Raw genomic sequence first — 56,968 nt, forward strand, 5'->3', positions numbered from 1 at the left:
GTCGCTGGAGAACCTGGCGCCCCTCTGCACCGGTCACCATCACGTCAAGCACAGCGGTGGGTGGTCGGTGCAGCAGGTCGCCGGCAGCGGCGGCGTCATGGAGTGGATCTCGCCGACCGGCCGTCGCTACCTCGTCGAGCCCGAGCGCCGGATGCCGGTGTTCCGGAGCAGCGTCGCCAGCGAGCCCGCGCCGTTCTGAGGAACGCCGACGGCGTCTTGACGCTCCGCGGCCCGGCGGCCCGGCGGCCCGGCGGCCCGGCGGCAGAGAGCCGGCGCCCGTGTGAGGTACGCCGACCCGCGGCAGGCGATTCTCGTTCGCGGCGGGGTCAGCCGGCGGTGAGTCGCGCCACGGCCTCGGCCGCTGGGACCACCGTGCGGTCCCCGGTGCGGCGGTCCCAGAGCTCGACCTCGCCGTCCGCGGCGCCGCGACCCACGATGACGATGCGGGGCACGCCGACGAGTTCCGCGTCGCCGAACTTGACGCCGGGCGACACCTTCGGGCGGTCGTCGAAGAGGACGTCGAAGCCGGCGGCCTCGAGATCCGAGGACAGCGACTCGGCGAGCGCGAGGGCCGCGGCATCCCTGCCCGTCGCGACGACGTGGACGTCGAAGGGCGCGACCGACTCCGGCCAGATGAGACCCCGGTCGTCGTTGTTGAGCTCGGCGATGATCGCGAGGATGCGGGTCACGCCTATGCCGTACGACCCCATCGTGACGGTGACGAGCTTGCCGTTCTCGTCGAGCACCTTGAGCCCGAGCACCTCGGCGTACTTGCGTCCGAGCTGGAAGACGTGACCGATCTCCATGCCGCGCGCCAGGTTCACCGGGCCCGAACCGTCCGGCGCAGGGTCGCCCTCACGCACGGTGGCGACCTCGATGAAGCCGTCGGAGGTGAAGTCGCGTCCGGCCACGAGGGAGTGCACGTGCTTCTGGTCGATGTTGGCGCCGGTGATCCAGGCGGTCCCGTCGACGACACGAGGATCGAGGAAGTACCGGATGCCGGTCGCCGACTCCTCGCCGAGCACGGGGCCGGTCTCCGACCAGGGGCCGATGTAGCCCTTCACCAGCAGCGGGTTCTTCTCGAAGTCCTCGGCCGTTGCCGCCTCGACCTCGGCGGGGGCGAAGGCGACCTCGACACGCTTGTCGTCGACGTCGCGATCGCCGGGAAGTCCCACGACGACGAGCTCGCGCGTGCCGTCGAGGTGGGTCAGAGCGAGCACCACGTTCTTGAGCGTGTCCGCGGCCGAGTACGTCCCGTCGAGCACCGCGTTCGAGTGATCCACGAGCGTCTGGATCGTCGGGGTGTCCGGCGAGTCGAAGATGATCGGCTCCGGCAGGCCCTCGAGGGGGATCGCGTCGGGGACGACCGTCGTGAACGCCTCGACGTTGGCGGCGTATCCGCCCTCCGAGCGCACGAAGGTGTCCTCGCCGATGGCCGTCGGGTGGAGGAACTCCTCCGACTTCGATCCGCCCATGGCGCCCGCGTCAGCCGCCACGATCACGTACTCGAGACCCAGGCGGGAGAAGATGCGCTCGTACGCGTCGCGCTGCGCCTGGTACGAGGCATCCAGTCCTGCGTCGGTGGCGTCGAACGAGTACGCGTCCTTCATGGTGAACTCGCGGCCGCGCAGGAGGCCGGCCCGCGGACGGGCCTCGTCGCGGTACTTGTCCTGGATCTGGAAGATCGTCAGCGGGAGGTCCTTGTACGACGAGTACAGGTCCTTCACGAGCAGGGTGAAGACCTCCTCGTGCGTGGGCGCCAGGAGGTAGTCGGCGCCCTTGCGGTCCTGCAGGCGGAACAGCCCGTCGCCGTACTCCTCCCAGCGACCGGTCACCTCGTAGGGCTCGCGCGGCAGCAGTGCGGGGAAGTGCACCTCGAAGGCACCGGCGGCCGCCATCTCCTCGCGGATGATCGTCTCGATCTTCGCCTTGACCTTCAGCCCCAGCGGCAGCCAGGCGAACACCCCCGGCGCCTGACGGCGGATGTAGCCGGCGCGCACGAGCAGGCGGTGGCTGGTGACCTCCGCGTCGGCGGGGTCCTCGCGGAGGGTGCGGAGGAAGAAGGTAGAGAGACGTGTGACCACGAGGATTCAGTCTAGACAGGCAGGATGCCGCGGCCAGCCGGTCGGCGGATGCTCGAGAGCACCCGCCGACTCAGCCTGCGACCTGCAGCAGCTCGGCCACCATCCCCCGCAGCACGTCTTCCGAGATGACGGAGAACTTCACCGTGAGCCGGTTGTCGCCGCTCACAGCGACCAGCATCCCGTTGTCGGGGTAGGTCTCGCTGTACCCGATCCACGCGGAGTCGGCGCCCTGGATCTCGACGGGAGTGAGGCCGTTGCGCTCGAGGTAGTCGACGTCCGGCGACGAGACCCCCGGCTGGGCGTAGATCTCGAACAGCGGTCCCCCTCCCGAGTCCGTGTAGAGATACCAGGGGCACCACTGGATCACGCCCGCCGCGACCATGGCGTCCCAGGAGAGGCCCTCCGGCACGAAGTCGCCGGGGAACTGCGCCTCCATCGAGCCGCCGGCTGCCCGGTCGACCGCTGCGCGCTGCGCCTCGCACGGGCTCAGCTGCCACCACGCGGCCTGCCGCGGGACGGCGACCGCGCTCGTTTCGGGAAGCCGCGAGGAGACGGCGTCGATGACGAATGCCAGATCGTCGTCGATGCTCTGCAGCTCCTCCTCCGTAGGGGAGCCGAGGTTCGAGACGGTTCGGGGCACCGTGGCGCCGATCCACGCATCGCCGACGACGCGCACCGTCTCGCAGACCCCTGACAGGCTCGAGCAGTCCGTGGTCGAGTACGCGTCTGTGATATCCGCCGGAACGGCGCGCGCGTCCAGGACGGTGACGGAGACGAAGCCACCGATACCGGTGTCATCACTCCGCCAGCTGCACGACATCCCGCCCAGGAGGCGCGCCGACGCAGCCGATTCGGGGTAAAGGGAGAGCGGGCCGATGTCGCCGAGCAGACTGACGGGTACACCTGCCGCCTGGCTGGCCTCCTCATCGGTGAGCACCCGCGAGCAGTCGCCGTCGAAGGCGACTACCGGAACCGGAGGCGGAGGCTCGGTCGGGGTGGGAGACGGCGTCGGCGAGCTGCTGGGCGTCGGGGTGGCCGTGGGGGTCGGCGACGGTGACGCTGTCGCGGTGGCGGTGGTCGCCGGCTGCGGCTGCGCGGTCCCGAGGAGTCCGCCGAGGCCGACCGCCCCGCCCGCGAGGGCGAGGATCAGGACGACGGCGACCGACCCCGCGATCCACGCGTTGCGGTGCCGACCGACGGGCTCGATGCGTCGCGCGCCGGCGAGGAGCCGCTGACGCACGGCCGCGTGCTCCGCGGGGGTGAGCTGATCGTCGTTCATGCCCATGACGCCTCCAAAGACGTGAGCTCGTCCCGCAGCCGCGCTTTGCCGCGCGACAGCCGGGACTTGACGGTTCCGAGGGGGATGCCGAGGGCCTCGGCGATGTCCCGCTCGGGGTAGCCCTCGAGCACGGACAGCACGACGACGCTCTGCTCGCGGGGCGGCAGCTTCTTCAGGCTCGCGAGCACGCCGCTCTCGTCGTGCGCCACCGGTGCGCCATCGCCGCGCGGCGCGGGGGTGCGCTCGAGCAGCACGCGGTAGCGACGCCCGGAGCGCTCCAGATTGCGGGCGCAGTTCGCGACCGTCGTGAGCAGCCACGGCAGCGGCGACCCGTCGACGAGACGCACGCTCTCCCGCTTTCGCCACAGCTCGAAGAACGCGATCGTGACGGCGTCCTTCGCGTCCTCGCGCGACGTGAGCAGGCGCGCGGCATGGCGGAACAGTCTCGGCTCATGCCTGTCGAACAGGGCGGCGAGGGCCGCCTCGTCTCCACTGCGCACTCTGGCCCACAACCCGGGGTCGGCGTCATCCATACCCAGTAGTGTCCGCGACGCCGCGAATGGTTCCCGAATCGGTCAGCGGACTTCGGACGCCCCGCGACGCCTCCACGACGGACCCGGCCGACGGGCCGCGCCTCGCCGGACCGGGCTCAGCGGAACAGTCCGCTGTAGGCGTTGAGCGCGAGCTGGCCGCCCAGGTGGGCGTAGAGCACGTTGCTCGTGGCCGGGATCTCGCGCGACGACACCAGGTCGATCAGCCCGGCGAGCGACTTGCCCTCGTAGACGGGGTCGGTGATCATCGCCTCGAGGGAGCCGCCGAGCCGGATCGCGTCGAGGGTCGATTCCACCGGGATGCCGTAGAGGTCTCCCGCCCAGCCCTCGAGAACCGTGATCTCGTCGTCGCGCAGCTCGCGCCCGAGTCCGATCAGCTCGGCGGTGTGCCGGGCGATGCGCTCGACCTGCGCGCGGGTCTTCTCCAGCGTCGCGGACGCATCGATGCCGATCACGCGGCGCGGTCGGTCCTGCCCGGCGAAACCGGCGATCATGCCGGCGTGCGTCGACCCGGTGACCGTGCAGACGATGATCGTGTCGAAGAAGACGCCCAGCTCGCGCTCCTGCTGCTCGACCTCGTAGGCCCAGTTCGCGAAGCCGAGGCCGCCGAGGTGGTGCTCGGAGGCGCCGGCGGGGATCGGGTACGGCTTGCCGCCGTCGGCGATCACCTCGTCGATCGCGTCCTGCCAGCTCGAGCGGATGCCGATGTCGAAGCCGGCGGAGTCGAGCGTCACCTTGGCACCCATGATGCGGCTCAGCTGGATGTTGCCGACACGATCGGTCAGCGGATCCGGCCACTCCACCCAGTTCTCCTGCACGAGCCGGGCCTTCAGCCCGAGCTTGGCCGCGACCGCGGCGACCTGGCGGGTGTGGTTGGACTGGTAGCCGCCGATCGAGACCAGCGTGTCGGCACCCTGAGCGAGCGCATCCGGCACGAGGTACTCGAGCTTGCGGATCTTGTTGCCGCCGAATGCCAGTCCGCTCGAGACGTCCTCGCGCTTCGCCCAGATCTGCGCCCCGCCGAGGTGCTGCGTCAGCCGGGGCAGATGATGCACGGGGCTCGGGCCGAAGGTCAGCGGGTACCGCTCGAAGTCGGAGATGGCCATGGAGTCCTCCAGGAAGTGCGGATGCCGCGGGTCAGGTCTCTCACACCGTACCCGATATCCTGGATATCGCATTTCACGGCGGTGGCCAGCGGGTACGCTGGAGACGTCCGCTCGAAGGAGCCTCATGCCCGTTCCGTCCGCCGTCCGCACCCAGCCGCGCGAGCTGCTGCGCGACAACGTCTATACGTCACTCCGGGACGCGATCGTCGACGGCACCCTCTCCCCCGGCGAGCGCCTGCGCGACACGGAGATCGAGGCGTGGCTCGGCGTGAGCCGCACACCCATCCGGGAAGCGCTGCTGCGACTGGAGCGCGCTGGACTCGTCGTCTCCCAGCCCGGACGCTCCACCATCGTCTCGCCCGTCGATCCGGCCTCGACGGTGAGCGCGCAGCAGATCGCGGCGTCGATGCACGAGCTCGCCGCACGCCTGGCCGTGCCCCGACTCAGCACCGAGCAGCTGGCCGAGATCGAGGCCGCCGGACTCTCCTTCGAGCACGCCGTCTCCGACGGCGACGGTGACGGCGCACTCGCGCACGACGACGAGTTCCACGACGTGCTGGTGCGCGCGAGCGGCAACGCGATGATCGCCGAGGTGCTCGAGCTCGCCACACCGCTGCTCCGGCGAGCGGAGCGCACGCGGTTCACCTCCTTCGCCGCGCGGGACTCGGTCGCCCAGCACGCCGCGATCCTCGAGGCGATCCGCGCCGGCGACGCCGACAGGGCCGCCGCCCTCAGCCGGGAGAACTGGCTCTCGCTCGACCTGGTGGCCGAGCCCGCGCCGGACGCCGACTCCGCCGCAGACGCGGGAACCGGCACCGCCTGATCACCGCACCGGGACCGGCGCCCGCACAAACACCGGCACCGGCACAGACCGGGAACGGCATCGGCAGATCCTGCCTCAGCGCGCCGACCAGCCGCCGTCCATGGTGTAGCTGGCGCCCGTGACCATCGCCGCAGCATCCGTCGTCAGCCAGCCGACGAGTGAGGCGACCTCCTCCGGCTCGACGAGACGCTTCACGGCACTCTCGGTCAGGAAGACCCTGTCGAGCACCTCCGACTCGTCGATGCCGTGACGGGCCGCCTGGTCGGCGACCTGCTTCTCGACCAGCGCCGTCCGCACGTAGCCCGGATTCACGCAGTTGCTGGTCACACCGCGGTCTCCGCCCTCGAGCGCCGTCGCCTTGGAGAGCCCCTCGAGCCCGTGCTTGGCGATGACGTAGGCGCTCTTGTAGGGCGACGCACGGAGACCGTGCACCGACGAGATGTTCACGATCCGGCCGAAGCCGCGCTCGTACATGCCCGGCAACGCCGCGCGCACGAGCAGGAAGGGCGCCTCGACCATCAGCCGAAGGATGAAGCGGAACGCCTCGGGATCGAAGTCCTCGATGGCGGCGATGCGCTGCACCCCGGCGTTGTTGACCAGGATGTCGGTGCCCGCCACGCGTGCGGCGAACCCGTCGGACTCGACCTGATCGCGATCGGAGAGGTCGACCACCCACGCCTCGCCGCCGACCTCGTCCGCGACCGCGACCGCGGCCTCCGCATCCAGGTCGGCGACCAGCACCGTCGCGCCGCGCGAGGCGAGCTCGCGCGCGATGGCGGCGCCGATGCCCGCTCCCCCGCCGGTCACCAGCGCGCGGCGGCCGCTCAGGTCTTCGGCGGTCATGCGCGCGCTCCCCGGGCGGTCGGCAGGTCGAAGCGCGCAGCATCCGCATCATCGACCGCGCGCAGCGAGAGACCCTTCGTCTCGCGCAGCGTCAGCACCGCGATCAGCGTGACGACGCAGGCCGCGACGATGTACAGCGCCACCGGCACCCAGGACTGGAAGCGCTGCAGCAGCGCCGTCGCGATGATCGGTGCGAGCGAGCCGGCGACGATCGAGGTCACCTGGTAGCCGAGCGAGACGCCCGAGTAGCGCATCCGGGTCGGGAAGAGCTCGGCCATGATGGCCGGCTGTCCGGCGTACATGAGGGCGTGGAAGCAGAGGCCGATGGTCACGGCCAGCACGATCAGCACCGGATTCAGGGAGTCGAACATCGGGAACGCGAAGAAGGCCCAGGTGGCACCCAGCACGGCGCCGGCGAGGTAGACCGGCTTGCGTCCGATGCGATCGCACAGGCGTCCGACCTGGGGGATCACCACGAAGTGCACCGCGTGCGCGATCAGCAGGGCGAGGAGCAGCTGGCTGGTGTCGTACTTGTGCACCGTCGTGAGGTACACGATCGTGAAGCTGACGATGATGTAGTACAGGATGTTCTCCGCGAACCGCAGCCCCATCGCCTTGAGAACGCCCTTCGGGTAGCGGCGCAGGACTTCGAACACGCCGTAGCTGACGGCCTTCTCCGACTCGACCTGGGCGCGGGCCTCGAGGAAGATCGGCGCCTCGCTGACGTGGGTGCGGATGTAGTAGCCCACCAGCACGATCACCGCGGACAGCCAGAACGCGACGCGCCACCCCCAGTCGAGGAACTGCGACGCGGGGAGGATCGCCGACATCGTCAGCAGCACGAGGGTCGCGAGGAGGTTGCCGACGGGCACGGCTGCCTGCGGCCAGCTCGCCCAGAAGGCACGCGAGCGGTTCGGGCTCTGCTCGGCGACCAGCAGCACGGCTCCGCCCCACTCGCCGCCCAGCGCGAAGCCCTGGATGAAGCGGAGGGCGACCAGGAGCGCCGGCGCCCAATAGCCGATCGTGCCGAAGCCGGGCAGGCAGCCGATGAGGAACGTCGCGACGCCGATCATGATGATCGTGACCTGGAGCGTGTGCTTGCGGCCCAGCCGGTCGCCGATCTGCCCGAACACGATGCCGCCGAGCGGGCGGGCGATGAAGCCGACCGCGTAGGTCAGGAAGGCGGCGATGATGCCGTCGAGCTGGCTTCCCGCGTTCGGGAAGAACACGGTGCCGAAGACGAGACTCGCGGCGGTGGCGTAGAGGAAGAACTCGTACCACTCCACGACGGTCCCGATCATGGAGGCCGCGACGATGCGCTTCAGGCCGGAGGGAGCGGCGTCGTCGGAGGCGGAGGTCGGATCGGCGGTGCGCGAGCGCGCGTTGTCGGCGGAAGTCATGGTTCTCCTCGTGGGTCGTCGTTGACTCACATGAGTAAACGTGCAGTTCGGATTCCCTGCAATGGGCATTTCGGCGCCTCGCATGTGCAGAATTGCAGATGTGAACCCCGACCCGCAGGACCTCCTGGTGCTCCTCGCCGTGTCGCGCACCGGACGGTTCACGACGGCCGCCGCGACGCTGGGCCTCAACCACACGACGGTGGCCCGCCGCATCTCGGCGCTCGAGACCGCGCTCGGCGGCCGGGTGCTCGCGCGCACCGTCGGCGGCTGGGAGCTGTCCGACCTCGGGCGGCGGGCGGTGCAGGCCGCGGAGGGTGTCGAGTCCGCGGTCCAGCTCCTGCAGTCACCGGATGCTGCGACCGCCGTCACCGGAGTGGTGCGGCTGTCGGCGACCGACGGCTTCAGCGCGTACGTGGCGGCTCCCGCCGTCGCCGCCCTGCAGCGCGACCACCCCGCGCTGCAGGTGGAGATCGTCACCGTCACCCGGCGCGCGCTGCAGCAGCGCTCGGGACTGGACATCGAGGTCGTCGTCGGCCGCCCGCAGGTGCATCGGGCGGAGGCCGTCCACCTGGCCGACTACACCCTGGGCATGTACGCGTCGCACGACTACCTCGACGCGCACGGAGCCCCTGCCGACCTCGCCGAGCTGGCGCAGCATCCGCTCGTCTACTTCATCGATTCGATGCTCCTGGTGGACGACCTCGACGCGCCGCGACGGCTCGTGCCGACGATGCGGGACTCCCTCACCTCGACGAACGTGTTCGTGCACGTCGAGGCCACCCGCGCGGGCGCCGGCATCGGTCTGCTCCCCTGCTTCGTGGCGGACCGGCACGCCGACCTCGTGCGCATCCTCCCCGACCTCATCGACGAGCACCTCCCCTACTGGATGGTGCTCCGGCCGGAATCGCTGACGCGCCCCGCGGTCGCCGCCGTGGTCGAGGCGCTGCGCCTGCGCCTGCACGGGATGGCCGACCAGCTCGAGGGCGCGCTCGGGCACTGACCCGACGCACTCCCTCTCCCGGCCTCGGTCCGTGACCCCGTGCCTACACTGAAGCGGTGCCCTCCCGCCGCCCCCGTCTCGTCCGCCGCGACTCCGCCGGGGAGCTGAGCGCGGCCCTCGCGCAGCTGCGCGCCGACCTCGATCTCCCCACGGCGTTCAGCGCCGAGGTGCAGGCCGAGGCCGAGGCGGCCGCCCGCTCCGTGCCGGTGGACCCCGCCGCCGCGGGGGTCGACGACCTGCGCGACATCGAGTTCCTCACGATCGACCCCGAGGGCTCGCTCGACCTCGATCAGGCGCTGCACCTCGAGCGGACGCCCGCCGGCGCCGTGCTGCACTACGCGATCGCCGACGTCCCCGCGTTCGTCGCGCCCGGCGGCGCCGTCGACGACGAAGCCCGCCGCCGGGGGCAGACGATCTACGCCGCCGACGGACGCATCCCCCTGCATCCCGCCGTGCTCAGCGAGGACGCGGCATCGCTGCTCCCCGATCAGGACCGTCGCGCCTTCGTCTGGCGCTTCGAGCTCGACGACCAGGCGCGACCCGTCGCCACCACCCTGCGGCGCGGGGTGGTGCGCTCACGCGCCCGGTGGAGCTACATCGACGCCCAGGGAGCGATCGACGCAGAAACCGGCCCGGCGAGCCTCGCCGCACTCGCGTGGTTCGGACCGCTCCGCTCCGCACGCGAAGCCGAGCGCGGCGGCGCGAGCCTGAACATCCCCGAGACGCGCGTGGTGTCCGACGACGGGCGCTACCGCCTGGAGCGCGAAGCGTCGCTGCCCGTCGAGGAGTACAACGCGCAGGTCTCGCTGCTGACCGGCATGGCCGCGGCGGAGATCATGCTGCGCGGGCGGGTGGGGATCCTCCGGACCATGCCCGCCGCCGACCCCGACGACGTCGCCGCGTTCCGCGAGCAGACCGTGGCGCTCGGCGTCCCGTGGCGCGAGGGCGTGTCCTACGGCGACTACCTGCGCGGCCTCGATCGCTCGCAGGTGGTGACGGCGGCGATCATGGATGCCGCGGCCTCCCTCTTCCGCGGGGCCGGCTACGTCGCCTTCGACGGAGAGCCGCCCGCCGATCCGCTGCAGTCGGCGATCGGCGCGCCCTACGCGCACACCACCGCTCCGCTGCGGCGGCTGGTGGACCGGTGGTCGCTGGTCGTCTGCGAGGCGCTCGCGAACGGCCGGCCCGTGCCCGAGTGGGCGCGCACCAGCCTGCCCGAGCTGCCCAGGATCATGGGCCGCAGCGACGGGGTGGCCGGACGCCTGGACTCCGGCACCGTCGACCGCATCGAGGCCGCGGTGCTCTCGGGCCGGGTCGGCGAGGTCTTCGACGCCGTGGTGCTCGGCGTCCGCGGCGACGGCGCACGCGTGCAGATCGCCGAGCCGCCGGTGTCGGCGAAGGTCGCCGGCCTGTCGGCGCCCGCGGGGTCGGTGGCGCGACTTCGGCTGGAGTCGGCCGACATCGCATCGGGCACGATCGTCCTCACGCCCTGACGAGCGCCGCGCCGCAGACGGGTGCCGACCGACGGAGGCCCGCTCCCCGGCGAGGGAAGCAGCCGTCAGGCCGTGACGACCTGTGCGGTTCCGAGCGCGGCGTCCGGGCCCATCTCGTCGGCGATCCGGCGCGCCTCCTCGATGAGGGTCGCGACGATCTCCTCCTCGGGCACCGTCTTGACGACCTGGCCCTTGACGAAGATCTGGCCCTTGCCGTTGCCGGAGGCGACGCCGAGGTCGGCTTCGCGGGCCTCACCCGGTCCGTTGACGACGCAGCCCATGACGGCCACGCGCAGCGGCACCGTGACGTCCTTGAGGCCCTCGGTGACGCTGTCGGCCAGCGAGTAGACGTCCACCTGGGCGCGCCCGCACGAGGGGCACGAGACGATCTCGAGGCGACGCTCGCGGAGGTTCAGCGACTGCAGGATCTGCAGGCCGACCTTCACCTCCTCGGCGGGCGGCGCCGACAGCGAGACGCGGATGGTGTCGCCGATGCCCTCGCCGAGCAGGATGCCGAACGCGGTCGCGCTCTTGATGGTGCCCTGGAAGGCGGGACCGGCCTCGGTCACACCGAGGTGCAGCGGCCAGTCGCCCATCTCGGCCAGCAGGCGGTACGCCTTGACCATGATCACCGGGTCGTTGTGCTTGACAGAGATCTTGAAGTCGTGGAAGTCGTGCTCCTCGAACAGGCTGGCCTCCCAGCGGGCGCTCTCCGCGAGCGCCTCGGGGGTGGCCTTGCCGTACTTCTGCAGCAGTCGGGGATCGAGGGACCCGGCGTTCACGCCGATGCGCAGCGAGACGCCGGCATCCTTCGCGGCCTTGGCGATCGCCCCGACCTGGTCGTCGAACTTGCGGATGTTGCCCGGGTTCACGCGCACCGCGGCGCAGCCGGCGTCGATCGCCTGGAAGACGTACTTCGGCTGGAAGTGGATGTCGGCGATGACGGGGATCTGGCTCTTCTTCGCGATGATGTGGAGCACGTCCGCGTCGTCCTGGGACGGAACCGCGACGCGCACGATCTCGCAGCCGGAGGCGGTGAGTTCGGCGATCTGCTGCAGCGTGGCGTTGATGTTGGTGGTCGGCGTGGTGCACATCGACTGGACGCTGACGGGGGCACCTCCGCCCACCAGGACCTTCCCGACCTTGATCTGGCGGGACTTGCGACGAGGGGCGAGGACTTCGGGGACCTTGGGCATCCCGAGATTCACTGCTGGCACGCTCTCAGACTACGCCGCAGGGGCTGAGAGGGGCCTCAGGAAGGCGCTGTGGTAGTTTCGGCGCATGTCCGCGAGCTTCTCCTGGTGGCGCACCGCATAGGCGGTGTGCTCTCGCGACCACAGACCGCCCCGCCCGGGCGGTCTTCTTCGTAGGGTGACCGCCCCCTCGACGAAGGAATCCTCATGCCCGGCCCCGCTCCCCGTGCACTCGCCGACCTGGCCGCGCGCGGCATCCCGTTCGCCCTGCTCGCCCGCGACGGCCGCACCGTGGAGGTCCTCACCGGCGAGGTCGTGGACGTCGAGCTGCTGGCCGACATCCCGCTGACGGATGCCGCGGGCACGCCCCGCGAGGTGCTCGCGCTGGTTCCGTTCCGGCAGGTGCGGGAACGCGGCTTCGTCTGCCACGACGACGGCGCACCGCTGCGGTGCCTCGTCGTCGACGCGCACGACTCCCTGCCGCTGGAGGACGCGCTCGCTCAGCTGCCCTCCGCCTCGATCCCGCTGCGCGACGCGGGGTTCGACATCGACGACGAGGACTACGCGCAGATCGTGCGCACCGTCATCGCCGAGGAGATCGGACGCGGCGAGGGCGCGAACTTCGTCATCCGCCGCGACTTCACCGCCGGCGTCGAGGGCGACCCCGCCACCGTCGCCCTGACCTGGTTCCGCGCGCTCCTCGAGCACGAGAAAGGCGCCTACTGGACCTTCGCCGTCGTGACCCCCGGACATGTCGCCGTCGGCGCCAGCCCGGAGGCGCACGTGAGCGCGCGCGTCGACCGTGAGCAGTCGGGCGGAGCGGATGCCGCGGCATCCGCCGTCGTCACGATGAACCCCATCTCCGGCACGTTCCGCCACCCCGCCGGCGGGGCGACCGCGGCCACGCTGACGGAGTTCCTCCAGTCGACGAAGGAGACCGAGGAGCTCTTCATGGTCGTCGACGAAGAGCTCAAGATGATGAGCGCGGTCTGCGCCGACGGCGGTCGCATCACCGGGCCGCACCTCAAGGAGATGTCCCGGCTGACCCACACGGAGTACGTGCTGCGGGGCAACAGCCGCATGGATCCGCGCGACATCCTCCGCGAGACGATGTTCGCCCCCACCGTCACCGGCTCGCCGATGCAGAACGCGTGCACGGTGATCTCCCGTCATGAGCGCACGCCGCGCGGCTACTACTCCGGGGTCGCGGCGCTGTTCACCCCCACCGGCGACGGACGTACCCACCACCTCGACGCCCCGATCCTCATCCGCACCGCGTATCTGCAGGACGGGATGCTGCGGGTCCCGGTCGGCGCGACGCTCGTGCGCCACTCCGACCCCTACGGCGAGGTCGGCGAGACGCACGGCAAGGCGGCCGGCGTGCTCGGCGCGATCGGTGCGATCGCACGCGACACGCCCACGGCTGCTCCGGCCGACACCGATCCCGACCGGCCCGCCGACACGCGGAGGCCGCTGGCCGAGGATCCCGAGATCGCCGAGCTGCTCGAGTCGCGCAACGCCCGTCTCGCCGCATTCTGGCTGAACCCGCAGGGAGGAGCCGAGTCGGGACCGCTGCACGGCCGGACCGCGCTCGTCGTCGACGCCGAAGACCGCTTCACCACGATGCTCGCCCACCAGCTTCGCCACCTGGGCCTCGACGTGTCGATCGCGCCGTGGACCGCGGTGACCGACGAGGACCTGGACGCGGCCGAGCTGGTCGTGTCGGGTCCCGGGCCCGGTGACCCCCGCGACCCCGACAGCCCGCGCATGCGGCGCATGCGCGAGGTCGTGCGGCGGCGCCTGGCCGCGCACCGCCCGCTGCTGGCCGTGTGCCTCAGCCACCAGATCCTCGCCGACGCGCTGGGACTGGAGCTCGCCCCGCTCGACGCGCCGCACCAGGGTCTGCAGCGCACGGTCGACGTCTTCGGCCGCGACGCCTCGATCGGCTTCTACAACACCTTCACCGCGCGGGTGCCGGCCGGCACCACCCGCGTCGGCGTCGCGGAGATCGCCGCCGACACGCACTCGGGAGACGTGTACGCCCTCCGGGGTCCGGCGTTCGCGTCGGTGCAGGGACACCTGGAGTCGATCCTGTCGCGCGACGGAATGGCGACCCTGGAACGACTGGTCACGCAGGCCCTCGCCCCGACGGCCTGAACGGCATCGGGCGAGCGTCAGGGTCGGGACGCTAGGGACCGAAGATCGACACGGGGTTCACCAGGTCGGCGACGACCAGGATGCCGCCCATGACCACCAGCAGGATGACGACGACGAAGGTCAGCGGCACGAGGCGGGTCGCGTCGACCGGAGCGGGCGGCGGACGACGGCGGAGCTTCGCCCACACGTTCTTGAGGCCGCCCCAGAGCGCCACGACCACGTGCCCGCCGTCCAGCGGCAGCAGCGGGATCAGGTTGAACGCGAAGAGCGCGATGTTGAGGGAAGCGAGCAAGCCGAGGAACCCGGCGACGCGGTTGAGGATGGGCGACTCCGACGCCGCGACGTCGCCGGCGATGACGCCGACGCCCACGACGCTCAGCGGACCGTTCGGGTCGCGCTCCGCGCCGGTGAAGAGCGACTCGGCGGTCTGGTACACCTTCACGGGCAGCTGCGCGATGATGCCGAACACGGCGCCGACGTTCTCGACCGCGGCCTGCGGCCCGGCCCAGATGGGCTGTGGCGTCAGCACGGAGGTGGGGCCGATGCCCGCGAAGCCCACGTCCTGCGTGACCGGGTCGCCCGCGGCATCCGTCACGGCGGCGCCCTTGTCGTCGAAGACGGGACGCTCCGCGAGCACCGGGGTGAGGGTGAGGGTCTTCTCGGCGCCGTCGCGCGTGATGACGACGTCCAGCGCGCGGCCCGGGTTCGCCTGGATGATGGCGGACGTCTCGTCGAAGGTCGACACCGCCGTGCCGTCGATGGACCGGATCGTGTCGCCGGGCGCGAAGCCCGCCTCGGCGGCCGGAGTCGCCGGATCGCCCGGCTCGCACGCGGTCTGCGTCGTGCCCGCCGGGAGGACGCACTGGCTCACGGAGGCGACGGTGGTCGAGGCGGTCTGCACGCCGATGCCGCTGAACAGGATCGCGAACAGCACGATCGCCAGCAGCAGGTTCATCAGCGGCCCGCCGAGCATGATGATGACGCGCTTCCACACCGGCAGCAGGTAGAAGACGCGGTCGCGCCCGGCGATCAGCGTCTCCTCGTTGGCCAGACGTGCGTCCTGCACCATGGCGGCGAAGAAGCGCCCCGACGCACGACCGGCGGCGGGGACGGTGCCCGCTGCCTGCGCCTCGCGCTCGGCGGGCGACGGCGGGTACATGCCCGACATCGAGATGTAGCCGCCGAGAGGGAACGCCTTGATGCCGTACTGGGTCTCGCCGACGGTGCGGGAGAAGAGCGTGGGACCGAAGCCGACCATGTACTGGCCGACGTGCACGCCGAACTTCTTGGCCGGCACCAGGTGGCCGATCTCGTGCAGCGCGATGGACACCGCGAGCCCCACGACCAGGAGGACGATGCCGATCACGAAGGCCAGGACGGTCACGGATTCACCGTACCCGCCGCTGTCTTTGAAACGGCCGTGCACGGCGTGCCGTGACGGTGCCCGCCTCCCGGGCGTCCGGCGCGCGGATGAGAGACTTGTCAGGCCATGGACAACCCTGCCTCCCGCCTGCCCCCGGTGCTCCGGCCCGACAGCCCGCCGACGAGAGCACTCGCAGATCTCGCCGAGCGCTTCGCCCGTGAGGTGCGGGGCGACACGACGGGGCGCCTCGTCTCGGGCATCACGCTGGCGACGGCCGACCTGCGCGCGGGCGAGGTGTTCGTGGCCATCCGCGGCGCCAACCGGCACGGCGCCGAATTCGCGGCAGCGGCCGCCGAGAAGGGCGCCGTGGCGGTCCTGACCGACGAGGACGGCGCAGAGCTGGCCGCCGACGCCGGCCTCCCGATCCTCGTGGTCGACGACCCCCGCGGCATGCTCGGGGCCCTCTCGGCGTGGGTCTACGGCACCGGCGCCGACGACGACCTGCCCCTCCTGTTCGCGACCACCGGCACCAACGGCAAGACGAGCGTGTCGCACCTCCTCGAGGGCATCCTCGGCCAGCTCGGCGTCACCAGCGGCCTGTCCTCCACCGCGGAGCGCCACATCGCCGGCGAGGTCATCGTCTCGCGACTGACCACGCCCGAGGCATCCGAGATGCACGCCCTCCTCGCCCTGATGCGCGAGCGCGGCGTCGAGGCGGTCGCCGTCGAGGTCAGCGCGCAGGCCCTCAGCCGCCGTCGCGTCGACGGCCTCGTGTTCGACGTCGCGGGCTTCACCAACCTCAGCCACGACCACCTCGACGACTACGCCGACATGCGCGAGTACTTCGAGGCCAAGCTCCCCCTCTTCCGGCCCGACCGCGCGCGGAAGGCCGTCGTCTGCCTCGACTCCGCCCCCGGCGCCGAGGTCGCGGCCCGGTGCGAGGTGCCCTTCGTGACGGTGGGCACGCCCGACATCGCCGACGATCCGGATGCCGCGGCATCCGCCGACTGGACCGTGGAGATCCTCGCGGAGCGGCCAGCGGGCACGGAGTTCGCGCTGACCTCGACCGACGGACGCACGCTCACCACGGTCGTGCCCGTCATCGGTCGCCACATGGCCGCCAACGCGGGCCTGGCGATCGTGATGCTGCTGGAGGGCGGATACTCCTGGGACCGCCTGCGCGGTGCGCTGGACGCATCGGCCGGCGGCACGGGCCGCATCGACGCGTACCTTCCCGGCCGCACGCAGCTCGTGTCGGGAGAGCACGGCCCGGCCGTGTACGTCGACTTCGGCCACTCCCCCGACGCCTTCGAGAAGACGCTCGCCGCCGTGCGGCGCGTCACACCGGGCAAGGTCGTCATGCTCGTCGGCGCCGACGGCGACCGCGACGCCACCAAGCGGCTCGACATGGGCCGCACCAGCGTGCTGGGCAGCGACATCCTCGTGATCACCGACCACCACCCGCGCTTCGAGGACCCCGATTCGATCCGCGCGACCCTCATCGAGGGAGCGCGCAGGGCGCGTCCCGACGCCGAGATCCACGAGTACTCGCCGCCGGAGCGGGCGATCGTCGAGGCGATCCGTCTGGTCGGCGAAGGCGACGCGATCCTCTGGGCCGGCCCCGGGCACCAGGACTACCGCGACATCCGCGGCGTGCGCACGCCCTACTCCGCCCGCGAGCTCTCCCGGCGCGCGCTGCGCGCCGCCGGCTGGGACGTGCCCGACTCGCACTGGCCGGTGCCGTACCCCGACGACGAGACACCCGACTCCGACCCGCTTCGGCCCGCGTTCCCCTGACGCGCGGTCGCGGCGGTCAGCCGGTGACCGCGTGCGGGCTCAGGATGCCGCGGTGATCGTCCGGTCCGCCGACTCGCGCGCCCAGCGCTCGGCTTCCGCGAGGCTCTCGCGGGTGAGGGCGCCGGGTGCCTCGTGCGCATCGACGACCCGGTCGATGGTGTCGAGGATGCCGGGGAAGCTCAGCCGTCCGTCGTGAAAGGCGTCGACGGCCTGCTCGTTGGCCGCGTTGAAGACGGCGGGGTACGTGCCGCCCGCCCGCCCGACGCGCTTGGCGAGACGGACGGCGGGGAACGCCTCGTCGTCGAGCGGCTCGAAGGTCCACGACGACGCGACGATCCAGTCCAGCGGACGGCCGACGCCCCCCACGCGCTGCGGCCAGTCGAGGCCGAGTGAGATGGGGAGGCGCATGTCGGGCGGTGAGGCCTGCGCGATCGTGGAGCCGTCGACGAACTCCACCATCGAGTGCACGATCGACTGCGGGTGCACGACGACGTCGATGTCGTCGTAGTCGACGTCGAAGAGCAGGTGCGCCTCGATCACCTCGAGGCCCTTGTTGACCAGCGTCGCCGAGTTCGTGGTCACCACCCGGCCCATGTCCCAGGTCGGGTGGGCTAGCGCCTGCGCGGGGGTGACGTCGCGCAGCTCCGCGGCCGTGCGCCCGCGGAACGGTCCCCCCGAGGCGGTCAGCACGAGCCGCCGCACCTCGCTGTGCTCGCCGGCGCGGAGGGCCTGCGCGATAGCCGAGTGCTCCGAGTCGACGGGGACGATCTGCCCCTTCTCGGCCAGAGCGCGGACGAGATCGCCGCCGACGATCAGCGACTCCTTGTTCGCGAGCGCGAGGGTGCGACCGCACTCGAGGGCGGCCAGGGTCGGTCCGAGTCCGACCGAGCCCGTGATGCCGTTGAGCACGACGTCGGCTTCGACGTCGCGCACCAGCTGCTCCGCCTCGACGGCGCCGAGCGCCGTCGCCTCGACCCCGAACTCCGCGGCCTGCGCCTCGAGCCCTGCGCGGTCGGTGCCGGCCGACAGGCCGACCACCTCGAAGCGGTGGGGGTTGGCGCGGATCACGTCCAGCGCCTGAGTGCCGATGGAGCCGGTGGAGCCGAGAACGAGGACGCGCCGCATCCCGCCAGCCTAGGGCGGGACGCGGCGCGTCCGGGGAGTGCTGCGGTGCTACTGGGCCTGCGGGTGCTGGGCGCCGAGGATGTCGATCACGAAGACGAGGGTGTCGCCCTTCAGATCCGTGTCGTTGATCTCGCCCTCGCCGTAGCCGTCGGCGGGCGTGATGACGACGAGCACCTGCGAGCCGACGGTCTGGCCCTCGAGAGCCTTGGTGAACCCGGGGACGAAGCCGGTCGTGGCGCCCGTGTAGGGCTGGCCGCTCGCCCAGGTGTCGCCCCCGTCGAACAGCTCGCCGGTCGACCACCGCGCGCCGCGGAACTGGATCAGCACCTGATCGCCGCTCTCCACGACCGCGCCGTCGCCCTTCTTGAGCGTGGACACCTCGGTCGAGGTGGGCGGATCGGTCTTAGGCACGTCGATGGTGGGGGTGCCGTCTTCCGCGAGGGTGACGGTCGGCAGACCCGCCTCGGGCGTCTGGGGCTCGCCCCACGCCGCCTTCGGCACGGTCTTGAGGAAGTCGAACACGTAGACCTCGCCGGGGCCGTCCTCCGACGCGGGGAAGGTCGCGACGACGCGGCTGCCGGGCGTCGCACAGCCGATGACCTGGCCGAGCGGGCTGTCGGCCGTGATGGCGGCCGGGAGGATCTCGCTCTCCGCATAGCCGACCGCGCCCAGCTTCTCTCCGGTTTCGGCGTTGAAGGCGGAGAGGGCGTAGGAGATGAGCTCTCCGCTCTGGACGGGGTCACCCGATCCCTCCGACACCACGGTGCGCTGCAGCTCGGGGATGTCGAGCGGGAAGGTGAAGTTCGCCGTCGACTCGGTGCCGGCGGCTCCGTCCACGGTCACCGCGTCGGACGCGGCTCCCGACGGAGCGGCTGCCGCGCAGAGGTCTGCGGCGGCGGAGGCGCTGGGGCTCGCGCTGTCTGCGGGGGCGCCGCCGGCGCCGGAGCAGCCGGCCAGCAGCACGACCGCGGCCGCGGCGATGGACAGGGTGGCAAGTGGGCGAAGACGCACGAAGACCTCGAGAATCTGAGGAGAAGGGGACGCCCCATCCTCCCCCATGCTTCCTCTGTCCTGCCTGGGAGCGCGGGCCATGCCAGGGCGGGTATGCATTCCGGAGTACCCTCGACGGGTGACATCCGAGGAGACCGCCGCGCCCGGCGAGGCCGATCCCGACACCGATCGCGAGGCTCCGGTCACGCGGATGGGCGCCACCTACTTCCTGGGCCGCTTCATCATCACGCCCCTGGCCCGGCTGGTCTACCGCCCGAAGGTGGAGGGCCGCTCGCTGGTCCCCAAGACCGGCCCCGTGATCTTCGCGAGCAATCACCTGTCGTTCATCGATTCGATCGCCATTCCCGTCGCCGCCCCGCGTCCCGTGCACTTCCTGGCCAAGTCCAGCTACTTCGACGGGTCGGGCGCGAAGGGCTGGGCCTCGCGCGAGTTCTTCACGGCGATCGGCGCCATCCCCGTGGAGCGCGGCGCCGGGCAGGCCGCCCTCGACGCGCTCGACCAGCAGCGCCGTCTCCTCGAGGAGGGGCGCACGGTCGCCCTGTACCCCGAGGGCACCCGGTCCCTCGACGGACGCCTCTACAAGGGCCGCACCGGCGTCGCCTTCCTCGCCCTGCAGACCGGCGCCCCCGTGGTCCCGGTCGGTCTCATCGGCACGGACAAGGTCATGCCCGTCGGCGCGAAGGTGCCGTCCACCAGCGAGCGCATCACCGTCCGCTTCGGTCAGCCGCTGGACCTCTCGCCGCACGGACCCGCCACCTCCGGCCGCGCGCGCCGGGGCGCCACCGACGAGATCATGGCCGCGATCCACGCGCTGTCGGGCCAGGAGCTCGCGGGTGCGTACAACGAGGTCCCCGCCGCGAACCCCATCGAGCGCATCAAGCAGGTCCTGCCGCACGAGCGCCGCTGAGCGCGCGGTCGCGCGCCCTTGACAGTCTCCCCTCCGCGCGGGAGATTCTCCCTGACTGCACCGACGCCGTCATGGAGGAATCATGAAGAAGCTCATCAACGCCCCCGCCGATGTGCTGGCCGACGCGCTGCGCGGCATCCAGGCGGCCCACCCCGACGTCCGCGTCGACACCGAGAACCGGGTGATCCTGCGCGGCGAGCCGACGCGCGCCGGGAAGGTGGCGCTGGTATCCGGTGGCGGGTCCGGCCATGAGCCGATGCACGGGGGCTTCGTCGGCCGCGGCATGCTCGACGCCGCCTGCGCGGGCGAGGTCTTCACCTCCCCCACCCCCGATCAGATGCTCGCCGCCGACCAGGCCGTCGACTCCGGCGCCGGCGTGCTGCACATCGTGAAGAACTACACCGGCGACGTCCTGAACTTCGAGATGGCCGCCGAGCTCGCCCAGGGCGAGGGCATCCGGGTCGAGACGGTCGTCGTCGCCGACGACGTCGCCGTCCAGGACTCCACCTGGACGGCCGGTCGGCGCGGCACGGGGACCACCGTCATCCTGGAGAAGATCGTCGGCGCGCTCGCCGAGGAAGGCGCCGACCTCGACGCGGTGCTCGCCCTCGCCGAGAAAGTGTCCGGCAACGGCCGCTCGATGGGCGTCGCGCTGACCAGCTGCACCGTGCCGTCGGCGGGCAAGCCCACCTTCGAGCTGCCCGAGGACGAGATGGAGGTCGGAGTCGGCATCCACGGCGAGCCCGGCCGCGAGCGCCGCCCGCTCGCCGGTGCGAAGGAGATCGCCTCGATGCTCGTCGACCCGATCCTCGCGGACATGGATGCCGCGGGTCCGGCCATCGTGCTGCTCTCCGGTCTCGGCGGCACGCCGCTGATCGAGCTCTACGTGATGTGGGCCGAGATCGCGCCGCTGCTGGAGGCCGCCGGCGTCTCGGTGGAGCGCGTGCTCGTGGGCGACTACATCACGAGCCTCGACATGGCGGGGTGCTCGCTGACGGTCGTGAAGGCCGACGAGGAGATGCTGCGGCTCTGGGACGCGCCGGTCGTGACGCCGGGTCTGCGGTGGGGAGCGTGACGACCGCGATGACCGACGTCACCACCGCGGACCTCCGCGCCTGGATCACCCGCTTCGCGTCCCTCGTCGATGAGCAACAGGCCGAGCTGACCGAGCTCGACTCGGCCATCGGCGACGCCGATCACGGCTCGAACATGGCCCGCGGCATGCACGCGGTGCTTCCGAAGCTCGACGGCGCCGCGACGCCGGCCGACCTCGGGAAGGCGATCGGAATGACCCTCGTCTCGACGGTGGGCGGAGCCAGCGGACCCCTGTACGGCACCTTCTTCCTGCGCCTGGGCGGTGCCGCCGGGGCGGAGGACGCTCTCGACGCGGCGACGCTCGGAGCGGCGCTGCGCGCCGGCGTCGACGGCATCGTTCAGCGCGGCAGGGCCGAGCCCGGCGACAAGACGATGGTCGACGCCCTCACCCCGGCCCTGCAGGCGTGGGACGACGCCGTCGCCGGCGGGGCGGATGCGGCATCCGCGGCCGAGGCGGCGGCGACGGCCGCGGCCGCCGGCCGCGACGCGACGCTGCCGCTCGTGGCGCGCAAGGGCCGGGCCAGCTACCTCGGCGAGCGCAGCGCCGGACACCTCGACCCCGGTGCGGCGTCGGCGACCCTCCTCCTCGAGGCGCTCCGCGACACCCTGGCCGCGGCGTGATCGGGATCGTCGCGGTCTCCCACAGCCCCGCGCTCGCGGCGGCCGCCCGCGAGCTGGCCCTCCAGATGGGCGGCGACGACCCGCCCCTCGTGGAGATCGCCGCCGGCACCCCGGACGGCGAACTGGGAACGGATGCCGCGGCCATCGCCGAAGCGGTCGAGCGTGCCTCGTCGGACGACGGCGTCCTGATCCTCATGGACCTCGGATCGGCCATCCTCAGCGCCGAGACCGCGCTGGAGTTCGTCGATCCCGAGATCACCGTGCGCCTCAGCCCCGCGCCGTTCGTCGAGGGACTCGTCGCGGCGGTCGTGGGCGCGGCATCCGGTTCGGATCTCGACGCGATCATCGCGCAGCTCGACACCGCGCTGGCCGCCAAGCGTCAGCAGCTCGGCCTCGAGGAGGAGCTGCCCCCGACGACGGATGCCGCGGCCCCCGCGCCCGCCGACGAGACGGCCTCCCGCGAGTCCATCGATGATGCGCCCGCCGATGACGGCGAGCTGTCGTTCGAGGCCGTCATCCGCAATCCCTCCGGACTGCACGCGCGCCCGGCGGCGTCGTTCGCGCGGGCGGCCGGCCGGTTCGACGCGCGGGTCACCCTCACCGACCTCGGATCGCAGATGGCCCCGGTGGCGGCCAACAGCCTGCTGGCGCTCATGGCGATGGGCATCGGGCGCGGCGCCAAGGTGCGGGTGACCGCGACGGGACGCGAGGCGCGCGCGGCACTCGACGAGCTCCGCGGGATGATCGAGGACGGGTTCGGCGAGATGTGACTCACCGCCCGGCGGTGACCTCCAGGAGCCGCCGGGCGAGGGACTCCTCGACCACGAGGTCGGTGATGAGGCCGGCGGCGAGCGCACCGCGCAGACTGTCGAGCTTCGAGAGGCTCGACACGATGCAGAAGCGGGTGGGGATGCGGCGCACCGCCTCCAGGTCCGGGCCGCTGGAGCGCTCGTTCAGGTCGATCCCGTCGGAGGAGCCGTCCGCCCGGTAGAACACCGTGGCACAGTCCCCGACGACGCCGTTGCGCTCGATGGAGCGCTGATCCGCCTCGTCGAAGTAGTCGCCCGAGTAGACGTGGCTGGGCACGTCGGCGTCGGGCGACCCGAGGCCGAAGACGAAGATATTCACGCGCTCCTGGATCTCGAGCACCGCCCGCACGGAGCGCTCACGCCACATGGCCTGCTTCGTGAGGGGATCGTCGAACAGCGCCGGCACCGGGAAGGGGTGCACGGGGGCCGACCACGCCGCTCCGAAGCGGGCGAGGATCTCGCCCGCGTAGGTGATGCCCGAGGTGCGCACGTTGGCCGCGCCGTTCATCTGCACGACGCGCGCGTCGTGCGTGCGCTTGGACGGCAGGTGCCGCGCGACCGCCGACAGCGTGGAGCCCCACGCGATGCCCATCGTCATCGACGACTCGACGCGCTCGGCGAGCAGGCGGGCGGCCGACAGCGCGGTGCGCTCGAGCCGCTCGGCCTCGCTGATGCGGAAGGGCGTCGGCACGACCCGCGCCGTCACGCCGAATCGGCGCGCGATACGGCTCTCGACCTGGCTGCGGGCGTCCTGCGGGGAGTGGATCGAGATGGTCACCAGACCCGTGCCACGGGCATAGGCGAGGAGGCGGGAGACCGACGAGCGCGACATCTTCATCTCGCGCGCGATGGCCTCCATCGTGAGGTCCTGGAGGTAGTACAACTGCGCGGCCCGGAGGGCGTCCTGCGAGCGCGTCGAGACTGTCGGCACCGTGGTCACCTCCTCCGTCGATACTGCAGTCTGCACGTTTGTGCAAAGGGCTTGCAACTCCGTTCACCGCAGGACGAGGGTGGAACAAGCTTCACAGAAAGGCAGCGCAATGACGACGACTTCCTCCTCCATCCGCCCCGACGTGCAGACCCTCCGCGACCGGGGGGACGTCGACGTCCTCATCATCGGCGGCGGCATCAACGGCCTGGCCACCTTCCGCGACCTCGCACTCCAGGGGGTGGACGTCGCCCTCGTCGAGAAGGGCGACTTCGTCTCCGGCGCGTCGTCGGCGTCGAGCCACATGGTGCACGGCGGCATCCGCTACCTCGAGAACGGCGAGTTCCGCCTCGTCCAGGAGGCCGTGACGGAGCGCAACGCGCTGCTGAAGACCGCCCCTCACTACGTGCGGCCGCTCGAGACGACGATCCCGATCTTCAAGACGTTCTCCGGCATCCTGTCGGCGCCGTTCCGCCTGCTCATCACGCACGGTCGCGGCAAGCCCAGCGAGCGCGGTGCGCTGCTGATCAAGATCGGCCTGGTCATCTACGACACCTTCTCGCGCGGCGGCGGCACCGTCCCCCGTCACAAGTTCCACGGACGCAAGAAGTCCCTCGCCGCCCTCCCTCGACTCAACTCCGACCTCAAGTACACCGCGACGTACTACGACGCCTCCATGTGGGACCCCGAGCGCCTGGCGCTCGACGTTATGCACGACGGCCTCGTGGCCGGCGGGCCCCGCGCCTCGGCCGTCAACTACGTCTCGGCCGTCGGCATGCAGCACGGCTCCGTCCAGCTGCGTGACGAGCTCACCGGCGACGAGTTCGCGGTGCGGGCGAAGGTCGTCGTGAACGCCAGCGGCCCGTGGACCGACCTGACCAACGGCGCTATGGGCATGCAGACGCGCTTCATGGGCGGCACCAAGGGCTCGCACATCGTGCTCGACAACGAGGAGCTGCTCACCGCCACGAAGGGCCGCGAGATCTTCTTCGAGAACTCCGACGGCCGCATCGTGCTCATCTTCCCGCTGAAGGGACGCGTGCTCGTCGGAACGACCGACATCGACGCCGACCCGAGCAAGCCCGCCGTCATCACCGACGACGAGATCGACTACTTCTTCGACCTCGTCAAGGAGGTCTATCCCGACATCACGGTGGACCGCTCGCAGATCGTCTACACGTTCTCCGGCATCCGTCCGCTGCCGCACCACGACGACACCGCGCCCGGCTTCGTCTCGCGGGACTACCGCATCGTCGACGACACGCACGAGGGCACCCCCGTCCTCAGCCTGGTCGGCGGGAAGTGGACGACCTTCCGGGCGCTCGCGGAGCACCTGAGCACGCGCACGCTGGAGACGCTGGGCCGCCCGCACCGCATCAGCACCGCCGGTCGCCCGATCGGCGGAGGCAAGGACTTCCCGCAGACGCCCGCCGCCCGCGGCACGTGGGTGCGCGCGCACAGCGCCGGCCACTCGCGCGAGCTCGTCGAGCGGATGCTGACGCGCTACGGCACCCGCGCGACCGAGGTCCTCGAGGTCATCCCCGCAGGAGCCGAGCCGCTCCCCGCCACCGACGGCTACTACCGCGAGGAGCTGGCGCACCTCGCCCGCACCGAGCAGGTCGTCCACCTCATGGACGTGCTGCTGCGCCGCACCTCCATCGCATTCGTCGGCGGCATGACCGCCCGCACGCTGCGCGAGGTCGCCGACGCCGTCGCCGAGCCCCTGGGCTGGGACGAGGCGCGACGCGAGGCGGAGATCGCGGACGCCACCGAGCAGCTGCGCACCATGCACCTCGTCGAGCTGGAAGAGGTCAGCGCGACACGATCCTGAAGCGGCGTTCCTCCCCGCGACGAGCGCGTCGCGGGGAGTAGCGTCAGCCTCAACCGGCGGCCCGCGGCCGTGCAACGATGCGAACGCGGACACACACCTGAAAGGTCATTGTCGACATGCAAGAAGTGAATCTGGGTCTGTACTTCCTCGGAAGTCGTCGGAACCGGGCTGCTGATCCTGCTCGGTACCGGTGTCGTCGCCAACGTCGCCCTCGCCAAGACGAAGGGGAACGCCGGCGGGTTCCTGATGGTGAACTGGGGCTGGGGTCTCGCCGTGTTCGCCGGTGTCATCGCCTCGGCCTACTCGGGCGCTCAGTTGAACCCCGCCGTCTCCATCGGCCTCCTCGTGCGCGGCACGATCGACTTCCCGATGTTCGGCGTCGCCGTGCTCGGTCAGATGGTCGGTGCCATCATCGGCGCGGTGCTCTGCTACGTCTCGTACAAGCAGCACTTCGACGACGAGCCCGACGCCGCCTCCAAGCTGGGCGTCTTCTCGACCGGCCCGGCCATCCGCTCCTACGGCTGGAACCTGGCCACCGAGATCATCGCGACCTTCGTGCTGGTCTTCGTGATCTTCGGCTTCGCCGACTACGGCGTGGCCGACGTGGGAGTCCCCGGAGGCCTCGGCGGCCTGTCGGCCGTTCCCGTCGCCCTCCTCGTGGTCGGCATCGGCGCCTCGCTCGGTGGCCCCACCGGCTACGCGATCAACCCGGCGCGCGACCTCGGTCCCCGCATCGCGCACGCCCTGCTGCCCATCAAGGGCAAGGGCTCCAGCGACTGGTCCTACTCGTGGGTTCCGGTCGTCGGTCCCCTCATCGGCGGCGTGCTGGCCGGTCTGCTCGCCCCCGTGCTGCTGAGCCTCGGCAGCTGATCCACCTCCTCCCGGGCGCCGCCCCGGCGGCGCCCGCGCCTCCCTCACCGAACACAAGAAAACACACAGACAAGGAAGTCACCCATGGCTGACTACGTTCTCGCCATCGACCAGGGAACCACCTCGACGCGCGCGATGATCTTCGACCGCAAGGGAAGCGTCATCTCCGTCGGACAGAAGGAGCACGAGCAGATCTTCCCGAAGGCGGGCTGGGTCGAGCACGACCCGCTGGAGATCTGGCGCAACACCCAGGAGGTGATCGGCCTCGCCCTCAGCCGCGCCGACATCACCCGCCACGACATCGCCGCCGTCGGCATCACCAACCAGCGCGAGACCGCGGTGGTGTGGGACAAGAACACCGGCAAGCCGGTCTACAACGCCATCGTCTGGCAGGACACCCGCACGCAGTCGATCGTCGACCGCCTCGCCGACGGCGACACCGAGCGCTACAAGACCATCGTCGGCCTCCCGCTGGCGACGTACTTCTCCGGCACCAAGATCGTCTGGATCCTCGAGAACGTCGACGGCGCGCGCGAGAAGGCCGAAGCCGGCGACCTGATCTTCGGCACCACCGACACGTGGGTGCTGTGGAACCTCACCGGCGGCATCGACGGCGGCGTGCACGCGACCGACGTCACCAACGCCAGCCGCACCCTGTTCATGGACCTCGAGACGCTCCAGTGGCGCGACGACATCCTGGCCGACTTCGGCGTTCCGAAGTCGATGATGCCCGAGATCCGCTCCTCCTCCGAGGTGTACGGCAACGTCGAGTCCTCCTCGCTGCTGCGTGAGACCCCGATCGCTGGCATCCTGGGCGACCAGCAGGCCGCGACCTTCGGTCAGGCCGCGTACGACCCGGGCGAGAGCAAGAACACCTACGGCACGGGCAACTTCCTCATCTTCCAGACGGGCGAGGAGATCGTCCGCTCGAAGAACGGTCTGCTCACCACCCTCGGGTACAAGCTCGGCGACGGCCCCGCGCACTACGCACTCGAGGGTTCCATCGCGGTCACCGGTTCGCTGATCCAGTGGCTGCGCGACCAGCTCGGCATCATCTCCTCGGCTCCCGAGGTGGAGACGCTGGCGAAGTCGGTCGACGACAACGGCGGCGTGTACTTCGTGCCGGCGTTCTCCGGTCTCTTCGCGCCCTACTGGCGTCCGGATGCGCGCGGTGCGCTCGTCGGAATGACCCGGTACGTCACCAAGGGCCACATCGCCCGCGCGGCGTCGGAGGCGACCGCCTTCCAGTCGCGCGAGGTGCTGGACGCCGTCAACGCCGACTCGGGCGTCGACCTTACCGAGCTGAAGGTCGACGGCGGCATGACCGCGAACGACGCGCTCATGCAGTTCCAGGCCGACATCCTCGGTGTGCCGGTCGTGCGCCCGGTCGTCGCCGAGACCACGGCCCTGGGCGCGGCGTACGCCGCGGGCCTGGCCGTCGGCTTCTGGGACAACCTCGACGACCTCCGCGCCAACTGGCAGGAGGACAAGCGCTGGGAGCCGAGCATGGACTCCGAGGAGCGCGATCGTCAGATGCGCCTCTGGAAGAAGGCCGTCACCAAGTCGATGGACTGGGTGGACGACGACGTCGTCTGACCTGATCCCCCGCCGCGAGACTGCACCTGCACGGCGAGACAGCGGCTTTCCGCCGCGGTCTCGTCGGCCGGGTGCAGTCTCGCGGTCTTTCGTGTGTCAGGCGCCGGCCACGAGGATGGTGGGCTCGTGGCGCACCGGGAAGTTGACCGAGTTGGCGATGAAGCACGTGGCGTGCGCCCGCGCGTGAGCGGCGGTCGCGGCATCCACCATCGCCGGATCCGAGACCGTCACCCGGGGGTGGAGCACGACCTCGCGGAAATGGCCCGACCCCTGGCCGTCCTCCACCATGACGCCCGTCGCGGCGTCCTCGTAGGCGGTGACGACGACACCCGCCTGCACGCAGGCGTAGAGGTATGACAGCAGGTGGCACTCGCTGAGGGCGGCCAGGAGCATGTCCTCCGGGTTCCACCGCGCCGGGTCGCCTCGGAACGGTTTGTCGGCTGAGGCGAGCACGTCGGGCTTGCCCGCGACCGACACCGTGATGCCCCGGTCGTAGTCGCGGTAGCCGGTCGTCCCGGTGCCGCGGTTCCCCGTCCAGGTGGCCGTGAGTGCGTAGTGGTGCTCGCCGATCATGCCGCCAGTCTTCCACGGCGAGGGGTCGCGGGGCCGGGGGATGCTGCGGCCCGGCGGTAGGCTGGAACGGTGCCGCACACCTTCCCCGTCGCCGGAGCCGTGGAACTCGCCGTCGTCGAACGGAGCGGGTTCATCGAGTCGCGTCACGCGGGCGCAGCCGTCGTCCTCGCCCCCGACGGCACGGTCGCCACGACTCTCGGCGAGGCCGACGCACTGATCCTCCCCCGGTCCAGCCTCAAGCCCCTGCAGGCTCTCGCCTTCCTCAGCGCGGGCGCGTCGCTGGAGGGCGAGAAGCTCGCGCTCTCGACCGCCAGCCACACGGGCACCGACCGTCACGTGTCCGTCGCCCGCGCCATCCTCGAGCAGGCCGGCCTCGACGAAGACGCGCTGGCCTGCCCGGCCGCATGGCCGGAGGACCGCTCCGCGCGCGACGAGCTCGTGCGGGAGCTCGGCTCCCCCGCCCGCATCCGCATGAACTGCTCGGGCAAGCACGCCGCCATGCTCCTCACCTGCACCACGAACGGGTGGGACGTCGAGGGGTACCTCGACCCGAAGCATCCGCTGCAGGTGCACATCCGCGAGGTCGTCGAACGGCTGACCGGCGAGCGCGTGGCCGCGACGGCCGTCGACGGCTGCGGCGCGCCGATCTTCGCCATCACCCTCATCGGCCTCGCCCGTGCCGTGCACCGCGTGGCCACGTCGTCGGAGACGTCGCCGTTCGCCCTGCACCGCAACGCCGGCGCGCTCGTACGCGCCGTCCGCGAGAACCCGTGGGCCATCGACGGACCCGGCATGGACGACACCATCGTCATCGAGCGGCTCGGCGTCTTCGCCAAGGGCGGCGCCGAGGGCGTGATGGTCATGACCGCACCCGACGGCACCACCGTCGCGCTGAAGATGCTCGACGGCAGCGGGCGCGCGGCCGCCGCGGTCGCGCTGCGCCTCCTCGAGCGCGCCGGCGCCCTGCAGACTTCCGCCGTCGATGACACGACGGCCGCACTGTCGCTGTCCGTGTCCGGCGGCGGCAGCACCGTCGGGGCGATCCGCCCCGTCTTCTAGAGACGCTCCCACGAGGAGCGGAAAGGACGATCGATGAGGATCTCCGTCCCCGCCGAGGTCAAGAACAACGAATACCGCGTCGCACTCACGCCCGCCGGTGTGCACGATCTCGTGCTGGCCGGCCATGAGGTGATCGTGCAGTCCGGTGCCGGCACCGGCTCCTCGATGACCGACGAGGAGTACGCCCACGCCGGTGCGACCCTGGTCGACGATGCGGCCGAGGTCTGGGCGCGCGCCGAGCTGCTGCTGAAGGTCAAGGAGCCGATCCCCAGCGAGTACGGCTACTTCCGCGACGACCTCGTGCTCTTCACGTATCTGCATCTGGCGGCCGACCGTCCGCTGACCGACCAGCTCGTCTCCGACCGGGTGACCGCGATAGCCTACGAGACGGTGCAGCTGCCCGGCCGCGTCCTCCCGCTGCTGGCGCCGATGAGCGAGGTCGCAGGCCGGCTCGCCCCGACGGTCGGCGCGCACACGCTCCTGCGGTCCGAGGGCGGGCGCGGGCTGCTCATGTCGGGGGTGCCGGGCACGCGACCGTCCCGCGTGACGATCATCGGCGGAGGCGTGGCCGGCGCGAACGCCGCCTACATCGCCGTCGGCCTGGGCGCGGACGTCACGGTGTTCGACACCAACGTGCCGCGCCTGCGCTTCCTCGACGACCACTTCCAGGGCCGCATCAAGACCGCGGCCTCCAACCCGCTCGACCTCGACCGCGCCGTCGTCGACTCCGACCTCGTCGTCGGCTCGGTGCTCATACCGGGCGCCAAGGCGCCCAAGCTGGTCACGAACGAGATGGTGTCGCGCATGCGTCCGGGCAGCGTGCTCGTCGACATCGCCGTCGACCAGGGCGGCTGCTTCGAGGACACCCACCCGACCACGCACGCCGACCCGACATTCGCGGTGCACGACACCGTGTTCTACTGCGTCGCGAATATGCCCGGTGCTGTGCCGAACACCTCGACCTCGGCGCTCACCAACGCCACGCTCCCCTACGTACGGCAGATCGCCGCGCGGGGCTGGCGCGACGCGCTGCGCGCCGACGCCGCCCTGGCCGAGGGCCTCAACACGCATGCCGGACGCGTGGTGAACGAAGGTGTGGCCACCGCCCACGGGCTGGATGCGGCATCCCTCGCCGACGTCCTGGCGTGATCCCGGTCTGAGAACGCGACGTCCGACAGCGGATCGCGAACAATCCTCACCGAGGACCGGGAACGGGGCTGAGCCCGCCGATGCGCGCTCAGCCCCGTTCCGTCGGCGTCGTCTTCGTCAGATCCCGCCGTCGACCGAGCGGACGAAGTCCTTGCCGTCCTCCGGCACGAGCACCTCGGTGTCGCGGTTGAGACTCTCACCCCGGAAGAACGCCTTCGCCCGCGGGAACTGGAACCAGATCAGCATGAGGACCACGCCGATCGCCAGCGAGCCGATGCCGAGCACGAACGTGCCGCCGATGCCGAACAGCACCGTGTAGCCGTAGTCGACGTCGTACATGTCGATCGCCGACTGGATGAAGGCGTAGGTGAGCATGAGCGCGCCGAGCAGCGGGAACAGGAACCGGTAGAAGAAGTTGCGCACCGAGTCGAACAGCTGCCTGCGGAAGTACCACACGCAGGCGTAGCCGGTGATCGCGTAGTAGAACGCGATGGCGAGTCCGAGCGACAGGATGGAGTCCTGCAGGATGTTGTCGCTGATGAGCGTCATGCCCACGTAGTAGACGATCGCGACCACCCCCATGACGAGCGTCGAGAACGACGGGGTCTTGTAGACCGGGTGCACCCGGTAGAACCTCCGCGGGAGGGCCTTGTACGCCGCCATGGCGAGCGTGCCTCGCGCGGTGGGGAGGATCGTCGTCTGGGTCGAGGATATCGCCGAGATCATGACGGCGAGCACGAGGATCCAGCCGAAGGGGCCGAGGAGGCCGTCCTTGATCCCGAGGAAGAAGTCGTCGGCGTTCGCCTCGTTGCCGAGTCCGGTGCCCTCTTCGCCGAGCCCCGCGTACATCATCGCCGCGATCGTCACGCCGACATAGGTCACGAGGAGGATGACGGTCGTCAGCAGAGCGGCACGTCCCGGGATGCGCTTGGGGTCGCGCGTCTCCTCGTTGAGGGCGAGGCAGGTGTCCCAGCCCCAGTAGATGAAGATCGCGAGGAGGATCGCCTCGATGAAGCTGCCCCAGTCGCTGCCGGCGAACGGGTTGAACCACGCCCAGTCGAACGGGGTCGCATCCGGCGCGGAACCGGTGAAGAACTGGACGAGCGCCGCGACGACGAAGAGGCCGAGGGCGGCGTACTGGAGCGCGAGCAGGATGTTCTGGATGCGCTCGCCGATCTCCACCCCGCGCCAGCTGACCCAGGTCATCGCCGCGATGAAGACCACGCCGGTGGCGGTCACGAGCGGCACATTGTCGGAGAGGAGGGCGTCCTCGCCGCTGCCCACGATGCCGTCGATGAGCGCCCAGAAGTAGATTCCGGCGATCTGCGCCAGGTTGGCCAGCACGATCATGCCGGCTGCGGCGACGCCCCAGCCGCCCATCCATCCGATCCAGGGACCGAACGCCTTCGTGCCCCACGTGAACGTCGTTCCGCAGTCGGGGACGGCGTTGTTCAGCTCGCGATAGGCGAAGGCGATGAACAGCATCGGGATGAAGGCGACCACGAACACGATGGGCGCCTGGGCGCCGACGGCGAGGACGACGAAGCCGAGGGTCGCGACGAGCGAATAGGCGGGGGCTGTGGAGGCGAGCCCGATGACGGTGGAGCCCCAGAGGCCGAGTGTGCCCGCGGCGAGGCCTTTCCCGTCGGGTCGGGTGAGGTCGATCGGAGTGGTAGTCACAGCCCTGAAACTAGGGCGGCGCGCGACGAACGGTCAAGAGGCGCGCTCACGGGCGCCGGCTGCGGCGGGTGGCGGGTACGAGCGCCGGCTGCGGCGGGTGGCGGGTACGGGCGCGGGCGGGGGCGGCTCGGGCGCGGGCGGCTCCGGCGCGGGCGGCTCGGGCGCGGGCGGCAGGGTGACGCGCTCGGCCGCACCGCCGCCGCGTCGCAGCCAGGCGCGCCCCCGACCCGTCGCGCAGTAGGGCGGGAGGGCTCGATCGCCGGTCACGAGCCGATACTCGCCCGCGCACGCGGAGTCGACGAGCAGGTCGCCGTCGCCGCGGATGCGCGTGAGCATCGCCCACTGGCGCTGCCACTCCTCCGGTTCGCCATGGACGACGCGCGGCACCGTCAGCCGCGCCATGTCCTCGGCGCAGGAGGAGGCGACGTCCTCCACGGACATGACGGCGATACCGGCCGCTCGCCAGCTCTCCAGCGCCCCCCGTGTGACACCCCACCGACGGGCCACGAAGGCGGTGGTCCTCTCCGGCACGAACGGGGCGTCCGTCACCTTCTCTCCCGAGAGCCATCCGGGCACGTTCATCCAGTCCGACTCCGGGTACTCGAGCGCCAGAAGCGCATCGGCCGTCGCGGTGTCGCTCTCCGACTCGGGGAAGGCGAACTGCACGTCGAGCCCGTCGAGCCGCCCCCGACCGGGCGCGGCATCGATCGCATGATGGGACCCGTCGCCTCCCGCGGCGAGGTAGTCCGCCCGCGACGGCATCGCCAGCAGCGCCCTGCGCGGCAGCAGCTCCGCCAGCCGGACGACGGGACCGGCGAGCCGCCGGACGCCGGCCACCACGAGATAGCCCCCGGCGCCCGCCTGCCGGATGAGACGCTCGAGTGCCTCGAAGACGGCGGCGGCGTACTCGGCAGGGAACGCTCCGGCGAGGGCGTCGAGGTCGTCGAGCACCAGCACATCGCCGCGGTCCGGCGGATGTTCGGTCAGACCCGACACGGTGTCCCACGCCGCCTCCGCGTCCGCGGGCACCCGCACGGCTGATCCGCGCGCCTGGGCGGCGACGACGTCCAGGACGGTCGACTTGCCGCTGCCGGCCGCGCCGACCACCAGCATCCCGCGGTCCGCGATCGAGAGCAGGGCAGGTGACTGCCGCTGCCGCTCCGGCTCGTCGACGATCCCCAGCACGATGTCGCCCGCGCCGCCCTGCCCGAGAAGTCCGGCCAGCGGCACGATGGCCGGCAGGTCGGGCAGCCACGAGCGCCGCGGCGCCGGCCCGCGGGACGCATGCGCGACGCGCTCGACGTCGGCAGGCTCGGCGAGGGCGATCCGCACCGCGACGGGAGCGTCGTCGCCGGCGCGACGCACCAGGGCGCGTCCCGCACCGGCTCGTCCCCCGGGAAGGAGCGCGGCCTCATCGGTGCCGATGACGGCTCTGCTGTCGGCGGCGTCGGTGACGCGCAGGCTGACCCGCAGCGGACAGTTCGCCAACAGCGACTCGCGCACCACTCCCGCCACCCTCTGCGTGCCGAGGATCAGGTGCATGCCGAGCGCCCTCCCCCGCGCCGCGACGTCGATGAAGACGGCGTGCAGCTCGGGGTGCGCCCCCAGCAGCGCGGCGAACTCGTCGACCACGATCACGAGCCGCGGCATCTGCACCCGAGGGTCGCGGATGTCGCGGGCTCCCGCGTCGGCGAGCGATCGCTCGCGCCACCGCACCTCGGCACGCAGGCTGTCGATGGCTCGACGTGCTCCCCCGCCGTCGAGGTCGGTGATGACCCCCGTGACGTGCGGCAGGCCGGCGAGCCCGTCGAACGCGGTCCCGCCCTTGAAGTCGGCGAGGAGGAAGCTGGCCTCGGCGGTGGACGCCTGCGCGCACAGCGAGACGATCCACGAGATGAGCAGCTCGCTCTTCCCCGAGCCCGTGACCCCGGCGACGACGGCGTGCGGGCCGTCCGACACGAGGTCCACGGGGAAGGGCGACCCGTCGCTCCGGCCCAGCGCGGCCCGGAGACCACCGGCGGCGGGCGCCGGCGCGTCGGGCAGCAGATCGGCCAGGCGCACGACGTCCTCGGCGGTGTCCGTCGGCATTCCCAGTGCGACCGCGCGCTGGGCGAGATCGGCGGCGATGTCGGCAGCCTGCACCGCGGACAGGCACTCGACACGCAGCTCGCTCGTGCGTCCGCCGTGGTCGAGGCGCGCCCGCTGCGGAGAGGAGACCGTCAGCACCGCCGCGCACCAGGAGGGCGGGGGCGCGTCTGCGGGCACGCGGACGATGATCCGGTCCGCGCGCCGCGGACGCGGGTCGTCGGCGTTGAGCACGGCGAGGGCACGCGACGCCGGCACATGCCGGTGCGGCATCCGCTCGGCCCAGGCGTCGCGCGACGAGACGGCGATCAGCTCCAGCTCCCCCGGCGCGGCGACGCTGCACGCCTGCACGACGAGCGCGCGCACCACGGCGTCGGCGAGCATCCGCGGACCGACGACGGCGAGGGCGGTGTCGGCCGGCAGGAGGACGGGCGCGTCGGGGACCACGGCTGCGTCCGCCTTCAGGGTGCGGGCCGCCTCACCGCCCCCGGAGATCCGCACCGCGCTCGGTGCCTCGCCCGCCCCGATGGCGAACACGTCGCCGCGCCCGGGGACCGGCCGCCACACCTCCGCATCGGCGGCCAGGAAGCTCGCCGCGTCGGGATGGCGCCGGCGCAGGTGATCCCGCTCGGCCGCGTGCCGGCGCTCGACCTCGACCGCGGCGCGCCGGCATGCGGAGCGCGCGTCGCGGTCCGCGGTGCGGCGTGCCCGACGGGCGGAGCGGGCGCCGTCGGCCATGGTGGCACCTGCGATCAGCGGTCCGAGCAGCGCCAGCCACAGCGCCAGCACCGATCCGGTGACGAGGAACAGCGCGACGGAGCCGACGACCGGCACGATCGACGCGAGGAGCGGAAGGCCCGCGCGGGGCGACGGAGTCCACGACGGCGGCAGCACGATCGGCTCGTCGACGGCGGCGAGGGCCGGGTCGGCACCGCGAGGGACGGGCGTGCGCTCGGACGGTCCACGCGAGGATCGAGACATCGCGTCAGTCTGTCGCCGGCGAAGGACCGGACCCGGCCGACGGGCGACCGCCCGCGTGCACCGGCGTCAGGGCGCCCGGTGGGGAGGAATCAGCGCGTGGCGTGGGTGGCGGTGTCGGCGTCCGCCGAGTCGCTGGAGCGCCGGACGGCGTTCAGCACCACGATCGAGATGTTGTCGCGGCCGCCGTTCTCGAGCGCCGCCTCCAGCATCGCGTCGACGGCTGCCGCGGGATCCTCGTGCTCGGCCAGGAAGTGCTGGATGCCGTAGTCGGTCAGCTCCTTGGTGAGTCCGTCGGAGCACACGACGAAGCGGTCGCCGTCGACGACGTCGAGGCGCACGTAATCGGGGGTGACGCTCTCGCTCGGACCCACGGCCCGGGTGATGACGTTGCCGTACGGGTGGTTCTCCGCCTCTTCAGGACTCAGCCGGCCGGCGGCCATGAGCTCCTGCACCACGGAGTGGTCGGTGGTGATCTGCACGATCGTCTCGTCGCGCAGGAGGTAGACGCGGGAGTCGCCGATGTTCAGCGTGACCCAGTGGACCGACCCGCCCGCAGCATCCAGGAACACCCCGGTGACCGTCGTGCCCGTGCCGTCGTCGGTGGTGTCGACGTGCGACGCGATGTCCTTGACCGCCTTCGACAGCGCCTTCTCGATCGCCTTGGTCGACACGTCGCCGGACTCGGCGATCGGCCGGAGACGGTCGACGGTGCTCGTGCTGGCGATCTCGCCGCCGATGTGCCCGCCCATGCCGTCGGCGACGACGAACAGGGGGAAGTCCGCGAGCACGGCGTCCTGGTTGTTGTCGCGGCGCCGGCCCGTATGCGTCACGGCGGCCCAGGACACCTCGATCTCGCCGCCGGGAAGCGGGAGCGTTCGGGAGCGGGTGACCACGTCGGACATCTTCACCTCTTCCTGTCGTGCGGCGTTGCGGCGCGACAGGGCGCCGGGGTCTCCCAGCCTAGTGGACCGTCTCAGCAGGCTCCGGCATCCGCTATTCTGCGGGGTCGGCCGGAAGCGGGAACAGTGCGTCGATCGCGGCGAGGTCGGCGGCATCCGGCGTCCATGCCGCCGCCGCCGCGTTCGCCTCGATCTGCTCCGGGCTCGTCGCGCCGGCGATGACGCTGGACACCGGATCCTGAGCGAGCAGCCACCCGAACGTCGCCTGCAGCATCGAGATACCCCGCTCGTCGCAGAAGTCGCGGTAGGCCTCCAGCGCATCCCAGGGCGCCTCGCTCCAGACGTGGGGACGCTGACGCATGATGCGGCTGTCCTGCGGGCCGCCTTCGCGCGTGAACTTGCCCGTCAGCAGACCGTTCGCGAGCGGGAAGAACGGGAAGAACCCGAGCCCGAATCGGCGCGCGGCCGGCAGCACCTCGCGCTCGGCGCCGCGCGAGAGCAGCGAGTAGTGGTTCTGAGCGGAGATGAAGCGGATGCCGCGACCCGGCGCCGTCAGCTCAGCCTCCGCGATCTGCCACCCGGCCAGGTTCGAATGGCCGAAGTACCGGATCTTGCCCTCGCGGACGAGATCCTCCAGGGCCGAGGTCGTCTCCTCGATCGGCGTCTCGGTGTCGGGCACGTGCAGCTGGTACAGGTCGATCCAGTCCGTCTGCAGTCGCCTCAGCGAGGCCTCGACGGCCGTGCGGATGTACGAGCGCGATGCCTTCGATCCGCGCACCGTGTAGCCCATGTCGCGTCCGGGGTGGCCGAACTTCGTGGCGAGCACGACCTCGTCGCGGCGTCCGCGCAGCGCCTCGCCCATGAGCGTCTCGCTCTGGCCGGGCTCGCCGCCGTACATGTCGGCCGTGTCGAGGAACGTCACGCCGGCCGCGATGGCGGCGGACACCACATCCCGCGTGCCGTCGAGCGTCTCGCTGCGGGTGCCCGGCCGGCCGAAGTTGTTGCAGCCGAGTCCGACGGCCGAGACGACGAGACCGGATGCTCCGACGTGGCGTGATGCGGGAGTGCTCATGCCGCCACGCTACCTCCCCCCGGCGCCCGGACCGGGCTCGCCGGCACACCGACGCAGCGGGAACGACGAAGCGCCCCTCGCAGGGCGAGAGGCGCTTCGCTGTCGTCAGATCCGGGGCTGGTCCGGACCCGCGGGCGGCTCGGGCGAAGCCGGCGGCGGAGGCGTGGTCGGCGGCACCGTGGGCGGTTCCGGGTTCGAGGATGCCGGGGGTGCGGGCGGCGTGTAGCCGGCCGGCGGCGCGGGCGGGACCGACTCTGCGGGCGGTGCGGGCGGCTGGTAGCCGGCCGGGGGCTCGTAGCCCGCGGGGGGCTGATAGCCGGCAGACGCCGCGGCCGAACCCAGCGCGCTGCTCTGCACGGGGACGCCGTCCCACACCGTCTTGTCGGCGAGGAAGTTGCCGGCCCACGGCGCGGCCGGGATCGCCGTGTTCCAGCGGGACTTGTCGAAGGCGTTGATGCCGAGCCACACGATCGACAGGAAGAAGTAGAGGATGAGCCAGACGGCTTCCTTCTGGAGCTTCAGTCCCACGCGCCAGGCTGCGAGCATCGTGTAGACGAAGGCGGCCAGGCCGATGAGCGTGCCGAGCACCGGCACCCAGCCGAGGACGATCGTGCCGCCCCACAGCACCAGCAGCCACCAGGGGTTCAGGTCGCCGAGCTTGACGAAGATCAGGGTGTTGTAGATCGGCACCCAGGCGCGCCATTTGCCCTGCACACCGGCCTTCTCGAAGATCTTCATGAAGAAGAACGACGAGATGATGTAGCCGGCGATGGCGAAGATGAACAGGAAGACGTAGAAGACGGCCAGGACCGCGAAGGCGGCGGCGTCATTCGGATCGGAATACATGCGCGTCCCTTTCATGGAACGGATCGGATGTCGGCGAGGACTGCCCCCCACTGCGATCACATGCTAGCGACGACACCGGCCGACTGTCAGTCGATTCCCAGGTATGTCGGCGGTCGTTACGCTGAACACGACGCGGAGCGTTCCGCCGAAAGGAAGCCATGAGCAGCGCGATCCCCCCTGTCCCCCCTCTTCCGGCCCGGCCCGCCGCGCAGGCCGCGCGCGAGTCCGCGCGCGTCGAGGGCGACGGCTACGACCCGGCGACCGATCCCGACGACACGGGCGTGCCCACCACGGCCGGCTCTGACGCGGCCGAGATCGGCCGCGGATTCCTCCGCGCCCTCTTCGACGTCTCGTTCCGCACGTTCATCACGCGTCGGCTGGCGAGCGTGTTCTACGTCGTCGGACTGATCGTCATCGCGATCGGCTTCCTGGTCTACTTCATCGGCGGCATAGTGCGGGGAGCCTCAGCACTGGGGTACAACCCGGGCGCCGGCATCTCCCTCATCGTCGCGACGCTCGTGCTCGTGCCGCTGTTCTCGTTCCTCGCCGTGATCGTGCTCCGCTTCATCATCGAGGCGGTCGTCGCACTCATCGCCATCGCCGAGAACACCGAGCGCACGGCCGAGAACACGCGCGGCTGACTCAGACGACGAGGTCGAGTTCGCCGGTGCGGCCGTCGCGCAGGCGCCAGCCCGCAGCATCCGCCCATCGTCGCAGTCCGGCGACCGACGGCACCCGCGGGCGCTGCTCGGCCAGGGCGCGCACGAGTGCGCCCTTGGCATGCTTGTTGAAGTGGTTGAGCGCCCGGGTGGTGCCCGCCTCGGTCTCGGTGACGACGCGGAGATACACAGACGGGACGGATGCCGGAACCGGCCCGAGCGCGACGTACGCCTCCGAGCGCAGGTCGAGCACGAAGCCCGGCTGCGCGTCGGCGATCGCTGCGGTCACGGCGGCGCCCCACAGGCGCGGGAGCGCACGAAGCCCGGGCAGGGAGACGCCGGCACCGAGCCGGTAGGCCGGGATGCGCTCGAGCGCGCGGACCGGTCCGAACGGAGCCGAGTGGATCGCGACGCTGCGCCCGAGCCAGCGTCGGGCGGCGGGGTCGAGGGATGCCGCGTCCAGCGCGTCGTAGAGCACGCCCGTGTAGCGATCCACCGCCGGCAGACCCGGCGCGTCGGCGAGGGCCGCGTTCACGGCGACCTCGGTCCGCTGCGTGGCGCCCAGCTTCAGCAGCCGTGCTGCCTCATCCGGGTAGGCGGACAGCGCGACCAGGGCCGCCGTCACCTCTCGCCGATGAGGCTCGAGCGACGGGAACGACAGGGCGTCGGGGCGCCAGGCGCCACCCGAGCCGCCGGGGCGCTTGGTCTCCGACGGGGGCAGGAGCACCAGCATCCGTCATCCCTTCATACGAGAAACCACACCCCCGACGGGACGCGACGCGGTGCGTGCGGTCCCGGCGCGGATGTGGTTTCCCGGCCGATCTGAGGTGTCAGGCGATGAGCGCGGCGTTTCCGGCGACGATCGTGAGGTCGTCGCCCTCCATGGAGAGGAAGCCGTCCTGCGCGTTCGCGAGGATCTTCGAGCCGTCGGCCTGCGTGATGCGAACCTGACCCTCGGCCAGGATGGCCAGCACGGGCTCGTGCCCGGCCATGAAGCCGATCTCTCCCTCGACGGTCTTGGCGACGACGAGCGTCGCCTCCCCCGTCCAGACCTCCGCGTCAGCGGAGACGAGGCTCACCTTGAGCGGCATGTCAGCCGTTCTCCTTCTGGATCTGCGCCCACTTCTCCTCGACGTCGCCGATGCCGCCGACGTTGAAGAAGGCCTGCTCGGCCACGTGGTCGAAGTCGCCCTTGACGATCGCGTCGAACGACTCGATCGTCTCCTTGATCGGGACCGTGGAGCCCTCGACGCCGGTGAACTTCTTGGCCATGTAGGTGTTCTGCGACAGGAACTGCTGGATGCGACGCGCACGCGACACGACGACCTTGTCCTCTTCGGAGAGCTCGTCGACACCGAGGATGGCGATGATCTCCTGCAGCTCCTTGTTCTTCTGGAGGATCTGCTTGACCGACGTGGCCACACGGTAGTGGTCGGCGCCGATGTAGCGCGGGTCGAGGATGCGGCTGGTGGAGGTGAGCGGGTCGACGGCCGGGTACAGGCCCTTCGACGCGATCTCGCGCGACAGCTCGGTGGTCGCGTCCAGGTGGGCGAACGTGGTCGCCGGCGCCGGGTCGGTGTAGTCGTCGGCGGGGACGTAGATGGCCTGCAGCGACGTGATCGAGTGACCGCGCGTGGAGGTGATGCGCTCCTGGAGCACACCCATCTCGTCGGCGAGGTTGGGCTGGTAGCCCACCGCGGACGGCATGCGGCCGAGGAGCGTGGACACCTCGGAGCCCGCCTGCGTGAAGCGGAAGATGTTGTCGATGAAGAGCAGCACGTCCTGCTTCTGCACATCGCGGAAGTACTCCGCCATGGTCAGGGCCGACAGGGCGACGCGCAGACGCGTTCCCGGCGGCTCGTCCATCTGGCCGAAGACGAGGGCGGTCTTGTCGAAGACGCCCGCCTCCTCCATCTCGGCGATGAGGTCGTTGCCCTCACGCGTGCGCTCGCCCACCCCGGCGAACACCGACACACCACCGTGGTCCTGCGCGACGCGCTGGATCATCTCCTGGATGAGGACGGTCTTGCCCACGCCGGCGCCGCCGAAGAGGCCGATCTTCCCACCCTGCACGTACGGCGTGAGGAGGTCGATGACCTTGATGCCGGTCTCGAACATGGTCGTCTTGGACTCGAGCTGGTCGAAGCTCGGCGCCTTGCGGTGGATGCCCCAGCGCTCGGTGACCTCGACGGTCTCGCCGGGCTCGCCGTTCAGCACGTCGCCGGTCACGTTGAAGACCTTGCCCTTGGTCACGTCGCCCACGGGCACGGTGATGGGGCCGCCGGTGTCGCGGACGTCCTGGCCGCGGACCATGCCGTCGGTCGGCTTCAGCGAGATGGCGCGGACGAGGTCGTCGCCGAGGTGCTGGGCGACCTCGAGCGTGATCTCGGTGGACGCGCCGTCGATCACGATGGTGGTCTTCAGCGCGTTGTAGATGTCGGGGATCGAGTCGTGCGGGAACTCGATGTCCACGACGGGGCCCGTGACGCGGGCGACACGCCCGACGACCGGGGCTTGCGTCTTCTCAGCGGTGAGGCTCATGGCTTCATTCTCTTTCGTGTGAGGTCTATTTGCCCGACGAGAGCGCGTCGGCGCCGCCGACGATCTCGGCGATCTGCTGCGTGATCTCGGCCTGACGGGCGTTGTTGCGCAGCCGCGTGTAGTCGGTGATGAGCTTGTCGGCGTTGTCGCTGGCGGACTTCATCGCCTTCTGCGTGGCCGCGTGCTTCGCCGCCGAGGACTGCAGGAGGGCGTTGAAGACGCGGCTCTGGATGTAGACGGGCAGGACGGCGTCGAGCACCGTCTCGGCGTCGGGCTCGAACTCGTACAGGGGGTACACCTGCGCGGACGAGGCCTCCTCCGCATCGACGACCTCCAGCGGGAGCAGGCGGACCTGCTCCGGCGACTGGGTCATCATGCTGACGAAGCGGTTGTACACGAGGTGGATCTCGTCGACGCCGCCGTTGTCGCCGCCGCGGTTGTAGGCCGTGAGCAGCACGTCGGCGATCTCCTCCGCTGTGCGGAAGTGCGGCGTGTCGGTGTCACCCGTCCACTCCGCCTCCGTCTGCATGCGACGGAACTGGAAGTATCCCACCGCCCGGCGGCCGACGACGTAGTACGCGACCTCCTTGCCCTGGGAGCGCAGGAGCTCCGACAGCTCCAGACCCTCGCGGAGGATCTGGGAGTTGAAGGCGCCGGCGAGGCCGCGGTCGGAGGCGAAGATGACCACCGCCGACCGGCGGATCACCGGCCGCTCCCGCGTGAGCGGGTGCTCGACGTTGGAGTGCGTCGCCACCGCGGACACCGCACGGGTCACGGCGCGCGCGAAGGGCGAGGATGCCCGAACGCGCGCCATGGCCTTCTGGATGCGCGAGGCGGCGATGAGCTCCATCGCCTTCGTGATCTTCTTGGTCGTCTGGGCAGAGCTGATCTTCTGCTTGTAGACCCGGAGTTGTGCGCCCATGGTTCCTGTCTCGCGGCGCCGCCTTAGCGGCGGCCCTTGACGATCTTCTCCTGGTTGACGTCGCCCGCGTCCGCGGCCGCGATGTCATCGCTGCCCGGCTGGGTCAGCGACTGGCCGTCGCCGGCCTGGAACTGCGGGATGAACTCGTCCACCTTCGAGGTGAGCTCGGCGACCAGGTCGTCGCTCAGCACGTTGGTGTCGCGCAGCGTCTCGAGGATCGAGGAGTTGCGACGGAGGTAGTCCAGCAGCTCGCGCTCGAAGCGCAGCACGTCCTCGACCTCGATGGTGTCGAGCTTGCCGTTGGTGCCGGCCCAGATCGAGACGACCTGCTCCTCGACGGGGTACGGCGAGTACTGCGGCTGCTTGAGCAGCTCGGTCAGGCGCGCGCCGCGGGAGAGCTGACGACGGGATGCCGCATCCAGGTCGCTCGCGAACATCGCGAACGCCTCGAGCGAGCGGTACTGCGCGAGCTCGAGCTTCAGGGTGCCGGAGACCTTCTTGATCGACTTCACCTGCGCGTCGCCGCCGACGCGGGACACCGAGATGCCCACGTCGACCGCGGGACGCTGGTTGGCGTTGAAGAGGTCGGACTGCAGGAAGATCTGGCCGTCGGTGATCGAGATCACGTTGGTCGGGATGTAGGCCGACACGTCGTTGGCCTTCGTCTCGATGATCGGCAGGCCGGTCATCGAGCCGGCACCGAGCTCGTCGGACAGCTTCGCGCAGCGCTCCAGCAGACGGGAGTGCAGGTAGAACACGTCGCCGGGGTACGCCTCGCGGCCCGGCGGGCGGCGCAGGAGGAGCGACACGGCGCGGTACGCCTCGGCCTGCTTGGTGAGGTCGTCGAAGATGATCAGGACGTGCTTGCCCTCGTACATCCAGTGCTGGCCGATGGCCGAGCCGGTGTACGGAGCGAGGTACTTGAACCCGGCCGGGTCGGAGGCGGGAGCCGCGACGATCGTCGTGTACTCCATGGCTCCGGCGTCCTCGAGCGCGCCCTTGACGGAGGCGATCGTGGAGCCCTTCTGGCCGATGGCGACGTAGATGCAGCGGACCTGCTTGTTGACGTCGCCGGAGTCCCAGTTCGCCTTCTGGTTGATGATCGTGTCGATCGCGATCGCCGTCTTGCCGGTCTGGCGGTCGCCGATGATGAGCTGACGCTGGCCGCGGCCGACGGGGATCATGGCGTCGATGGCCTTGATTCCGGTCTGGAGGGGCTCGTGCACCGACTTGCGCTGCATGACGCCCGGCGCCTGCAGCTCGAGGGCGCGGCGGCCGGTCGTGGCGACCGTGCCGAGTCCGTCGATCGGGTTGCCGAGCGGGTCGACCACGCGGCCGAGGTAGCCGTCACCCACGGCGACCGACAGGACCTCGCCGGAGCGGGTGACTTCCTGACCGGCCTCGATGCCGGAGAACTCACCGAGCACCACGACACCGATCTCGTGCTCGTCGAGGTTCAGGGCCAGGCCCTGGGTGCCGTCGGCGAAGTTCACCAGCTCGTTGGCCATGACGCCGGGAAGACCCTCGACGTGGGCGATGCCGTCGGCGGCGTCGATGACGTAGCCGACCTCGGTCGCCGCGGCGCCCGAGGGCTCGTAGGCGGCGACGAAATCCTTCAGCGCGTCACGGATGACGTCGGGGCTGATCGATAGTTCTGCCATTGTCTTCCCTTTACTCAATGCTTCGGTGTGGGGCTCCGTGCCCCGAAATCTCCGCCTCGCGGCGGCGTGTGTCAGCTTGCGAGACGCTGACGGAGGTCGGCGAGCCGCGACGAGACGCTCGCGTCGATGACATCGTCCGCGATCTGCACGCGCAGGCCTCCGACCACCGAGGCGTCGATGACCGTGTTGATCGACACGCGCGTGCCGTATTTCGCCGAGAGGGCGGCAGCCAGTCGGGACGACTGCGCCTCGTTCAGCGGGACAGCCGTCACGACCGTCGCGACGGTGCGGCCCCGCTGATCGGCGACGGTCTTCATCGCCGCGCTCAGCAGCGAGCGCACCCGCCGGTCGCGGGGCTGACGCACGAGCGAGGTGACGATGAGTGCGGTCGCCTCGCTGACGCGCCCGCCCAGGAGCTTCTCGACGAGCGCGGACTTCGCCGCGGCATCCCCGACCCGGCTGCCGAGCGCGAGCTCGAGCTCCGGATTCTCGGCGACCGTGCGGGAGAATCCGAACAGCTCGCCCTCGACGTCAGCGTCACCGGCGGCCAGGGAGGCTGCCCGGACGGCGAGGTCGTCGATGCCGTCGATGAGGTCGGACGCCGACGACCAGCGCTGCTGGACGATGGTCGTCAGCAGGTCGAGGGACGCCGGCGAGGAGACCGCTCCGAAGACGGCACGCACGAGTGCCTCCCGCGACGCGGGCGAGGCGGACGAGTCCGACAGCGCTCCGCCCAGCTGGGTGGAGTCGTCGAGCGCGCGTGCCGCCGCGAACAGATCGCGCGCGACGCCGAGGTCGACGGCCGACGAGGCATCGAGCGCCGCCGTCGTCGCCGTGCGGGCCTGTGTGGTCGCGCTGCCCATTACGCCCTCGGACCCTGAGCCTGCGTAGCAGACTCGGATGCTTCGAGCTCAGCCAGGAAGCGGTCCACGACGGCCTGCGCCTTCTGGTCGTCGGCGAGCGTCTCGCCGATGACGTTGCCGGCGAGGTCGAGGGCGAGTGTGCCCACCTCGCTGCGCAGCGACACGAGCGCCGTCTGGCGCTCCGCATCGATCTGCGTGTGCGCGGTCGCGGTCAGGCGAGCGGCCTCCGCGGATGCGGTGTCCTTCGCCTCGGCGACGATCTTCCGGCCGTCGTCGCGGGCGGCCTCGCGGATCTCGCCCGCCTCCTTGCGCGCCGCGGCGAGCTGGGCGGTGTACTCCTCGAGTGCCGCCTCGGCCTTGCGCTGCGCCTCGTCGGCCTTGGCGATGTTGCCCTCGATCGCCGCGGAGCGCTCGTCGAGCAGCTTCTGCATGCGAGGAAGGACCACGCGCCAGAACACGTACAGGATGACGATGAAGCAGACGCCCGACCAGATGATGTCGTACCACGCCGGGATCAGCGGGTTCGTCGGCGTGCCGCCCTCTTCTGCGGCGACCGTGACAAGAGCGCTCAGCATCCTGTCTCCTTAAGTCGAGTGCGGATGGCTTAGAAGCCGAAGATGAAGCCGGTGGCGATGCCGATGAACGCCAGCGCCTCGGTGAAGGCGATACCGATGAACATCAGCACCTGCAGGCGGCCGGCCAGCTCGGGCTGACGGGCGACGCCCTCGATCGTCTTGCCGACGACGATGCCCACACCGATGGCGGGGCCGATGGCGGCGAGGCCGTAGCCGATCGTCGCGACCGAGCCGGTCACTTCAGCGAGAACCGTAGTTGCGTCCACGGGGGTTTTCCTTTCGTAGGGGGCGGCGGTTGCCGACCCGATCAGTGCTCGTCCGCGACCGCGAGCTGGATGTAGACCGCGGTGAGGATGGCGAAGACGTAGGCCTGGAGGAAGGCCACGAGGATTTCGAAGAGGGTGAAGGCGAGACCGAATGCCAGCGTCCCGACGCCGAGAAGCGACCAGAAGCCGCTCAGGGTGACGATGAAGAACTGGGTGGCCGCGAAGAAGAGCACCAGCATGAGGTGCCCGACGATCATGTTCATCAGCAGTCGGAGCGTCAGCGTGACGGGCCGGATGATGAAGGTCGAGAGGAACTCGAGCGGGATGATCAGGATGTAGAGGAACCACGGCAGCCCGGGGGGCATGAGCGAGTTCTTGAAGAAGTTGCCCGGGCTCTTGCGCACGCCGGCGTAGATGAAGGTCACGTAGGCGACGATCGCCAGCAGGAGCGGCACGGCGATCACGCTGGTGCCGGCGATGTTCAGGAACGGGATGATGCCCGTCAGGTTCATGAACAGGATCATGAAGAAGAACGTCGTCAGGATCGGCAGGAAGCGGTTGCCGTCCTTGCGCCCGAGGAGGTCGTGCGCGATGTTGACGCGGACGAAGTCGAGGCCCATCTCGACGATGCTCTGGAACCGGCCCGGGACGAGCTTCATACGACGCGTGCCGAGGATGAACACCAGGATCAGAACGGCCGTGGCCAGCATCTGGATCAGGTTGATGCGCGTGATCGCGAAGATGGTGCCATCGAAGAAGATGGCATCGGGGAAGAATTCCTCGATCGAGGGCGGGTGGAAGCCGCTATCGTCCGATTCGGCGGCAATGGCGATCAGGCTCGCGACGTGAGTAAACAGCGCTGGCTCCAGCTCAGGGGCACAGGCTCAGGCCGGTGCGACGATGGTCGGTGAGTCACTCCACAGAATCTCAGCAAGAACACAGCTGAGGAGGCGGGCGCAGTGTCCACCCTACCAAACTCGGGCGGGCGGGATGTGCGCTCAGACGGCGTCGGTGTCTCCACGTCGAGAGACAGGGGCCTCATCGTCGACGACGGCCGTCGGCAGTCGGCCGTCGCTCACGGTGGGGACGCGCATGCGCAGGAGCACGACGACGTCGACGACCAGCGACGCGATCACCGAAGTCACGACCGCGATGAAGAAGATCATCGGATCGATCCAGGGCTGGCCACGCAGCAGCAGGAGCGCGACGACGAAGACGACGAGCTTGAGGATCCAGCCCCCGAGCACGATCCCGAAGAAGATCGGCACGTACAGCGCGTCCCCGAACCAGCGGTTGGCGACGAGGATGCTGCCTGCGGTGATGGCCAGGAAGACCGCCGAGAGCACGACGCCCAGCAGGCCGCTCCCGAGGCCCTCCCCTCCCCCGACGAGGAAGCCCACCACGCCGAAGACGACGGCGAGGACGGCGGCGACGATCACGGACCACACCAGAGCGGTGCGGAGGATCGGCGTGCTCGTGACGGGACTGGGGCTCATGGGAGGGACTCCTGGGAGGGGGTGCGGTGGGAGGGCAGCAGGGTGACGGCGAGGCAGGCGGCCACGCCGACGACACCGAAGGCGACGCCGATGAGGTACTCGCCGGGCCAATCCTCCTGCGTGCCGATGTACATCAGCAGGACGGCGAGACCGACGACGGCCGTCCACGCGTAGAAGATGAGGACCGCGTCACGGTCCGAGTGGCCCATGTCCAGCATCCGGTGGTGAAGATGCTTGCGATCCGGGGAGAAGGGCGACTTGCCGGCGCTCATGCGACGGATGACCGCGAGGCCGAAGTCGAGCAGCGGCAGGAGCACCACGACGATGGGCAGCAGGATCGGGATGAACGCACCCAGCAGCTGGGAGCGACCGAACTCGGCGGGGTCGAGGACCGCGGGCTCGAGCTGTCCGGTGATGGCGATGGCCGAGCAGGCCATGAGCAGGCCGAGCATCAGCGCGCCCGAGTCGCCCATGAAGAGCTTGGCGGGGCTCCAGTTCAACGGCAGGAAGCCGACGCAGGCGCCGATGAGCACGGCGGCGATGAACGACGCCAGGTTGAAGAACGAGTTGGCGCCGATGTCGCGCACGAGGATGTAGGAGTACGCGAAGAAGATCACGTTGGCGATGAGGCAGACGCCGGCGACCAGTCCGTCGAGGCCGTCGATGAAGTTGACGGCGTTCATCACGATCACGATCGAGAAGACGGTCAGCGTGAAGCTCACCCAGCTCGAGACCGTCAGCCCGCCGATCGGGAGGGTGTAGATCTGCAGCTCGCCGAACCACGCGATGATGCCGGCGGCGAGGAACTGCGCGCCGAGCTTGATCATCCAGTCGAGGTCCCACAGGTCGTCGGCGACGCCGACGAGCACGATGATGAGCGTCGCGGCGAGGATCGACAGCACGGCCTTCGGATCGACCCAGAAGATCGAGAAGAACGGATGATGGGCCGACACCGCGAATGCGGCGCACACCCCGAGGAACATCGCGATGCCGCCCAGCCGGGGCGTCGGGGTCTTGTGGACGTCGCGCTCGCGGATGCCCGGGTACAGCTTGAAACGCAGACTCAGCCGCCACACCGCCCACGAGAGCGTCAGCGTGATCGCTGCCGTGAGGATGATGACGAAGACGTACTGCTTCACGCGTGCGGGTCCTCGGCGACCGTCGTCTCGCGCGCGCCCTCGCGAACGGGGTCGGGCTCGAGGAGGTCGCCCAGGACCGAGCGCAGGGCGGGGAGTCCGACGGCGCCCTCGCGCAGGACGGTCACCCGGGGATCGTCCTGTCCGCCCACGAGGCGCGTCGCGTCGATGATCGTCGAGGCGATGCCGGTGCGCGACGGCCCGCCGTCGAGATACACGGAGACGCTGTCGCCGAGCATGGCCTGCGCGTCGGCCGCCATGATCGCGGCCGCCTTGCCGGTGAGGTTGGCACTGGAGACGGCGAGCGGCCCGGTGTCCTCCAGCAGCTCGAGGGCGAGACGGTTGTCGGGCATGCGGACGGCGACGGTGCCGTTCGTGTCGCCGAGGTCCCACGAGAGCGAGGGCTGCGACGGCAGCACGATGGTCAGGCCGCCGGGCCAGAAGTTCTCGACGAGTCTCTCGACCGCCTCCGGCAGTTCGGCGACCAGCGCGCGGAGCGTGGTGGAGCCGGCGACGAGCACCGGCGGCGGCGACTGCCGGCCACGGCCCTTGGCCTCCAGCAGACCCTGCACGGCGCGGGCGTTGAACGCGTCGGCGGCGATGCCGTAGACGGTGTCGGTCGGCAGGACGACGAGCTCGCCCCTGCCGATCGCCTGACGGGCGTGGCGCATGCCGGGAAGCAGTTGCGCCTCGTCGCGGCAGTCGTAGAGAGAGGACATGGCGCGCCCATTCTACGGGCGGGAACCCGCGATGCCGTGCGCGTCAGGGCCGGACGGCCGTGGTGGCGCGGTCGCGCATCGTGAGGTCGGGGTGGGTGGATGCCGCACGCCACCCGTCCGCGGAGAGGATGCCCCGGATCTCCTCGCCCTGCCACTCCCCGTGCTCGAGCACGATCATCCCGCCGGGATGCGCCAGCCGCAGGCCGACGCGGCTGAGGACGCGGATGACGTCGAGGCCGTCCGGCCCGCCGTACAGCGCGGCGGGGGGATCGAAGAGTCGCACCTCCGGATCGCGCGGGATCGCGGCATCCGGCACATAGGGAGGGTTCGACACGACGACCGAGACCGTCCCGTCGAGCTCGGGGAACGCGTGCTCGAGGTCGGCGGCCACGAGCTGCGCGTTGTCGGCGCCGACCCGTGCGAAGTTCTCCGTCGTCCACGGGAGCGCGTCGGCGGAGTTCTCCGCGGCGAACACCCGAGCGTGCGGCACCTCCGTCGCGAGGGCGAGGGCGATCGCGCCGCTGCCGGTGCCGAGGTCGACCGCGATCGGAGACGGGGATGCCGCGGCCACGAGCGCGTCGACGGCGAGCTGCGCGACCATCTCGGTCTCGGGCCGCGGCACGAACACGCCGGGTCCGACGCGCAGCTCGAGGTGGCGGAAGGGCGCCGTGCCGGTCAGGTGCTGCAGGGGCTCGCGCGTCACGCGGCGACGGACGAGCGCGCGCAGCGCGTCGTCGTGCTCGGCGGCCAGCCGGTCGCCGCGGATCGCCGCGGCCTGCACGCCCCCGCGCCCCAGGCCGAGGACGTGCGCCGCGAGGAGCTCGGCGTCGACGTCGGGATCCGGCACACCGGCGGCGGCCAGCTCCTGCACGGCCTCGCGCAGAGCGGCGGACAGCGTGCGGGCCGAGTCGGTGTGGGTGTTCGGGGGCGTGGTCATGGCGATCCCCCAGCCTAGGCGTCCCGTCACACAGGACCCTCCGCGGGTGCGCTCCCGTAGGCTGAGCGGGCGCACCGCAGCCCCGCCCGCCCCGCGAAAGGCCTGTCATGACCGGCATCCATTCCGACATCACCACCGCGTTCGGCAACACTCCGCTGGTGAAGCTCAACCGCGTCGCCGAGGGGGTGGACGCGCAGATCCTCGCGAAGCTCGAGTTCTACAACCCGGCCTCCAGCGTCAAGGACCGTCTCGGCATCGCGATCGTCGACGCGGCGGAGGCCTCCGGCGAGCTCAAGCCCGGCGGCACCATCGTCGAGGCCACCAGCGGCAACACCGGCATCGCGCTCGCGATGGTGGGAGCGGCCCGCGGCTACAAGGTGATCCTCACCATGCCCGCCTCGATGTCGAAGGAGCGCCGGCTGCTGCTGAAGGCGTTCGGCGCCGAACTGGTCCTCACCGACCCGACGAAGGGCATGACCCAGGCCGTCGGCGAGGCCGAGGAGATCGCGGCCCGCACCCCCGGCGCCGTGCTCGCGAAGCAGTTCGCGAACGAGGCGAACCCCGCGATCCACCGCAAGACCACGGCCGAGGAGATCCTCCGCGACACCGACGGCAAGGTCGACTACTTCGTGGCCGGCATCGGCACGGGCGGCACCATCACCGGCGTCGGACAGGTGCTCAAGGAGCGCGTTCCCGGCGTGAAGGTCATCGCGGTCGAGCCCAAGGACTCCCCCATGCTCACCGAGGGTCACCCCGGCCCGCACAAGATCCAGGGCATCGGGCCGAACTTCGTGCCGCAGATCCTCGACCGCGACGTGATCGACGAGGTCATCGACGTCGAGTTCGACGACGCGATCCGGCTGGCCCGCGAGACGGCCTCGAAGGACGGCATCCTCGTCGGCATGTCGAGCGGCGCCGCGATCTGGGCCGCGCTCGAGGTCGCGAAGCGCCCCGAGGCCGCCGGCAAGAACATCGTCGTGATCATCCCGTCCTTCGGCGAGCGCTACCTCTCCACCGCGCTCTACGAAGACCTGCGCGAGGACTGATGCCGCGCCTGCTCGAGGGCGTGCGCGTCGCCGTGTCGCGCATGCGCGAGGACGTCGCGGCCGCGCGTCTGCGCGACCCCGCCGCCCGCAGCGGTCTCGAGATCGCCGCGCTGTACCCGGGGCTGCACGCCGTGTGGGCGCACCGGGTGTGGCACGCGCTGTGGGTGCGCGGCATCCGCTTCCCGGCGCGCGCCGGGTCGCAGATCACCCGCGCGCTGACCGGCGTGGAGATCCACCCCGGCGCCGTGATCGGCCGCCGGTTCTTCATCGACCACGGCATGGGCGTCGTCGTCGGCGAGACGGCCGAGGTCGGCGACGACGTGATGCTGTACCACGGGGTCACCCTCGGCGGACGGCAGCGCGAGGGCGGCAAGCGCCACCCCACGGTCGGCGACCGCGTCGCGGTGGGGGCGGGTGCGAAGGTGCTCGGACCGATCACGATCGGCGCGGACTCGGTCATCGGCGCGAACGCGGTGGTGACCCGGGATGCCCCGGAAGGCAGCATCCTCGTCGGCATCCCGGCGAAGCCCCGCGCGCGGCGCGAGGGACTCGACACCCGGGCCCTGCTGACCGCGCCCGACTACGTCATCTGACGGCCTCCTCGACCGCGAGACTGCAGCTGCGCGGCGAGACGTCGGAGTTCACCCGCTGTCTCGCCGACCGGTTGCAGTCTCGCGGTCAGGGGCGCGGGCGCGCGGGTGAGGGTCAGGAGTCCTGGCCGAGGGCGGCCAGACGCTCCTCCTCATCGGCGGCGATGCACGAGTCGATGATCGGGCCGAGCGCGCCGTCCATCACCTGGTCGAGGTTGTACGCCTTGTAGCCGGTGCGGTGATCGGCGATGCGGTTCTCAGGGAAGTTGTACGTGCGGATCCGCTCGGAGCGGTCCATGCCGCGGATCTGCGACTTGCGGGCGTCGGATGCCGCGGCATCCAGTTCCTCCTGCTGCCGGGCCAGGATGCGGGCACGGAGAACGCGCATGCCGGCCTCGCGGTTCTGCAGCTGCGACTTCTCGTTCTGCATCGACACGACGATGCCCGTCGGCAGGTGCGTGATGCGCACGGCGGAGTCGGTCGTGTTGACGGACTGCCCACCGGGACCCGACGACCGGAAGACGTCGATCTTGAGGTCGTTGGGGCTGATCTCGACCTCATCGGGCTCGTCCACCTCGGGGAAGACGAGCACGCCGGTCGTGGAGGTGTGGATGCGCCCCTGCGACTCGGTCGCCGGCACCCGCTGCACGCGGTGCACGCCGCCCTCGTACTTGAGGTGCGCCCACACGCCCTGCGCGGGGTCGGCGGAGGAGCCCTTGATCGCGACCTGCACGTCCTTGTAGCCGCCGAGATCGGACTCGGTGCGCTCCAGGAGCTCGGTCTTCCAGCCGCGGGATGCCGCGTATTGGAGGTACATGCGGAGGAGGTCTGCTGCGAACAGCGCGCTCTCGGCGCCGCCCTCGCCGCCCTTGATCTCCATGATGACGTCGCGGGCGTCGTCGGGATCGCGCGGGATCAGGAGCCGCCGGAGCTTCTCCTGGGTCTCGGCGACGCGCTCCTCGAGGACGGGCACCTCCGCGGCGAACGCCTCGTCCTCGCGGGCGAGTTCGCGCGCGGCCTCCAGGTCATCGGATGCCGCGGCCCACGCGTCGTGGGCCGCGACGATGCGACTGAGCTCGGCGTACCGGCGATTGACCCGCTTGGCGCGCGCCGCATCGGCGTGCACGGCGGGATCGCTGAGCTCCTCCTGGATCGCCTTGTGCTCCTCGAGGAGCGGCTTCACGGAGTCGAACACGGTGTGCTCCTCCCCCGCGGATCAGCGGATGTTGTTCTCGTGCCCGTGGCTGTGGCCGGTCGGCGTCGGGATCGACTTCTGCATCTGCACGAGGAACTCGACGTTGCTCGAGGTCTCCTTGAGCTTGCCGAGCACGACCTCGAGGGCCTGCTGCGGGTCGAGTCCGGCGAGGGCGCGACGCAGCTTCCACGTGATCTTGACCTCGTCGGCCGACAGCAGCATCTCCTCGCGGCGCGTGCTGGAGGCGTTGACGTCGACTGCGGGGAAGATCCGCTTGTCGGCCAGCTGGCGCGACAGGCGCAGCTCGCTGTTGCCGGTGCCCTTGAACTCCTCGAAGATGACCTCGTCCATCTTGGAGCCGGTCTCCACGAGCGCGGTCGCGAGGATCGTGAGCGATCCGCCGTTCTCGATGTTGCGCGCGGCGCCGAAGAAGCGCTTCGGCGGGTAGAGCGCCGAGGCGTCGACGCCACCGGTCAGCACGCGGCCGGAGGTGGGCGCGGAGATGTTGTACGCGCGGCCCAGGCGGGTGATCGAGTCCAGCAGCACGACGACGTCGCGACCGAGCTCCACGAGGCGCTTCGCGCGCTCGATGGCGAGCTCGGCGACAGTGGTGTGGTCTTCCGCGGGGCGGTCGAAGGTCGAGGCGATGACCTCGCCCTTCACGGTGCGCTGCATGTCGGTGACCTCTTCGGGTCGCTCGTCGACGAGCACGACCATGAGGTGGACCTCGGGGTTGTTCGTCGCGATCGCGTTGGCGATCTGCTGCAGCACGATGGTCTTGCCAGCCTTCGGGGGCGCCACGATGAGGCCGCGCTGGCCCTTGCCGATCGGCGCCACCAGGTCGATGATGCGCTGGGTCAGCTTCTCGGGCGCCGTCTCGAGGCGCAGGCGGTCCTGCGGGTAGAGCGGCGTGAGCTTGCCGAACTCGACACGGTCGCCCGCGTCTTCGGCCGAGAGGCCGTTGACCGAGTCGACCTTGACGAGCGCGTTGTACTTCTGGCGGCTGGACTGCTCGCCCTCGCGCGGCTGCTTGATCGCGCCGACGACGGCATCGCCCTTGCGCAGGTTGTACTTCTTCACCTGGCCGAGCGAGACGTAGACGTCGCTCGTGCCGGGGAGGTAGCCGCTGGTGCGGACGAAGGCGTAGTTGTCGAGCACGTCGAGGATGCCCGCGATCGGAATGAGGACGTCATCCTCGGTGATCTCGGTCTCGAACTCGTCGCCGTTGGCGTTGGGCGCTCCGCGACGCTTGGCGTTGTTGTTGCGCTGCTGCTGGCGGCCACGGCCGCCTGCCGGAGCGTCGTCCTGGTCGGCCTGCTGCTGCGTCTGCGCCTGCGTCGGGGCGTTGCCGCCCTGCGCGGCCTGCGGGGCGTTGCCCTGCTGTGCAGTGCCGTTCTGGGGCGCGTTGCCGTTGGCGTTGCCGCCACGGCTGCGGCTGCGGTTGCGGCTCCGGCTGCGTCCGCGGTTGGACCCGGAGTCGGATGCGTCGCCGTCGCCGTTCGCGTCGGCGTTGTCGTCGTCGCCCTGCGCGTTCTGGGCCGGGGCGTCCTGCGTCGAGGCGTTCTGAGCCTGCTCGTCGGCGTCGGCGGCCGGCTGCGCGTCGTCGGCCGGGGCGGCGTCGGCGGCCTCGGTCTCGTCGGCGGGGGCCTGCGCGGCGCGGGCGTTGCGGCCGCGACCGCTTCCGCGACCCGAACGGGCCGGGGCACGCTCGGACGTGGCGGGCGCCTCGTCGGACGACGTGCTCTCGCCGGCGGCGTCGGGCACCTCGGCCGGAGCGGCAGCGTCAGACGAGGCGTCGGATGCTGCGGCGTCGGATGCTGCGGCCTCAGCCGGAACGGCGTCGGACGCGGCAGCGGCCGGCGTCTCGGCAGCAGCCTCTGCGGGTGCGGCCTCGGCCGGAGCGGCCGGCAGGTCGGAGCTTTTGGCCCGGCGCGGTGCGCGCTTGCGCGGCGCCTTCGCGGGCTTCTCTTCGACGGCGGCGTCGGTCGCCTCGACCGGCACGTCGGCCGGGGTCGGGTCCTCAACCGGAGCGTCGGCGACCGGCTGAGCAGCATCGGCAGCCGCAGCATCGGCAGCGGCCGTGTCGTCGCCGGCCGCAGCGTCGGCAGCCGGGGCGTCCGCGGCGGGCTGGGCCGCAGCATCCGGAGCGACCTCGGCGGTCTCGTCCTCAGCGGGCGCGACCTCCGCAGCCTCGTCGACCGGAGTCTCGTCGGCCGCCGGAGCGGTGGTGGTGTCGGCGTTCGAAGCGCCGGTGCCGTTCTCCTCGGCGGCGGGCGCGTCTACGCGCTCGTCGGCCGAAGGCTCAGCAGCATGGATCTCGGAGATGGACTCCACGAGTTCTCCCTTTGTGAAGCGGGTGGATGTGCACGACCGCATCAGGATCCGTGCATGACGGATCCGTGCCCGTGCTGCCGTCGACGGTGGGGGCGGCCCGAGGGCCGCGTTCTTCCCGTCAGTGGCTGAGGGGTATGCAGTGCTGTCGCAGAATTGCGCCGGAGGCCAGATTCACGTGTTACGTGGAACCCTCCGTGTACTCCTTCACTGTACCACCCTTGAAGTCGACGGCCAGCATGCGGGCGTCCCAGGGAGTGTCGACGACGGAGTGCGCGAGATCGGCTGCTTCGAGGCGTCTGCCGGCGCCGTCAGCCAGCACGAGCACGCTGGGACCCGCCCCGGAGACGACGGCCGCGAAGCCTCCTGCGCGGAGCGCCCGCACCAGTCGGTCGGTCTCGGGCATGGCCTGCGCGCGGTAGTTCTGGTGCAGCTTGTCCTCGGTGGCGGCCAGCAGCAGCTCGGGGCTCTGGGTGAGCGCCGCGATGAGCAGCGCCGAGCGCGAGACGTTGAACACCGCGTCCTCGCGGGGCACGTTCAGGGGGTTGAGGCTCCGCGCCACGCTCGTGGACATCGTGAACTCTGGCACGAACACCAGAGGCGAGACGCCGCGGTGCACGAGGAGCTTCTTGTGCTGCGGACCGGTCTCGTCGACCCACGCGATCGTCAGTCCGCCGAACAGGGCGGGGGCGACGTTGTCCGGGTGGCCCTCCAGCTCGGTCGCGAGCCGCAGGAGCGCGTCGGCGTCGAGCTCCACCTCGGGCTCGAGCAGTCCTTTCGCGGCGAGCAGTCCGGCCACGACCGCGGCACCGGACGACCCGAGTCCCCGGCCGTGGGGCACGGCGTTGACCGCTTCGAGGCGGACGCCCGGAAGAGGACGGCCGACGGAGGCGAAGGCGTGGGCCATGGCCCGCACGACGAGGTGCGAGGCATCCATGGGAACGGATGCCGCGCCCTCCCCCGTCACGTGGATCTCGAGGCCGTCGCGCCCGAGCTCGGTCACGACGAGCTCGTCGTAGACGCTCAGCGCCAGGCCGAGCGTGTCGAAGCCCGGGCCGAGGTTCGCGCTGGTGGCGGGGACCCGCACGTGCACCGATCGGTGCCCGGCGCGCTCCCCGCCGCCGGCTGCGCTCACGTGGGCGTTCCCGCGGAGGTCGGAACGAGCTCCAGCACGGACGCGACCTCGGAGGTCGCGGCGTCCACGACGGTCGGCGTCACGTCGCTGCCGTCGGCGTTGCGGAGGGCCCACTGCGGGTCCTTCAGCCCGTGGCCGGTCACCGTCAGGACGACGCGCGAGCCGGACGGGATGAGGCCCTGCTCGGCGCGGTCCATGAGGCCGGCGACGCTGATCGCGGAGGCGGGCTCGACGAAGATCCCCACCTCGGACGACAGCAGCTTCTGGGCGGCCAGGATGCGCGCGTCGTCGATGGCGCCGAACCAGCCGTCGGTGGCATCGCGCGCCTCGAGGGCGAGCTCCCACGACGCGGGGTTGCCGATGCGGATGGCGGAGGCGATCGTCTCGGGGTTGCGCACGACCTCGCCGCGGACGAGCGGTGCGGAGCCCTCGGCCTGGAAGCCGAACATGCGCGGCACCGTGGTGGCGACGCCGCGTTCGGCCTCCTCGCGGTAGCCGCGGGAGTAGGCCGTGTAGTTGCCCGCGTTGCCGACGGGGATGAAGTGGAAGTCGGGCGCGTCGCCGAGCACCTCGACGACCTCGTAGGCGGCGGTCTTCTGCCCCTCGATCCGGTCGGGGTTGACGGAGTTGACGAGGTGCACCGGGTAGTGGTCGGCGAGCTCGCGCGCGA

52 protein-coding genes and 1 pseudogene (2 of these 53 cut by a window edge) are annotated in these 56,968 nt (G+C 71.0%); 19 read left to right on the plus strand and 34 right to left on the minus strand.

All coding sequences use genetic code 11. The features are described 5' to 3' along the window. Nucleotides 1-199, plus strand: partial view of an HNH endonuclease signature motif containing protein gene (locus tag ABC304_RS15845; RefSeq protein WP_412932159.1) — the 3' end only. It extends 1,130 nt beyond the left edge of the window; only the last 199 of its 1,329 coding nucleotides appear in the window; the start codon falls outside the window, past its left edge; the stop codon is at nucleotides 197-199. 127 nt (nucleotides 200-326) lie between these two features. Here ABC304_RS15845 and ABC304_RS15850 read toward each other — a convergent pair whose 3' ends face one another. From ABC304_RS15850 to ABC304_RS15865, 4 genes are all read right to left on the minus strand, one after another. After that, nucleotides 327-2,084: a proline--tRNA ligase gene (locus ABC304_RS15850; protein WP_412932161.1), complete on the minus strand. Its 1,758-nt coding sequence runs from the start codon at nucleotides 2,082-2,084 to the stop codon at nucleotides 327-329. A gap of 70 nt (nucleotides 2,085-2,154) precedes the next feature. After that, on the minus strand, nucleotides 2,155-3,363 hold the full coding sequence (locus ABC304_RS15855) for a hypothetical protein (RefSeq protein WP_412932164.1): 1,209 nt from the start codon (nucleotides 3,361-3,363) through the stop codon (nucleotides 2,155-2,157). After that, the gene (locus tag ABC304_RS15860; protein ID WP_412932166.1) at nucleotides 3,360-3,896 is read right to left on the minus strand and encodes an RNA polymerase sigma factor; all 537 of its coding nucleotides are present in this window, start codon (nucleotides 3,894-3,896) and stop codon (nucleotides 3,360-3,362) included. Before ABC304_RS15860 ends, ABC304_RS15855 begins: the two co-directional genes overlap by 4 nt. A 116-nt stretch (nucleotides 3,897-4,012) precedes the next feature. After that, a complete protein-coding gene (locus tag ABC304_RS15865; RefSeq protein WP_412932169.1) occupies nucleotides 4,013-5,020 on the minus strand; it encodes a 1-aminocyclopropane-1-carboxylate deaminase in 1,008 nt (335 codons plus the stop codon). A 124-nt stretch (nucleotides 5,021-5,144) separates the two neighbouring features. Between ABC304_RS15865 and ABC304_RS15870 the strand changes: the two genes are divergently transcribed. Beyond that, complete coding sequence (locus ABC304_RS15870; protein WP_412932172.1) at nucleotides 5,145-5,843, plus strand: GntR family transcriptional regulator; 699 nt, start codon at nucleotides 5,145-5,147, stop codon at nucleotides 5,841-5,843. Between the two features lie 75 nt (nucleotides 5,844-5,918). Here ABC304_RS15870 and ABC304_RS15875 read toward each other — a convergent pair whose 3' ends face one another. Together ABC304_RS15875 and ABC304_RS15880 are read right to left on the minus strand one after the other, a co-directional pair. Beyond that, entirely contained in the window at nucleotides 5,919-6,686 is a 768-nt protein-coding gene (locus ABC304_RS15875; protein WP_412932174.1) for a 3-hydroxybutyrate dehydrogenase, read from the minus strand. Further along, complete coding sequence (locus ABC304_RS15880; RefSeq protein ID WP_412932976.1) at nucleotides 6,683-7,987, minus strand: MFS transporter; 1,305 nt, start codon at nucleotides 7,985-7,987, stop codon at nucleotides 6,683-6,685. Before ABC304_RS15880 ends, ABC304_RS15875 begins: the two co-directional genes overlap by 4 nt. Before the next feature lie 199 nt (nucleotides 7,988-8,186). On the opposite strand from ABC304_RS15880, the gene ABC304_RS15885 reads away from it, so the two are divergent. Further along, the gene (locus tag ABC304_RS15885) at nucleotides 8,187-9,086 is read left to right on the plus strand and encodes a LysR family transcriptional regulator (RefSeq protein WP_412932176.1); all 900 of its coding nucleotides are present in this window, start codon (nucleotides 8,187-8,189) and stop codon (nucleotides 9,084-9,086) included. Nucleotides 9,087-9,142: 56 nt separating this feature from the next. Next, on the plus strand, nucleotides 9,143-10,579 hold the full coding sequence (locus tag ABC304_RS15890; RefSeq protein ID WP_412932179.1) for an RNB domain-containing ribonuclease: 1,437 nt from the start codon (nucleotides 9,143-9,145) through the stop codon (nucleotides 10,577-10,579). Between the two features lie 65 nt (nucleotides 10,580-10,644). Here the strand turns inward: ABC304_RS15890 and ispG are convergent, their stop codons facing one another. After that, the gene (gene ispG / locus ABC304_RS15895; RefSeq protein ID WP_206502753.1) at nucleotides 10,645-11,796 is read right to left on the minus strand and encodes a flavodoxin-dependent (E)-4-hydroxy-3-methylbut-2-enyl-diphosphate synthase; all 1,152 of its coding nucleotides are present in this window, start codon (nucleotides 11,794-11,796) and stop codon (nucleotides 10,645-10,647) included. 183 nt (nucleotides 11,797-11,979) lie between these two features. Here ispG and ABC304_RS15900 point away from each other — a divergent pair, with 183 nt between their 5' ends. Next, on the plus strand, nucleotides 11,980-13,929 hold the full coding sequence (locus ABC304_RS15900; protein WP_412932181.1) for an anthranilate synthase family protein: 1,950 nt from the start codon (nucleotides 11,980-11,982) through the stop codon (nucleotides 13,927-13,929). Nucleotides 13,930-13,960: 31 nt separating this feature from the next. Here ABC304_RS15900 and ABC304_RS15905 read toward each other — a convergent pair whose 3' ends face one another. Further along, nucleotides 13,961-15,313, minus strand: coding sequence for a M50 family metallopeptidase (locus tag ABC304_RS15905; RefSeq protein ID WP_412932183.1), 1,353 nt, complete (start codon nucleotides 15,311-15,313; stop codon nucleotides 13,961-13,963). Nucleotides 15,314-15,418: 105 nt separating this feature from the next. On the opposite strand from ABC304_RS15905, the gene ABC304_RS15910 reads away from it, so the two are divergent. Further along, a complete protein-coding gene (locus ABC304_RS15910; protein ID WP_412932186.1) occupies nucleotides 15,419-17,089 on the plus strand; it encodes a Mur ligase family protein in 1,671 nt (556 codons plus the stop codon). 39 nt (nucleotides 17,090-17,128) lie between these two features. On the opposite strand, the gene dxr is transcribed toward ABC304_RS15910, so the two are convergent. Beyond that, a complete protein-coding gene (gene dxr / locus ABC304_RS15915; protein WP_412932188.1) occupies nucleotides 17,129-18,214 on the minus strand; it encodes a 1-deoxy-D-xylulose-5-phosphate reductoisomerase in 1,086 nt (361 codons plus the stop codon). A gap of 48 nt (nucleotides 18,215-18,262) precedes the next feature. Next, entirely contained in the window at nucleotides 18,263-19,273 is a 1,011-nt protein-coding gene (locus ABC304_RS15920) for an FKBP-type peptidyl-prolyl cis-trans isomerase (protein ID WP_412932190.1), read from the minus strand. Nucleotides 19,274-19,415: 142 nt separating this feature from the next. On the opposite strand from ABC304_RS15920, the gene ABC304_RS15925 reads away from it, so the two are divergent. The 4 genes from ABC304_RS15925 to dhaM all read left to right on the plus strand — a co-directional run bounded on the left by ABC304_RS15925 (nucleotide 19,416) and on the right by dhaM (nucleotide 22,618). Beyond that, complete coding sequence (locus ABC304_RS15925; RefSeq protein WP_315269506.1) at nucleotides 19,416-20,132, plus strand: lysophospholipid acyltransferase family protein; 717 nt, start codon at nucleotides 19,416-19,418, stop codon at nucleotides 20,130-20,132. Nucleotides 20,133-20,214: 82 nt separating this feature from the next. Next, nucleotides 20,215-21,207, plus strand: a complete 993-nt coding sequence (gene dhaK, locus ABC304_RS15930) for a dihydroxyacetone kinase subunit DhaK (protein WP_412932192.1) — start codon at nucleotides 20,215-20,217, stop codon at nucleotides 21,205-21,207. A gap of 8 nt (nucleotides 21,208-21,215) precedes the next feature. Then, complete coding sequence (gene dhaL, locus ABC304_RS15935; RefSeq protein ID WP_412932193.1) at nucleotides 21,216-21,848, plus strand: dihydroxyacetone kinase subunit DhaL; 633 nt, start codon at nucleotides 21,216-21,218, stop codon at nucleotides 21,846-21,848. After that, nucleotides 21,845-22,618, plus strand: a complete 774-nt coding sequence (gene dhaM / locus ABC304_RS15940; protein ID WP_412932195.1) for a dihydroxyacetone kinase phosphoryl donor subunit DhaM — start codon at nucleotides 21,845-21,847, stop codon at nucleotides 22,616-22,618. The genes dhaL and dhaM overlap by 4 nt, the downstream gene beginning before the upstream one ends. Before the next feature lies 1 nt (nucleotide 22,619). Here the strand turns inward: dhaM and ABC304_RS15945 are convergent, their stop codons facing one another. Then, nucleotides 22,620-23,597 (minus strand): sugar-binding transcriptional regulator, encoded by a 978-nt coding sequence (locus ABC304_RS15945; RefSeq protein WP_412932198.1) that lies wholly within the window; start codon nucleotides 23,595-23,597, stop codon nucleotides 22,620-22,622. A 100-nt stretch (nucleotides 23,598-23,697) separates the two neighbouring features. On the opposite strand from ABC304_RS15945, the gene ABC304_RS15950 reads away from it, so the two are divergent. The 3 genes and pseudogenes from ABC304_RS15950 to glpK all read left to right on the plus strand — a co-directional run bounded on the left by ABC304_RS15950 (nucleotide 23,698) and on the right by glpK (nucleotide 27,882). Further along, nucleotides 23,698-25,416, plus strand: coding sequence for a glycerol-3-phosphate dehydrogenase/oxidase (locus tag ABC304_RS15950; RefSeq protein WP_412932200.1), 1,719 nt, complete (start codon nucleotides 23,698-23,700; stop codon nucleotides 25,414-25,416). A gap of 116 nt (nucleotides 25,417-25,532) precedes the next feature. After that, nucleotides 25,533-26,286 (plus strand): annotated as a pseudogene (locus ABC304_RS15955) (MIP/aquaporin family protein). A gap of 84 nt (nucleotides 26,287-26,370) precedes the next feature. Next, nucleotides 26,371-27,882 (plus strand): glycerol kinase GlpK, encoded by a 1,512-nt coding sequence (gene glpK, locus ABC304_RS15960; protein WP_412932202.1) that lies wholly within the window; start codon nucleotides 26,371-26,373, stop codon nucleotides 27,880-27,882. Nucleotides 27,883-27,978: 96 nt separating this feature from the next. Here the strand turns inward: glpK and ABC304_RS15965 are convergent, their stop codons facing one another. Further along, on the minus strand, nucleotides 27,979-28,455 hold the full coding sequence (locus tag ABC304_RS15965; RefSeq protein ID WP_412932205.1) for an OsmC family protein: 477 nt from the start codon (nucleotides 28,453-28,455) through the stop codon (nucleotides 27,979-27,981). Nucleotides 28,456-28,524: 69 nt separating this feature from the next. Between ABC304_RS15965 and ABC304_RS15970 the strand changes: the two genes are divergently transcribed. Together ABC304_RS15970 and ald are read left to right on the plus strand one after the other, a co-directional pair. After that, nucleotides 28,525-29,514 (plus strand): asparaginase, encoded by a 990-nt coding sequence (locus ABC304_RS15970; RefSeq protein WP_412932208.1) that lies wholly within the window; start codon nucleotides 28,525-28,527, stop codon nucleotides 29,512-29,514. Nucleotides 29,515-29,547: 33 nt separating this feature from the next. Beyond that, a complete protein-coding gene (ald, locus tag ABC304_RS15975; RefSeq protein WP_412932210.1) occupies nucleotides 29,548-30,663 on the plus strand; it encodes an alanine dehydrogenase in 1,116 nt (371 codons plus the stop codon). Between the two features lie 117 nt (nucleotides 30,664-30,780). On the opposite strand, the gene ABC304_RS15980 is transcribed toward ald, so the two are convergent. The 5 genes from ABC304_RS15980 to ABC304_RS16000 form a co-directional block, all read right to left on the minus strand. After that, nucleotides 30,781-32,343: an APC family permease gene (locus ABC304_RS15980; protein ID WP_412932212.1), complete on the minus strand. Its 1,563-nt coding sequence runs from the start codon at nucleotides 32,341-32,343 to the stop codon at nucleotides 30,781-30,783. Between the two features lie 33 nt (nucleotides 32,344-32,376). Beyond that, on the minus strand, nucleotides 32,377-35,409 hold the full coding sequence (locus tag ABC304_RS15985) for an FtsK/SpoIIIE domain-containing protein (protein WP_412932215.1): 3,033 nt from the start codon (nucleotides 35,407-35,409) through the stop codon (nucleotides 32,377-32,379). Nucleotides 35,410-35,498: 89 nt separating this feature from the next. Next, on the minus strand, nucleotides 35,499-36,311 hold the full coding sequence (locus ABC304_RS15990; RefSeq protein ID WP_412932217.1) for a PP2C family protein-serine/threonine phosphatase: 813 nt from the start codon (nucleotides 36,309-36,311) through the stop codon (nucleotides 35,499-35,501). A 91-nt stretch (nucleotides 36,312-36,402) separates the two neighbouring features. Continuing rightward, nucleotides 36,403-37,380, minus strand: a complete 978-nt coding sequence (locus ABC304_RS15995) for an aldo/keto reductase (RefSeq protein ID WP_412932219.1) — start codon at nucleotides 37,378-37,380, stop codon at nucleotides 36,403-36,405. Nucleotides 37,381-37,485: 105 nt separating this feature from the next. Continuing rightward, a complete protein-coding gene (locus ABC304_RS16000) occupies nucleotides 37,486-38,226 on the minus strand; it encodes a large exoprotein (protein WP_412932221.1) in 741 nt (246 codons plus the stop codon). A gap of 158 nt (nucleotides 38,227-38,384) precedes the next feature. Here ABC304_RS16000 and ABC304_RS16005 point away from each other — a divergent pair, with 158 nt between their 5' ends. Then, nucleotides 38,385-38,867, plus strand: coding sequence for a DUF4282 domain-containing protein (locus tag ABC304_RS16005; protein ID WP_412932223.1), 483 nt, complete (start codon nucleotides 38,385-38,387; stop codon nucleotides 38,865-38,867). Nucleotide 38,868: 1 nt separating this feature from the next. Here the strand turns inward: ABC304_RS16005 and ABC304_RS16010 are convergent, their stop codons facing one another. The 9 genes from ABC304_RS16010 to atpB form a co-directional block, all read right to left on the minus strand. Then, nucleotides 38,869-39,618 (minus strand): YaaA family protein, encoded by a 750-nt coding sequence (locus ABC304_RS16010; protein ID WP_412932226.1) that lies wholly within the window; start codon nucleotides 39,616-39,618, stop codon nucleotides 38,869-38,871. 97 nt (nucleotides 39,619-39,715) lie between these two features. Next, a complete protein-coding gene (locus ABC304_RS16015; RefSeq protein WP_412932228.1) occupies nucleotides 39,716-39,976 on the minus strand; it encodes a F0F1 ATP synthase subunit epsilon in 261 nt (86 codons plus the stop codon). Nucleotide 39,977: 1 nt separating this feature from the next. Further along, entirely contained in the window at nucleotides 39,978-41,426 is a 1,449-nt protein-coding gene (atpD, locus tag ABC304_RS16020) for a F0F1 ATP synthase subunit beta (protein WP_412932231.1), read from the minus strand. 25 nt (nucleotides 41,427-41,451) lie between these two features. After that, entirely contained in the window at nucleotides 41,452-42,348 is an 897-nt protein-coding gene (locus ABC304_RS16025; protein WP_412932234.1) for a F0F1 ATP synthase subunit gamma, read from the minus strand. Between the two features lie 23 nt (nucleotides 42,349-42,371). Continuing rightward, the gene (gene atpA, locus ABC304_RS16030; RefSeq protein ID WP_412932236.1) at nucleotides 42,372-44,009 is read right to left on the minus strand and encodes a F0F1 ATP synthase subunit alpha; all 1,638 of its coding nucleotides are present in this window, start codon (nucleotides 44,007-44,009) and stop codon (nucleotides 42,372-42,374) included. 71 nt (nucleotides 44,010-44,080) lie between these two features. Further along, nucleotides 44,081-44,872: a F0F1 ATP synthase subunit delta gene (locus ABC304_RS16035; protein WP_412932239.1), complete on the minus strand. Its 792-nt coding sequence runs from the start codon at nucleotides 44,870-44,872 to the stop codon at nucleotides 44,081-44,083. Continuing rightward, on the minus strand, nucleotides 44,872-45,447 hold the full coding sequence (locus ABC304_RS16040; protein WP_412932242.1) for a F0F1 ATP synthase subunit B: 576 nt from the start codon (nucleotides 45,445-45,447) through the stop codon (nucleotides 44,872-44,874). Before ABC304_RS16040 ends, ABC304_RS16035 begins: the two co-directional genes overlap by 1 nt. A 29-nt stretch (nucleotides 45,448-45,476) precedes the next feature. Continuing rightward, the gene (gene atpE, locus ABC304_RS16045) at nucleotides 45,477-45,713 is read right to left on the minus strand and encodes a F0F1 ATP synthase subunit C (protein ID WP_127095047.1); all 237 of its coding nucleotides are present in this window, start codon (nucleotides 45,711-45,713) and stop codon (nucleotides 45,477-45,479) included. A 41-nt stretch (nucleotides 45,714-45,754) separates the two neighbouring features. Beyond that, a complete protein-coding gene (gene atpB / locus ABC304_RS16050) occupies nucleotides 45,755-46,474 on the minus strand; it encodes a F0F1 ATP synthase subunit A (RefSeq protein WP_487247425.1) in 720 nt (239 codons plus the stop codon). On the opposite strand from atpB, the gene ABC304_RS16055 reads away from it, so the two are divergent. Continuing rightward, on the plus strand, nucleotides 46,413-46,562 hold the full coding sequence (locus tag ABC304_RS16055; RefSeq protein WP_241240281.1) for a hypothetical protein: 150 nt from the start codon (nucleotides 46,413-46,415) through the stop codon (nucleotides 46,560-46,562). The two genes, atpB and ABC304_RS16055, sit on opposite strands and share 62 nt — an antisense overlap. 149 nt (nucleotides 46,563-46,711) lie before the next feature. On the opposite strand, the gene ABC304_RS16060 is transcribed toward ABC304_RS16055, so the two are convergent. From ABC304_RS16060 to prmC, 4 genes are read right to left on the minus strand one after another with little or no spacing between them, the layout of a single operon-like run. After that, a complete protein-coding gene (locus ABC304_RS16060) occupies nucleotides 46,712-47,209 on the minus strand; it encodes a Cg1360 family ATP-synthase-associated protein (RefSeq protein WP_412932244.1) in 498 nt (165 codons plus the stop codon). Next, nucleotides 47,206-48,348, minus strand: a complete 1,143-nt coding sequence (locus ABC304_RS16065; RefSeq protein WP_412932247.1) for an MraY family glycosyltransferase — start codon at nucleotides 48,346-48,348, stop codon at nucleotides 47,206-47,208. Before ABC304_RS16065 ends, ABC304_RS16060 begins: the two co-directional genes overlap by 4 nt. After that, the gene (locus ABC304_RS16070) at nucleotides 48,345-49,064 is read right to left on the minus strand and encodes an L-threonylcarbamoyladenylate synthase (protein WP_412932250.1); all 720 of its coding nucleotides are present in this window, start codon (nucleotides 49,062-49,064) and stop codon (nucleotides 48,345-48,347) included. Before ABC304_RS16070 ends, ABC304_RS16065 begins: the two co-directional genes overlap by 4 nt. Before the next feature lie 43 nt (nucleotides 49,065-49,107). Then, nucleotides 49,108-50,001 carry a peptide chain release factor N(5)-glutamine methyltransferase gene (prmC, locus tag ABC304_RS16075; RefSeq protein WP_412932253.1) on the minus strand — a complete coding sequence of 298 codons (894 nt, stop codon included), beginning with the start codon at nucleotides 49,999-50,001 and terminating at the stop codon, nucleotides 49,108-49,110. Between the two features lie 107 nt (nucleotides 50,002-50,108). Here prmC and cysK point away from each other — a divergent pair, with 107 nt between their 5' ends. Together cysK and epsC are read left to right on the plus strand one after the other, a co-directional pair. Continuing rightward, nucleotides 50,109-51,047 carry a cysteine synthase A gene (gene cysK / locus ABC304_RS16080; RefSeq protein WP_412932256.1) on the plus strand — a complete coding sequence of 313 codons (939 nt, stop codon included), beginning with the start codon at nucleotides 50,109-50,111 and terminating at the stop codon, nucleotides 51,045-51,047. After that, nucleotides 51,047-51,640 carry a serine O-acetyltransferase EpsC gene (gene epsC / locus ABC304_RS16085; protein ID WP_412932258.1) on the plus strand — a complete coding sequence of 198 codons (594 nt, stop codon included), beginning with the start codon at nucleotides 51,047-51,049 and terminating at the stop codon, nucleotides 51,638-51,640. Before cysK ends, epsC begins: the two co-directional genes overlap by 1 nt. Nucleotides 51,641-51,752: 112 nt before the next feature. Here epsC and prfA read toward each other — a convergent pair whose 3' ends face one another. The 4 genes from prfA to thrC all read right to left on the minus strand — a co-directional run. Continuing rightward, nucleotides 51,753-52,832 (minus strand): peptide chain release factor 1, encoded by a 1,080-nt coding sequence (prfA, locus tag ABC304_RS16090; protein ID WP_412932260.1) that lies wholly within the window; start codon nucleotides 52,830-52,832, stop codon nucleotides 51,753-51,755. Nucleotides 52,833-52,853: 21 nt separating this feature from the next. Beyond that, on the minus strand, nucleotides 52,854-55,166 hold the full coding sequence (gene rho, locus ABC304_RS16095; RefSeq protein WP_412932262.1) for a transcription termination factor Rho: 2,313 nt from the start codon (nucleotides 55,164-55,166) through the stop codon (nucleotides 52,854-52,856). Nucleotides 55,167-55,344: 178 nt separating this feature from the next. Next, on the minus strand, nucleotides 55,345-56,298 hold the full coding sequence (thrB, locus tag ABC304_RS16100; protein WP_412932264.1) for a homoserine kinase: 954 nt from the start codon (nucleotides 56,296-56,298) through the stop codon (nucleotides 55,345-55,347). Continuing rightward, nucleotides 56,295-56,968, minus strand: partial view of a threonine synthase gene (thrC, locus tag ABC304_RS16105; RefSeq protein ID WP_412932267.1) — the 3' portion only. The gene runs 421 nt beyond the window's last position; 674 of the gene's 1,095 nt are visible here — the last part of the coding sequence; the start codon falls outside the window, past its right edge; the stop codon is at nucleotides 56,295-56,297. The genes thrB and thrC overlap by 4 nt, the downstream gene beginning before the upstream one ends.

This window comes from Microbacterium jepli, assembly GCF_047237905.1.
GTDB lineage: Bacteria > Actinomycetota > Actinomycetes > Actinomycetales > Microbacteriaceae > Microbacterium.

Coding starts and splice junctions, on each gene's coding strand:
- ABC304_RS15965 (WP_412932205.1), bottom strand. CDS start 28,455: ATGATCGGCGAGCACCACTACGCACTCACGGCCACCTGGACGGGGAAC.
- ABC304_RS16070 (WP_412932250.1), bottom strand. CDS start 49,064: ATGTCCTCTCTCTACGACTGCCGCGACGAGGCGCAACTGCTTCCCGGC.
- ABC304_RS15990 (WP_412932217.1), bottom strand. CDS start 36,311: ATGTCCGACGTGGTCACCCGCTCCCGAACGCTCCCGCTTCCCGGCGGC.
- ABC304_RS16000 (WP_412932221.1), bottom strand. CDS start 38,226: ATGTATTCCGATCCGAATGACGCCGCCGCCTTCGCGGTCCTGGCCGTC.
- prmC (WP_412932253.1), bottom strand. CDS start 50,001: ATGACCACGCCCCCGAACACCCACACCGACTCGGCCCGCACGCTGTCC.
- ABC304_RS15910 (WP_412932186.1), top strand. CDS start 15,419: ATGGACAACCCTGCCTCCCGCCTGCCCCCGGTGCTCCGGCCCGACAGC.
- ABC304_RS15875 (WP_412932174.1), bottom strand. CDS start 6,686: ATGACCGCCGAAGACCTGAGCGGCCGCCGCGCGCTGGTGACCGGCGGG.
- ABC304_RS16040 (WP_412932242.1), bottom strand. CDS start 45,447: ATGCTGAGCGCTCTTGTCACGGTCGCCGCAGAAGAGGGCGGCACGCCG.
- ald (WP_412932210.1), top strand. CDS start 29,548: ATGAGGATCTCCGTCCCCGCCGAGGTCAAGAACAACGAATACCGCGTC.
- ABC304_RS15870 (WP_412932172.1), top strand. CDS start 5,145: ATGCCCGTTCCGTCCGCCGTCCGCACCCAGCCGCGCGAGCTGCTGCGC.
- ABC304_RS15880 (WP_412932976.1), bottom strand. CDS start 7,987: ATGATCGGGACCGTCGTGGAGTGGTACGAGTTCTTCCTCTACGCCACC.
- cysK (WP_412932256.1), top strand. CDS start 50,109: ATGACCGGCATCCATTCCGACATCACCACCGCGTTCGGCAACACTCCG.
- atpD (WP_412932231.1), bottom strand. CDS start 41,426: ATGAGCCTCACCGCTGAGAAGACGCAAGCCCCGGTCGTCGGGCGTGTC.
- ABC304_RS16005 (WP_412932223.1), top strand. CDS start 38,385: ATGAGCAGCGCGATCCCCCCTGTCCCCCCTCTTCCGGCCCGGCCCGCC.
- ABC304_RS15925 (WP_315269506.1), top strand. CDS start 19,416: ATGGGCGCCACCTACTTCCTGGGCCGCTTCATCATCACGCCCCTGGCC.
- glpK (WP_412932202.1), top strand. CDS start 26,371: ATGGCTGACTACGTTCTCGCCATCGACCAGGGAACCACCTCGACGCGC.
- ABC304_RS16035 (WP_412932239.1), bottom strand. CDS start 44,872: ATGGGCAGCGCGACCACACAGGCCCGCACGGCGACGACGGCGGCGCTC.
- dhaL (WP_412932193.1), top strand. CDS start 21,216: ATGACCGACGTCACCACCGCGGACCTCCGCGCCTGGATCACCCGCTTC.
- dxr (WP_412932188.1), bottom strand. CDS start 18,214: ATGCGGCGCGTCCTCGTTCTCGGCTCCACCGGCTCCATCGGCACTCAG.
- ABC304_RS15985 (WP_412932215.1), bottom strand. CDS start 35,409: ATGTCTCGATCCTCGCGTGGACCGTCCGAGCGCACGCCCGTCCCTCGC.
- ABC304_RS15950 (WP_412932200.1), top strand. CDS start 23,698: ATGACGACGACTTCCTCCTCCATCCGCCCCGACGTGCAGACCCTCCGC.
- ABC304_RS15900 (WP_412932181.1), top strand. CDS start 11,980: ATGCCCGGCCCCGCTCCCCGTGCACTCGCCGACCTGGCCGCGCGCGGC.
- atpA (WP_412932236.1), bottom strand. CDS start 44,009: ATGGCAGAACTATCGATCAGCCCCGACGTCATCCGTGACGCGCTGAAG.
- dhaK (WP_412932192.1), top strand. CDS start 20,215: ATGAAGAAGCTCATCAACGCCCCCGCCGATGTGCTGGCCGACGCGCTG.
- ABC304_RS15865 (WP_412932169.1), bottom strand. CDS start 5,020: ATGGCCATCTCCGACTTCGAGCGGTACCCGCTGACCTTCGGCCCGAGC.
- ABC304_RS15995 (WP_412932219.1), bottom strand. CDS start 37,380: ATGAGCACTCCCGCATCACGCCACGTCGGAGCATCCGGTCTCGTCGTC.
- ABC304_RS16025 (WP_412932234.1), bottom strand. CDS start 42,348: ATGGGCGCACAACTCCGGGTCTACAAGCAGAAGATCAGCTCTGCCCAG.
- ABC304_RS15920 (WP_412932190.1), bottom strand. CDS start 19,273: ATGGGGGAGGATGGGGCGTCCCCTTCTCCTCAGATTCTCGAGGTCTTC.
- ABC304_RS15860 (WP_412932166.1), bottom strand. CDS start 3,896: ATGGATGACGCCGACCCCGGGTTGTGGGCCAGAGTGCGCAGTGGAGAC.
- ABC304_RS16010 (WP_412932226.1), bottom strand. CDS start 39,618: ATGCTGGTGCTCCTGCCCCCGTCGGAGACCAAGCGCCCCGGCGGCTCG.
- ABC304_RS15855 (WP_412932164.1), bottom strand. CDS start 3,363: ATGAACGACGATCAGCTCACCCCCGCGGAGCACGCGGCCGTGCGTCAG.
- ABC304_RS16060 (WP_412932244.1), bottom strand. CDS start 47,209: ATGAGCCCCAGTCCCGTCACGAGCACGCCGATCCTCCGCACCGCTCTG.
- epsC (WP_412932258.1), top strand. CDS start 51,047: ATGCCGCGCCTGCTCGAGGGCGTGCGCGTCGCCGTGTCGCGCATGCGC.
- ABC304_RS16015 (WP_412932228.1), bottom strand. CDS start 39,976: ATGCCGCTCAAGGTGAGCCTCGTCTCCGCTGACGCGGAGGTCTGGACG.